Consider the following 51946-nt stretch of genomic DNA (forward strand, 5'->3'; position numbering starts at 1 on the left):
GTCGCCGATCGGCCGGCGCAGCACGGCCTCGTCCAGCACCGCCCACAGGCGGGGTCCGTCCGGCCGGTCGAGCAGCCGCTTGCGGGCCATCCGCAGCTCGACCCGGCGGTCCAGCTCGCTGATGTCGGCCTGGCCGTGCCCGAGCATGATCACCGCCCGGGCATATGCCTCGGTCTGCAGCAACCCGGGAACGAACTGGACCTCGTAGGTGCGGATCAGGCTCGCCGCGTCCTCCAGACCCAGGTGGTTCTGGTACCAGGCGGGGAGCAGGTCGCTGTACTGGTGCCACCAGCCGGGTTCGTTCGTCTCCCGGGTCAGGGCGAGCAGCCGCTGATGTTCCTGGGGGTCGTGGGTGCCATAGAGTTTCAGCAGGTCAGCGACGTCGCGCTCCTTGAAGCCGACCCGGCCGAGTTCCATCCGGCTGATCTTCGAGCTGGAGCCGCGGATGGCCCAGCCGGCGTCGTCACGACTGATTCTCGCGGCCTCACGAAGACGGCGCAGTTGCGCTCCCAGCTGCATGCGGCGCACGAGGGGGCCACCGCCGTCCGGGTGCGGGGTGCTCATGGTCCGTCTCCTAAGCCGCCCACCTCATGGTGTTGTCGCCTGGCGCCCATCCGCTTACGGCTTGCGTCCCACCGCGCCGTACTGATCGATCTCCCGGGCCTCGGTGTCCGGGCGCCACCGGGTCACCGAGAGCAGGCCGGGCTCGACCAGCTCGAGTCCCTCGAAGAACTGGGCGAGGCGCTCCGGGCTGCGCAGGTGGTAGGGCAACGCCGCGGACTCGTTCCAGATGCGCGCCGCCTCCACCACCTCGGGTGTGATGTCGGTGCCGTCGTAGAGGGCGAGGTAGCTGCCGGACGGCACCGCGTCGAGCGCCTTGCGGACCATGCCCTGCGCGACGGCGTCATCGTCGACGTGGCCGAGGACGCCCATGAACAGAATGGCGACCGGCTGGGAGAAGTCGAGCGTGCGGGCGGCCTCGCGCAGGACGAGGTCGACGTCGTGCATGTCGGCGTCGATGTAGTCGGTGGCGCCCTCGGGCTTGCTGGTGAGCAGCGCGCGGGCGTGGGCGAGCACGAGCGGGTCGTTGTCGACGTAGACGATGCGGGCCTCCGGGTTCACCGCCTGGGCCACCTCGTGCGTGTTGTTGGCGGTGGGCAGGCCGGTGCCGATGTCCAGGAACTGGCGCACCCCGGCCTCGCCGGCCAGGTAGCGCACCGCGCGGACCAGGAAGGCGCGGCTCAGGCGGGCGTTCTCCGCGAGCTCCGGCTGACCGACGAGGATCTGATCGCCGACCGCCCGGTCCGCGGCGAAGTTGTCCTTGCCCCCCAGCAGGTAGTTCCAGATCCGCGCGGTCTGCGGGACGGAGGTGTCCAGAGTGGGTGCCGGCCGCTCGTCGTTCGCCACGTGCGCGTCCTCCTGCTCGAATGGAACAAGACCGATAGATCCGCGCCAGCATAAACCTTGTGGCCACCGGGCAGACCCGCGCTCAGGTCACCGAAGGTGACCTTCCGTCTATTGACGACCGTGGCGGCGTCCCGCGGGACGCCGCCCGCCGGTCACTCGGCCGCGAGGGCGCGCAGGACGTCGACCCGGGCGGCGCGCCGGGCCGGCCACGCCGTCGCGAGCATGCTCGCCACCACGGCGCCGGCCGCGCACGCGGCGAGCAGCCCGGCCGGGATCTCGGTGACGGACAGGTTGAGTGCCCTGGTCGTGGCCCAGCCGATGAGCGCGCCGAGGAGGAGCCCGACCGCCGTCCCGGTGGCGGCGACGATGACCGCCTCCCAGCGGAGCATCGCCCGCACCTGGTGTCGCTGCATCCCGAGCACCCGGAGCAGCCCGAGCTCGCGGGTGCGTTCGAGCACCGACAGCGCGAGCGTGTTGACGATGCCGAACAGCGCGATCAGGATCATCAGTCCGAACAGGCTGTAGTACACCCGCAGCGCCGGGTCGAGGTCGGCTGCCGCGCGTTCGCGCAGCTCGTCCCGGCCGGTGAGCTCGGCGGTGGGGTGGCCGGCGAGCGCCCGCCCGATCGCCGTACGGGCCGCCGCGGGGGTGACGCCGTCGCGCTTGCCCACATAGACCCGCGCGATCCCGGGGTCGCCGGTCAGGCCCTCGAAGTCGGTCGGCGTGATCAGGGCGTCGAAGCCGGCGAGCTGCGAACTGACCAGGTCGCCGAACCCGTCGGTGTCGTAGATCGCGCGCACGGTGAAGGCCCGCTCCGCGCTGTCCCCGGTCCGGATCCGCACCGACGACCCGACCGTCGCCCCCTGCGCCTGGGCGACCGTGCGCCGCAACGCGACGCCGCCGCCTCCGACGTCGGCCAGGGCGCCGTCGGGCACCGTCAGTGCCAGGGTCTCCGCGAGCCGGAGGGGGTCCACGCCGGCGAGGGTGATCGGGGCGGCTCCGTGGCCGCCGGCGCTCAGATCGGCGTCCGCGGACCGGACCGCCGCCACCGCCGCGACCTCGGGCAACGCGGCCAGCTGCCGCGGCAGCTCCGGGTTCATCGCCACGTCGGGGTCGAAGGCGCGCACCTGGAAGTCCGCCCGGAACGCCCGGTCGAACCCACCGATGGCGGACGCGCGAGCGCCGGCCGCCAACGTGGTGAGGAAGCCGATCAGGATCAGGCCGATCACCAGCGGCAGGGCGGTCGCCGCGGCCCGCCGTGGGTTGCGTACGGCGTTGTCGGCGGCCAGCCGTCCCGCGACACCGCGGCCGCGACGGACCGCCAGGCCGACGAACCGTGCGATCGGCGGCGTCAGCACGGGGCCGAGCACGAGCACCCCGACGCCGGTCAGCGCCACCCCGACCCGGACCAGCGTGTCGACCGCCGGGTCGGCGAGCCCGCCGACCAGCAGCAGGCCGGTTCCGGCGAGGCCGGCGAGACCGCCGACGGTGGCGCGCAGCCGGCCCACCCGGCGTTCCACCGCGAACACGTCGCCCCGCAGCGCTGCGATCGGCGGCACCCGAGTCGCCCGCCGGGCCGGACTCCACGCCGAGACCAGCGCCGTGAGGATGCCGACCGCGAGGGTGACCAGGATCGTGCGGGGCAGGATCCGCGGGGCGCCGCCGGTGACGTCCACCGGCACCACACCAGCCGTCTCCAGCAACGCGGCGACACCCCAGCCGACCGCCACGCCGAGCACCAGCCCGGCCAGCGCCGCGACCGTGCCGACGACCGCCGCCTCCAGCAGCACCGCGCGGCGGAGCTGGCGGCGGCTCGCTCCGACGCATCGCAGCAGGGCCAGCTCGCGGGCTCGCGACGCCAGCACGATCGTGTAGGTGTTGCGGATGAGGAACGTGCCGATGAACAACGCCGTCAAGCCGGCGATCAGGAAGATCTGGGCGAAGAGGGCGGGCGGCTCGGCGGCACGGGCCAGCTCGGCGTCCCGCTCGGTCCCGGTGGTCACCGCGTAGCGGCCGCCCAGCGCCGCGGCCACCCGGTCGCGCAGGTCGCCTTCGACGGTCCCGGGCGTGCCGTGGACCTCGACGAAGCTGACCAGGCCGGGGCGGGCGAGCAGGTCCCGGGCGGCGCTCGGATGGACGCCGACGAACGCCGCACCCGGCTGCTCCGGCGGATCGAGCAGCCCGACCACCGTCACGGGTTTCGGCAGGCCCCCGGAGCTGACCACCCGCACCCGGTCGCCGACCCGGTAACGCTGCGACGCGGCCGTGGCCGGGTCGATGACCACCTCCCCCTGGCCGGCCGGCACCCGCCCGCCACGCAGGCTGCCGGCGAACGACGGGTCGATCGTCCGGGCCATCGGTTCGCGGCCCGCGATCGGATGGCCGTCGCGCCCGAGGATCTGCACGACGCCGACGACCACGCCGGTGACCGAGGCCACCCCGTCGACCTGCGCCAACCGGTCCACCAGCTGCACCGGCACAGGCACCGGCAGCGGCCCGGCGCCGTCGCGCGCGGCGTCGGCGGCGCCGACCACGACGTCGACTCCGCGCGGTGGGTGGTGCGCGCTCGCGGCGGCGACCGCCCGCCACGTGTCGATGGCGACGAAGGTGCCGGAGACCAGGCTGACGCCGAGCATGACCGCGACGGCGGTGAGCAACAGCCGGCCCTTGTGCGCCAGGACGCCGGCGAGTGTGTAGCGCAGCACGGTCACGCCACCTCCGAAAGGGTCTTCATCCGGTCCAGCACGCCGTCGGCGGTCGGCCCGTCGAGGGTGTCGACGACCCGGCCGTCGGCGAGGAAGAGCGCCCGGTCGGCGTAGGCCGCCGCGATCGGGTCGTGGGTGACCATCACGACGGTCTGGTCCAACTCGCCGACGCTCCGGCGCAGGAAGTCCAGCAGGTCGCCGCGGGCACGCGAGTCGAGGTTGCCGGTGGGCTCGTCAGCGAAGACGATCGCCGGCTGCCCGGCCAGCGCCCGGGCGGCCGCGACCCGCTGCTGCTGTCCGCCGGAGAGTTCGGCGGGCTTGTGACCGAGCCGGTCGCGCAGCCCCACCGCGTCCACCAGGCGGTCGAGCCAGGCGCGGTCGGGTCGCCGTCCGGCCAGCGCCAGCGGCAGCCGGATGTTGTCGGCCGCGCTGAGTGTGGGCAGCAGGTTGAAGGACTGGAAGATGAAGCCGACCCGATCCCGGCGCAGTCGGGTGAGCTGCCGATCGCCGAGGCCGGTCAGGTCCGTCCCGGCGAGGTGGACCGCGCCCTCGTCGACCGCGTCGAGGCCGGCCAGGCAGTGCAACAGCGTCGACTTGCCCGAGCCGGACGGTCCCATGATCGCGGTGAACCGGCCCTGTTCGAACTCCACCGAAACCTCGTTCAGCGCCCGCACCGCACCGGGACCGTGCCCGTACGTCTTGGTGATTCCGACCGCCCGCGCGGCAACTTGATCGATCATGGACTCAGCCTGGCGGGACGGATGCGGGCCGGGCACCCGGTGGGCCGCCGCCGCACTTCGGGACAACCCGGGGGGACAGCCAGGTGTCGCGGCGCCGCGCGGTCCGGCACCCTGGTGGGCGTGGCGCGGTTCCTGCGATCTTCCTACGACGAACGGGCCTGGCGCCGGCTCCTCTTCGCGCTGGCCGGCGCCCCGCTGGCCGTGCTCGGCTTCGCCTACCTGCTGCTCGTGCTCGTGCCCGGCGCGTTCCTGTCGCTGACCGCCGTCGGTCTGCCCTGGCTGGCCGCCGGCCTGCGCGGCGCCCGGGGCCTCGCCGCCGGGCACCGGGTGCTGATCCGGCGACTGCTCGGCGACCTGATCGAGAGTCCGCCACCCCTGCGGGCCGGGCCGGGCCTCGTGGGCTGGGTCCGAGCCGGGCTGACCGACCCCACCGGCTGGCGCGCTCTGGCCTATCTGCTGGTCAAGCTCCCGTTCGCGCTGGTGGCCGGCGCGATCACCGCGCTGGCCTGGCTGTACGGCCTGGCCGCCGCGCTTTACCCGATCTGGGGCCGGTTCATCGTCTTCCCCTCCGTTGCGGACGAGCGCGGTACCCGGCTGGTGACTCCCACGTTCGGCGGCTGGACCATGCCGGAGTGGCTGTTCGTCCCCGCGGTGGGCATCGCCGGGCTGCTGCTGCTCCTGGCCGCTCCCTGGATCACCCGCGGTCTGCTGCAGCCCGAGCGGCTGCTGGCCCGGGCCCTGCTCCGGCCGACCAATGCCGGCCGGCTGCGCCAGGCCCGGACGCAGGCCGTGGACGACTCCGCCGCGCGGCTGCGACGGATCGAACGGGACCTGCACGACGGGGCCCAGGCCCAGCTCGTCGCGCTGGCGCTCAAGCTCGGGCTGGCGAAGGACGAACTGACGGAGGGCGACCCGGCAGCGGCCCTGACCCTCGTGGACACCGCGCACCAGGGCGCCAAGCAGGCCCTCGTCGAGTTGCGTGACCTGGTGCGCGGCATCCACCCGCCGGTGCTCGACACCGGACTCGAGCCCGCGCTGCAGACGCTGTCCGCCCGCAGCGCCGTCCCGGTCGAACTGGACATCCACCTGCCGGTCCGGCCGTCCCCGGCGATCGAGACCATCGCCTACTTCACCGCCGCCGAACTGCTGGCCAACGTCGCGAAACACAGCGGGGCACGGCAGGCGGGTCTGTCCCTGTCCCCCACCGGTCCGGGTCGGCTGCGGCTCACCGTACGTGACGACGGTGCCGGCGGCGCGCGGACCAGGCCGGGTGGCGGCCTGGCCGGGCTGGCGCACCGGGTCGGCGCGGTGGACGGCCGGCTGGAGCTGACCAGCCCACCCGGCGGCCCTACGGTGGTCATCGTGGAACTCCCGGAGCGTGCCTGATGCGAGTCGTCGTCGCGGAGGACTCGGCGCTGCTGCGCGATGGTCTCGTGCACCTGCTCCAGCGGCGTGGCCACGAGGCGGTCGCGGCGGTCGCCGACGCCGGTGCGCTGCTCGCCGCCGTCGCCGAGCACCGGCCGGACGTCGCCGTGGTCGACGTGCGGATGCCACCCACTCACACCGACGAGGGGCTGCGCGCGGCGCTGGCGCTGCGCCGCGATCACCCCGGCGTGGCGGTGCTCCTGCTCTCCCAGTACATCGAGACCCGGTACGCCACCCAGCTGTTGTCCGGGCGATGCGAGGGTCTCGGCTACCTGCTCAAGGACCGGGTGGCCGATGTCGGCGACTTCCTCGACGCGCTGAGCCGGGTCGCGGGCGGGGCGACCGTGCTCGACCCGGAGGTGGTCAGCCAGATCTTCGGGGCGAGCCGGCGGGTGTTCGCCCTGGCCACCCTCACGGCGCGCGAGCGGCAGGTGCTCGGGCTGATGGCCGAGGGACGGTCGAACTCCGCGATCGCGGACGCCATCGCGATCAGCTCCGCGTCCGTGGAGAAGTATGTGACCAGCATCTTCGGCAAGCTCGGCCTCGCGCCGTCGGACACCGACCACCGCCGGGTGCTCGCGGTCCTGCGCTACCTCGATTCGTGACGACGCCGGCGGCGATGCCGACCAAAGTCGCGCCCGGCGTCGCCATCGGTATCCGACGTGGCGACCTTTGGCCGCAGCCCCGGTCCCGGCGGGTCATCCATCGTGGAGCAATGACCGACCCCAGAATCTCCCGGGCACGTTTCCTGGCCGCCGCCGGCGCCGTGGCTGCCGCGCCGCTGATCGGCGCGGGTCCCGCCGCCGCCGCGGGTCGGCGGGCGCCGGCACGACATGGCGTCTGCTACGCGGTCGGTGACGGAGACCATCCGGGCACCGGCTGGACCGCCTCCCGGATGCGCGCGGACCTGCGCGCCATCGCCTGCGACCTGCACGCCAACACGATCTCGGTGTATGGCACCGGCCCGGACCGGCTCGCCGCCACCGCGACCGAAGCGGCCGGACGCGGCCTGTCCGTCTGGCTGCAGCCGCGCCTCGGCGACGCCCCGGCCGCCGACATCATCGACCATCTCGCCGAGACCGGCCGCGCCGCCGAGCGGCTGCGCCGCCGGGGCGTTCGCGTCGTGCTCAGCGTGGGCTGCGAATTCGTGCTGTTCGTGCCCGGCATCGTGCCGGGCGCCGACGCCCTCGAACGCGTGCGAAACCTGCTGTCGGGCAACTTCGACCCGGTCGCCATGCAGCGCCGGCTGACCACGTTCACGGCACGTGCCGCCCGTGTCGGCCGGTCGGTGTTCCAGGGCCCGCTGACGTACGGCGCCGCGTTCGACGAACAGGTCGACTGGTCACTGTTCGACCTGGTCAGCGCCAACTACTACGGCAACCGCCCACGCCGCGACCTGGCACCGCTGATCAGGCTCGGCAAGCCCGTCGCGGTCACCGAGTTCGGCAGCTGCACCTACCGCGGCGCGGCGGCGGCCGGCGGCATGGGCTGGGACGTCGTCGACTACGAGGCCGATCCACCGGAGATCATCGGCAACCTGACCCGCAGCGAGGAGGAGCAGGCCCGCACTCTGACCGCGCGCCTCGCCGACTTCGCCGCGATGGGCCTCGCCGCGGCGATCGCCTATGACTTCGTCACACCGGACGCGCCACACCGCCGCGAGCCCCGCTACGACATGGACCTGGCGAGCTACAGCATCGTCCGCACGATCTGGGCTGACGACACCGACCCGGCCAACGGCTGGCGGTGGGAGCCCAAGCTCGCCTTCCGTGCCCTGGCCCGGCAGTTCGCCACCGCATAGCCGTTGCTCCGACGACAGCGACGGCGGCCGGGGTGGTAATAGTGTGGGCGGCATGGACGATCTCGCCCGAGGCGCCACCGATCTGCTCGCCGGGATGCACCGGGCCGGCACGGCCTTCCGCACGTACGGGTACGCGCAGTTCCTTTCACACCAGTCGGTCCGGTGGAAGTACGGAAGCGCGCTCGGGCACGCCGTCGAGCCGTTCGCCGCGGTGGGGGTGTCATTCCAGCTGCTCGATGAGCTCAACCGCTGGGTCAGCCTCGATGTCGGCCTGTGGGCGCGCAACGGCGGCTTCGAGGTGCAGGGAGACGCCCTGGTCGACGACCCGCTGCCGACCCGGGGCGGGGGCGGCAATCAACGCTTCCTGCGTGACCTGCCGGACGTCCGGACCAGCGACCTGGCCGAGGCGCTCGATGCCGTCGAGCGCTACACGACGGAACTCTGCGCGTACGAGTCGGTGCTCGATGATCTCGGCGTTCCCCGCACCGACACCTGACTGCTGCTTCGTCCGAGGTCGACAGGCGGCGGAGCTCACCTCCTGCGGATCGCGGGGTCGATGGCCTCCGGCGCGGAAGGCACCTCACCGATCTCGATCATCCAGAGGAGGTCGGTGAGATGTTCGAGGGCCTTGGCCAGATATCTGCGGTAGGTGCTCAACGGCAGGTCGAGGACCTCCGCGGCGGCCTCCTGGGTGGGGGCGGGGCGCAGGTAGGTGCGGTGCAGGACCGCCCGCAGCTGCGGGCCCTTGGGCAGGTCGCCGAGCTGAGCGACGGCCCGTTCGATCGTGGCCCGCAGCCGGGCGACGTCCGGGCCGGTGCCGGACGCGGCCAGGGCCGAGCCGAGCAGCGGATTGGTGGCGAGGTGGTCGGGCCGATGCAGGTTCTGCAGTGCGGTCCGGACCGCCGCCTCGAACCGGGCGCGGCCCAGCGCCGGCGGCCGGATCAGCGCGGCCGGTGGCGCTCCGGTCCCGCCGGAGTGCCCCCGCTCGTACATCAGGTCGAGCCAGGCCCCGATCGGCAGGCGCCGCCAGTCGATGCCGTATGCGACATGCCGCACGCCGTCGACCTCGATGTCGGCCAGTGGGGCGAAGGCGATGTAGTCGAATCTGGACGCCCAGAACTCGGTGTCGACGATCACCACCACGGACCACGCGAGCGGCCTGGTGAGCCACTCGATCATGCTGGACACCGGTCCGGCGACCACCATGTAGGGGTCGCGCTGGTGTGCGCACGCGCCGCCGGAGAACCGGGTGATGAAGACCTGCTCGCCCGGGCGGACGGGCCCGTGCGCCGCGATGTGACCGAGCACGGCCCGGATCACCGGGTCGCTCTCCTCCAGCGGCGAGCCACTGGGGCACAACAGATGGTGGGCGAACCCGGCGAGCCTGCCGCCGGAGCGGATCACGCTGAGGTGTTCCGGCTGCTCGGCGAGCCAGGCACGGGCGAGGTCGGCGCTGGCCGTTCCTTCGAACCGTTCGACGATCGCGATCACCTGGTCGTGCTCGTCGAGCCGGGCGGGCAGGACCGCGGCGGAGCCCTGCGCGCGCACCGCCGAGATCACCTCGCCGAACGGGCTGTGCCGATGGAGGAAGAACAGCTGGTGCGCGGCGGCTTGCCGGGCGGCCCCGGTCGCGGCGCGCAGGTCGGCCAGCGCCTGGTCGTAGACGAGCCCGTCGTACTTCCGGTATTGCTCGGGCGCGCGACGTTGGAACTCGGCCTTCAGCACGTCGCGGGCGAGATCGTGGGCGAAGAGCCCGTGCGGGCCGCCGGTGACGAACGGAAGCCCGGCCAGCCAGCGCCACACCGCGGGGGCGTCGGCGCCGACCGTCCGCGCCAACAGGTCCTCCGTGGTCAGCCAGGCGATGGCGCAGGTCGCCAGGCCGGCCATCTGAGCCTGGGTCGGCACCTCCCGCAGGAACGAGCGCAGCAGGGCCGAGATCAGATCCGGCGCGTCGGCCAGGGTGCCGGGCACTTCGCCGGCGGTGGCGAGGTCGGCCAGCAGAGCCATGGTCAGCGGATGCCCGGCGCCGAGCGCCACCAGGTGCGGCCGGACGGGCGGCAGGACGCCGGCATGGGCGAGCAGTTGCCCGCTCTCGTCCGGGTCGAAGTGATCGAGGCGATGCACCGCCACCAACTGCCGCCACCCCGCGTCGGTGCGCCACGGCGGCGTGGGAGCCTCCCGGCCGGCCAGCACGACGACGGTGTCCGCGCTCAGGCCCGGAACGAACCGCTCGCGTAGCCATCCGTCGATCGGGGTGAGCTGCTCGTAGCCGTCGATCAACAGGACGGCGCCGGCCATCAACGCCGCGACCGGCGGATCGCCGGTCGCCCGGCCCGCCGCGGCGCGGACGGCCGTTTCCAGCCCTTCCGGCGAGGGGTCGATCTCCCGCCCGTCCACCTGTACGACGAACCGACCGGCCGTCCGGGCGCGGGCAGCCAACTCCGCCAGCAGCGTGGTCTTGCCGATGCCGCCCTGGCCGTGTACGAACAGCACCCGCCGCGCGGAGCCGGCCTCGATCGCGGCGTCAAACCCGGCGAGCTCGTCGCGGCGTCCCACGAAGCGTTGCCGCCGTGCGGACTCCAACAGATCACCCAGGTGCGCCGCCATGTCTCACCTCCCCACCGGTCGGGTCCACTCTCCACCTCCGCGCCGCGGCTGGACAGCGTTTGACGACCATCTGACCTGGCACCTGAGCGTCCCGCGGCCCGATCCTCTGAGCGCCGGACACCCAGCTGCCAGAAGGGCAACCTCATGAGCTACCTGGCCTGGGGAATCGGGCTGCGGATCAGTCTGCGGGCGAACCGCGCACTGCTGGCGAGCACCGGGACCAGCACCAACGTGCTGTCCAAGGCGGCCCACGACCTCGCCCGGCGCGTCACCGGGAACCCGCGCGTGCCGCCGCTGGCAGCCGCCGCCGGGTACGTCGGCACCCAGGTCGCGGCGGAGGGGATCTACTACGCGAGCGCCTTCGGCGCCGCCGCCTTCAGCGACGCGGTCACCGCCCACGAGGCGCTGGTCTTCCTCGCCGGTGCGAACTTCGCCGCCCTGTACGAGTGCGGCCTCGCGCACCTCACCGCCGTTTCCTGCGTCGCCGCCGCGGGGTTCGCGTCGTTCGAGACCGACTGGGCGCCGGCGGATTATCTGGCCGCGCCGGGCGCCCACGACTGGCGGCCGTTCGTGCGCTAAACCCTGCAGTGTGAGGGCATCGACCGCCCGAGCGACGAGGAGATCCTCGCCCGGGAAGACCTCACCAGGCAGAAGATCACTCGACTGGTCCGCGTCGACGGCCGGCAACCCGGCCCGGCAGGCTGTTCCTACGCGACCGTGATCAGCCCGTACTGCGCGGACTCGGCAACTGGCGACCGCGCGGCCTGGCAGACGCTCATGCGCAACATCATCGGACTCGTCCAGCCGGGCGGACTGTTCCTCACCGCCGCCCTGCGCCGCTGCCGCGGTTACACCGTCGCGGGGCACACGTTCCCGGGCGCCGACATCGACGAACGCGACCTCCGGACGCTCCTGCGCCGGGATTTCGACCCCTCCAGGCTGCGATCGAGGTCCGGCAGACCGGACAGGGCGGCACACACGGCTACTCGGCGATCGTGCTCTGCCGGGCCCGCAGGCGCCCGGCCGAGATCGACCCGGCCCTCGCCGAACTCGTCGCCGCCACCATGCGGCCGAACGGATTGCAGGACCGGGTGACCGTCCTCGGCCGAGAGCCCTCCTCGAAGGAGTGAACCGGCGGGCCGGCGGGTACCGGAGTCGGGCCGCCGGCCGAGGCCGGCGGCCCGATTCGTCACCGGAGGCCCTGATTCGTCATCGGAGGCAGAGCACGCTGACCAGCGTGGCCGTCGAGCCGGGAGTCACGTCGATCTCGGCACTCCGCAGATCCGCGGAGGGCTCGAAACGCCGGATCATCCCGGTGCCGTCCCATGCCCCGCCGCCCGCGCCGTGCACCCGGGTGTCCGGCGTGGTCGAGCAGAGGACGTTGCCGCTCAGTCCCGATTGCGCGGCCCCGACCGGCGTCTCCGTGCCGGTGGTGGTGAAGCAGATGGCGACCGCCTGCACACCCCACTGACCGTCGTAGCCGAGCGGAAGTTCCCGGGCGTACGCCCGGGAGATCCCGCGCGGCTTGTCGGATCGCACCACCTGAAGCCCGACGTCGCGGCCGCCGTTCACGACCTCACCGCCGTACCCGACGACCTTCTTGCCGGCCGAGCACGCCTTCGCCGTGTCCTGCGCGGTGGCCGACGACGGCCCGGTGACCGTCGAACGGACGACCTCATGCCCCGGCACGCTGCCGCTCGGCGCGCACACCGCGATGGCGCGCAACCGGTACGACGTGACCACCCCGGTCGGCGCGGCGGAGGTCACCGAGGCCTGGTCCGGCCCGGCGTTCTTGATCGGCTGCAAGCGCCGGAGGAAGACCCGGCCCGTCTCCTCGTCCTCGACCCGCGCACCGACGCCGACGATCCGCGGCGCCGACGCGGGACAGGTCGCCGTGGCGGTCTTGACCGCGACGATCGTGTCGTCGGTCGGATTCCCGAGCACCCGGACCACGCCGGAGACGGCCGTGGCGGGCGCCGCCAGCGCGGCCGCGGCGATCGCCCCCACGACCACTGCCGTTCCGATCGTTCTGAACATGTTCTGCACGCGATTCCCCCTGTCGGATCTGCGACCGGGACCGCCCCCTGCGGACCCGGACCATCGCCACCGGCCGCTCGTGCGGCGATACTTCCGCCTGGACCGATGCTGCGGGCCACTGTGCGCGGCCGGTCTTCGCAGATCCTTCGGAGTTCGTTGAATCGGCAGGTGAGATGCGTTTCCGGGTGCTGGGCGCGGTGGAGGCGGAGATCGGCGGCGGGCCCGTCGACCTCGGCCCGGCCCGGCAGCGCGCCGTGCTCGCGGCGCTGCTGGTGGACGCGAACCGGCCGGTGCCCGCCGACGCCCTGCTGCACCGGGTGTGGGGCGACCGGATGCCGCAACGCGCCCGCAACACCCTCTCCGGCTACCTGTCGCGGCTGCGCCGGGTGCTGGCCGCGGACCCGGCGACCGCGTTGAGCCGGCGCTCGAGCGGCTACCTGCTGACCGTGGATCCGGAGGCAGTGGATCTGCACCTGTTCCGCCGGCTGGTCCGGATCGGCCGGGAGAAGGCGGATCGGGACTCCCTCGCCGAGGCACTGACGCTGTGGCGGGGCGAGCCGTTCGCCGGCCTCGACACCCCGTGGTTCACCGGCGTCCGGGCCGAGCTGGCGGCCGAGCGCCTCGCCGCGCGGCTGGACGGTCACGAGCTGGCTCTGCGGGGCGGCCGCCATGCGGAAGCGCTGTCCTCGATCGCCGCGCTGCACGAGGAACAGCCGACCGACGAGCGGGCCGCCGGGCACCTGCTGCTCGCGCTCTACCGGTGCGGACGTCAGGCCGACGCGCTTCTCGCCTACCAGCGGGTGCGGCTGACCCTGGCCGACGAGGTCGGCGCCGACCCCTGCCCGCAGTTGCAGGACCTGCACCGGCGAATCCTCGCCGGCGCGGCGGATCTCACCCTGCCGGACAGAGCGCCGGCCACCGAGCGTACGGCGGCGGTGCCGCGACAGCTTCCCGCGCCGCCGCGGAACTTCACCGGCCGGGCCACCGAGCTCGCCGCCCTGGACGCCGCCCTGGCCGACACCGGCCACGCCGTCCCGCTGACCGTGCTGACCGGAACCGCGGGCGTCGGGAAGACCGCACTCGCGGTGCACTGGGCGCACCGGGTGGCCGACCGGTTCCCGGACGGGCAGCTCTTCCTGAACCTGCGGGGCTTCGATCCCCTCGACCGGCCGGTCGACGCGGCCGAGGCGGTCCGATCCGCGCTGGACGGGCTGGGCGTCTCGCCGTCCGCCGTACCGTCGAGTCTGGACCGGCAGACCGGTCTCTATCGCAGCCTGCTCGCCCACCGGCGGGTGTTGGTCGTGCTCGACGACGTGCGATCGGCCGCCCAGGTGCGCCCGCTGCTGCCCGGATCGCCCGGCTGCCTGGTGCTGGTCACCAGCCGCGACCAACTGCCCGGCCTGATCGCCACCGACCACGCCCAGCTGCTGCCGCTGCCCCTGCTCGGTCCGGAGCAGGCACGCGAGCTCCTGTGCGCCCGGATCGGGACGGCCCGGGTGGCCGCCGAGCCGGCGGCCGTCGCGGACCTGATCGCCCGCTGCGTCGGCCTGCCGCTGGCGCTGGCCGTGACCGCCGCGCACGCCCGAACCCGGCCACGGCTGCGGCTGGCCACGCTCAGCGCGGACCTGGCGAGCGCGGCGGCCGGCACCCCACTGGCGCCGTTCACCGGCAGCGATCCGGCAGTCGACCTGCGGTCGGTGTTCGCCTGTTCGTACCGTCTGCTGACGCCGTCCGCGGCCCGGCTGTTCCGGCTGTTGTCCGAATATCCGGGCGCCCACATCAGCCTGCCGGCGGCGGCCGGCCTCGCCGCCGGACCGGTCCGGGCCGAAATGGCCGAGCTGACCCGCGCGCACCTGATCGAGGAGGTCGGCTCGGAACGGTTCGCCATGCATGACCTGCTGCGGGCGTTCGCCGCCGAGCTGAGCAACAGCGAGGAGCGGACCGCGGCCCGGAACCGCGTCGTCGACCACTACCTGCACAGCGCGCACACCGCGGCGATGACTTTGGAGCCGCACCGCGATCCCGTCACCATGCCACCGGCGCTCGACGGCGTCGTGGCGGAGCGCCCGGCGGACGCCGCCGCCTGGTTCGTCGCCGAGCGCCCCACCCTGGTCGCGGCCGTCGAGCACGCCGCCCGAGCCGGCCTGCACGCCCAGGTGTGGGGGCTGGCCTGGTCGATGACCGACGCCCTCAACCGGCAGGCCCGCTGGCACGACCTGGCCGCCTGCTTCGCCCAGGCGGTGCGGGCGGCCGAACGGCTCGGCGATCCCGCCAAGGAGGGCTACGCCCGCCGGATCCTGGGACGGGCGCTGACCCGGCTCGACCGCCCCGACGAGGCATTGGATCACCTGAGCCGTGCGGTGGCGGCCTTCGAGCGCCTCGGCGACCCGGTCGGTCAGGCGCACAGCCACATCATGACCAGCGTCGTCTACGAGTATCTCGACCGATGGGAGGACGCACTGCGGCACGATCGGCGGGCGCTCGAGTTCTTCCGCGCGGGTGGCCACCGGGTCGGTGAGGCGCGGGCCCTCAACAACATCGGCTGGCGGCTCATCCGGCTGGACGACTGCCGGCAGGCGATCGAGCACTGCGAGCGGGCGTACGACATCTGCCGGGAGATCGGCAACCAGTACGACGAGGCGAACGCCGCGGACAGCCTCGGCCTGGCTCACCACCGGCTCGGCTGCCCGGACCGGGCGATCACGTTCTACGGCCGCGCGATCGACCTCTACCGCCGGACCGGGCACCGGCCCGGGGAGGGACTGTCGTTGCTGCGCATCGGCGACGCCCGGCTGGCGGCCGGCGAGACGGAGGCGGCCCACGCGGACTGGCGGCAGGCCGCGGGCATCCTCGCCGAGATCGAACACCCGCGCGCTGCCGAGGCTCGCGCACGGCTGACCGAAACTTAAGGACCGCTGCCTGCCCTCGGGATGCAAAGATAGGCGGATATCGATCCCGGAACTTCGCGGTGAAGGAGAAGCGGATGCGTGTGAGTCGACGGATGGCAACGGCTGGCGCGACGGCGTGCCTGGTGCTCGCGGGCGGTCTGCTCGCCGCCGGCCCGGCCGCCGGGCAGGCGATCCCGGCTGCGGGGGTCGCGACCGCGCCGCCCCCGGTCGTCAAATTCGAGGCCGAGGCACGAACGGCTCAGCGCGGAACCACAGTCGTGGCCGACGCCGGCGCCTCGGGCGGGTTCGTCGCCGGCGAGCTTTCCCACCGGGACTGGCTGCGCTACGACGACGTCGCGGTGGCGGGCTCCCGATTCACACTGCTCTGCTTCGTCGGCGTGGCGCCTTCGGGCACCGAGGTGGCCACCATCGACGTCCGTATCGGCAGCCGCCACGCAACGCCGACGCAGAGCATCGCCCTGCGCACCATCGGAGCACCCGCCACCAGACAGCTGGCCATCGGCGTCGGGCCCGTTCCCGATGGCGTGCACCGGATCTATCTGACCGTCCGCCAGCCGAGCCGAGGGCCGGAATTCGCACTGGACTACGTGACCTTCACGGCCTTCCCACCTCCGCCGTCGTTCAACTGCTGACCGCCTCACCGTCAGCTGCATCCGACTGCCGCACTTGCGACCGGACAGTCGACATCGGAACTCCTGCGGCGGGACTGTCGGGTTCGACTCACCTTGCCGACACCAGGAGCACCGACATGAGCGGTGACCAGTCTCGAAGCGACCTCGATCGCGTCCCGAACCGGCATGATGACAACCGCAACCTCATGATCACGTCGCACATCTATCTGCGTACCGCGATGGTCTGCCTGCTCGCCGCGCTCGGTCTCAGCGTGCTGCACCACACCTGGGTCCTGGATTTCGAACCACTGGGCTCAGTCAGTGCCTACTACTACACCCCGGCACAAACCGTTTCGTGGCATCGCTGATCGCGTTCGGCGCGTGCATGATCTCGCTGCGGGGCAAGGACGACTGGGAGGACCTGTTTCTCAACCTGGCCGGGATCTTCGCGGTCATCGTCGCAGTGGTCCCGACCTCGAGCGGATCAGACCGCGCGTCCGCGGCGGAAGGATGCACCCCGACGCAAGGGACAGGTTATCCCGGGCCGACTGACGGCAAGGAAGCCTGCGAATCGGCGGCCGCCCTGAGGGACACCGCCCGGGCCAGCATCGACAACAACATGGCTGCACTCATCGGAGTGGCGGTGCTCGGGCTGATCGCCACTGCCGTGTTCGTGATCCTCCGGCAACGCAAGGCGTCGGCCGTCCAGGGCAAGAGTCAGAACGACATCGACTCCAGGACGAGGCCCTGGTGGGGTTTTGTGGTCGGCGCCGCCGTCATTCTGGCCGCCAAGACAGAAGTCTCCGTAGGACTCGCAAGTGCCCATCACTGCGATACCGTTCGGGCATGCCCGGCGAGGATGGCTTCGGAAGCCATGCCTGGACCAAACGCACGGCGGGAGTGATGACGCCGGCCGAGCGGCGGCGTGCGATCGCGCCGATCGCTCGTGGCATGGCCGACTACGTCATCGGTTACGCGAAATTCGTGACGGGTTGGACGCCACGCGCTGCGGCGGCGTTGTCGCTCTCGGACCGGAGGATCCCGGACACCCCACTGTCGGCTGTCGCCGAAGACTCCGGCACGAGAAATGTCGTCAACTGCCCACAGGTCGATCTTGACCTTGTCGTTGGCCACGATGTTCAGATCTTCGGGATGCTCCACGACGACACCTCATCTTCTAACTGTCGCCGGGTGTCCACCACATCGGCCAGCTGGGTGGGCTGTCGCCGGCGGTTGCGGCGGGGCCGTGGTTCCTGAAGCCGTGCCGTAGGTAGAGATCGCGGTTCCGTGGATCGTTGGCTTCCAGATAGGCCATGCTTCCGGCCGATTCGAGCACGCTCAGTCGGTCGTGCAGGAGTTGGCTGCCGATCCCCCGGTTCTGCCGGCTGGGCTGGACGCCGAGGTACGCGAGGTAGTGATGGTCCCAGGTCGGGTGGCGCGCCTGCAGCGTCTTCGCGACCGCGCCGAGTCGCTCGATGGCGTGCGAGGCGGGCAAGTCCGACGGGTCGTTGAACTCGTAGACGTCGGTGACTCCGTCCGGCAACGGGTAGTTGAACCAGACGGCCACGCCGATGATCGCGCCGCCATCCTCGGCGAGCCGGACGGCACCCTGCTCGCCCGCATGGTCGAGCAGTCCGGTGAAGTACGGATACAGCAGGGCGAGGCGGATGGAGGCATCGGGCTCGGCCCACGTGATGATCGGGGTTCGGCGGAACGCCTCGGCCAGTACGGCGGCTGCGCTCGTGCGGTCATCGGGGCGGGCGTCGCGAATGTGGACGGTTCTCAAGCTCGGCACGGGAGGAGCCCTTCACTGCCGGGCATTCAGCGGCTGCCGGGAAGGAGACGGAGCTTGCGCAGCGTCGTGATGGACTGGTCGCGGCGGAGCCAAGCGATCACCAGGGCGAGCAGCCCGAAGATGATGGGGATGACCGGGTTGCCATCGTCGACGATGACGAGCTGGGTGATGGTCGCGCCGACCATCTGCACCGCGAGCGCGGCGGCGGCCAGACCGGCCAGCGGCAGGTAGAGCAACGCGAGGCCACCGAGGATCTCGGTTGCTCCCGTGAAGTAGCGCAGCCACTGGCCGGCGCCGATTTCTTCGTAGGACGCGACGATCTCCGCACCGCCGGTGTATTTCGTGATGCCGAAGTACAGGAAACCCACGGCCAGCAGCCCTTGCAGGGACCAGGCTGCGATGGATTGGACGCGTGACGGGGACGTGGCAAGAGAAGACATGCGTTACTCCTGAAGGTGAATGGTGAGGTCTCTTCGGCTGCGGGCTGACCAGCGCCGTGGGCAAGCGGTCAGTCGGCGTTGTCTTCGATGACCGTGGTGCTGTAGTCGCCGGTCCAGGACGCCCGCGCGCCGGAGTCGCCGATGAGATAGACGTCGTAGAGCGCGGCGCCCGCGATGAGGGAAGCGACGACACCGACGACCACCGTCACGGCGGTGTTGCGCGGGGCGAGGAAGGTTCGCTTGCGTCCGGAAGGCGCGCCACTGAACCGCATTGCTTCGCGATGGCGCCACCAGGTGACCAGCGCCATGACAGTCACCGCGAAGGCGGCGTACAGCGCCGTGTCACCGAGCTGGGTGTGGTCCTCCAGGAGAGCCGAGTCGGGGACTCGATCCTGCAGCCATTGGCCGGCATCCATGGTGATCGGCACCAGCACGAGGATTGCGGCCGACAGGAGTACGTTCGGCCCGGCCAGCCGGCGGCGCGCCGCCGGCCACCAAGCAGTGAGAACGAGTAGCACCGCCGCCAAGGGAAGCAGCACCACGATGGCGTGCACCAGCAGGATGTGGGCGGGCAGCCCGTTGACGGTGCCCATGAGTGTCCTCCGAAGTCAGGTGACAGTGCTGGAAAGGTCAGGAAAGGTTCAGCGGCCGGCTGGTGCGCTGATCGCTCTGAGCCGCCCGTTGAACGCAAGCGTGTCGCCACGACGGAACCACGCGACGACGGCGAGAAGGATCATCAGGATCAGGGGTACGAGCGCGTCGGGGCCGGAGAGGAAGATCCCGGGAAATACGGCGCCGCCCAGGACGCCGGTGAGCCCGAGCGCGCCGAGACCGCTCACGCCCGGGATGATCAGTCCGAATCCCCCTGCGATTTCCAGAGTTCCGACCAGAATGCGCAGCCAATGTCCGACGCCGACGTCCGTGAAGGTCTGCACGGTCTGCTCGGTCCCCATCACATTGCCGGGCCCGAAATAGACGATGAAGAGCACCGCCACAGAGACCTGGACGACCCAGAGCGCGGCGCTGCCACCTTTCACAGGCGCGCCGGTTCCGGCGGCGGTCAGCGTTCGGTTCATGAGTGTGCTCCAGGTCGTCGAAGTTGCCGGGTCACTGAGGCGAACGCGCCTCGATCACGGCCTAACGATCGTCGGGTGAGGGCATGCTCCGCGTCCTACAGCTATGGACAATGCGAGGTACCACGGTTGCAGTAGGGATGCCCGCAAGCGGTGTCGTTCGAGCTCAGGCGTCCTTGCGCTTCAGCCGCCACGCGGCCGCGGCGCCGACCACCACGAGATAGGCGAGGAAGACCAGCATTCCGGCCCACGGGGCAAGGTCGTTGTCGCCGCGGGTGAGCGCGCCCATGGCCGCTCCCGCCGACTCCGGCAGGTACGGGCCGACGTCGTCACGCCAGCTCTCCGGCAGCAACAGTCCAGCGATTCCGGAGAGGAGGAACATGGCGCCGAAGTAGGTGCTCAGGGCGGCCGGGGTGGAGCGGAGCAGCGCGCCCAGCGCCAGACCGAGCAGTCCCGCGCCGGTGAGGTATCCGGCCGAGCCGATGATGGCCCGGACGACGCCCGGATCGGCCAGGGAGGCACCGCTGTCGCCGAGGATCGCCTGGCCGCCGAGGAAGGCGATGAACGCTGAGACGACCATCAGGCCGAACGTCACGCCGGCGAACACCACGGCTTTGCCCCACAGGACCCCGAGCCGGGTCGGCACCGCGGCGAAACTGGATCGGATCATGCCGGTGCTGTACTCGCCGGCCATGAACAGCACGCCGAGGGTTCCCAGGATGAGCTGGGCGAAGTTCATGCCCGCCAGGCTGAGGTCGATGGGGTTGTCCGGTCCATCGCCGTCCAGCTGGCCGCTGGCACTCATCCATGCGGCGAGCAGGCCGAGTCCGACGAAGAGGATCACCGAGACGGCGAGTGTGACGGTGGTCGAACGCAACGACCAGAACTTGATCCATTCGGATCGGATCACCCTGAGTTGAGTAACGCGCAGGCGGCCGGCCGCCTCGTTCCCGCGGTGGGCGAGAGTGCTCATCAGGCGGCCTTTCCTGCCGCGGCTGCGAGCGGCGGCTGCGTGGCAGTGGCGGTGTATTCCACGGCGTCGTGGGTGAGGGTCATGAAGGCTTCCTCGAGCGAGGGCTGCTGAGGGGTCAACTCGTGCAGGACGAGCCCGGCCCCGGCCGCGAGATCACCGATCCGGTCGGCGCTGAGCCCGGAGACCTCCAGGACGCCGCGGCAGACGGTGGTGACCGAGATGTTCGGTCCGACCAGAAGGTCGTGCAGAGCGGCTGTCTGCGGAGAGCGGACCCGGACGGTCTTCAGCGAGGCTCGTTCGATGAACTCGTCGACGGAGACGTCGGCGATCAGCGCGCCGCGGCCGACGATGATCAGGTGTTCCGCGGTCACTGCCATCTCGTTCATCAGGTGCGACGACACGAAGACGGTGCGGCCGTCGGCCGCCAGATTGCGCATGAGGTTGCGGATCCACAGGATGCCTTCGGGGTCGAGTCCGTTGACCGGCTCGTCGAGGATCAGCGTCCTGGGGTCGCCGAGCAGGGCCGAAGCAATGCCGAGCCGCTGACCCATGCCCAGGGAGAATCCGCCGGCCCGTTTACGGGCCACCTCGTGCAGACCGACGATGTCGATCACCTCGTCGACCCGTGCGGCCGGGATGCCGGTCGTGGCGGCCATCGCCAGCAGATGGTGGTATGCCGATCGTCCGGTATGGACAGCCCGCGCCTCGAGAAGCGCTCCTACCTCCTGCAGCGGGGCGGCGTGTGCGGCGTACGAGCGGCCGTTGACCGTTGCCGTGCCTGACGTGGGGCGGTCCAGGCCCAGGATCATCCGCATCGTGGTGGATTTCCCGGCACCGTTGGGCCCGAGGAAGCCGGTGACGATGCCCGGCTGGACGGTGAAGGTGAGCCCGTCGACGGCGGTTTTGTCGCCGTAACGCTTGGTGAGTTCATGTACCTCAATCATGCCGACCACAATGGATGGGCCGAGCGCTGATCGCGTCTTCCACGTGTGGGCATTTCCGGCTACCACGGTTGTAGTAGCCCGGCGGGGTGATGGGGGTCGTCAGTGGTGGAGCCACGATGGCCGACCCGGGTTCCGGCCCGCGTCCTCCCGTCGTGGTCGTTGCGGACTACCGCCGCCGTGGTAGCCATGGCTTCCGGAGCCGTACTACACGTGCACGACGTCAGCGACGCCGCGGTTCCGTACGGTGACCGGCATGGTCCTGTTGAACACCCGATTCCCGCGCGCCTGGGCTGCTGCGGTGCGCCATCCTCAGATGGTGGACGCGCTGCTGGGTGCGCTCATCGGCGTGTTGTCCCTGCTCTCTGTGCTGGAGGGGCCCCGCGGCATCCCGGGTCGCGACCTGACGGCACTGGACGTCATGGTCGCCGCGGCCGCTGCCCTGCTGGTCACCCTGCGGCGCCGCTGGCCGGTGCCGGTCCTGGTGATCGTCACCGGCGCGGCGGCATGGGCGGTGGCTGACCGAGGAGAGATCTACTCGCTGACCACGGTGTCGGTGATCTGCGCGTACACCGTGGCCTCGCATCGGAGGCGGACGACCGCGTGGACGGCGGGCGTGTCCGCCGCCCTGGTCGTCTTCTTCGCCGCCGTGGTGTTCGACGGACAGGTGTGGGACTCCTCCGAAACCCTGGAGGACCTGGCCTGGATGGGGATGGCCGTCGCGGTCGGTGACGCGGTGCGGACCCGGCGGGCGTACGTCGCGGCGGTCGAAGAGCGGGCCGAGCGGGCCGAGCAGAGCCGCGAAGAGGAAGCCCGGCGGCGGGTGGCCGAAGAGCGGCTGCGCATCGCCCGCGAGCTGCACGACATCGTGGCGCACCACATCGCCCTGATCAACGTGCAAGCGGCAGTGGCGTCGCACTTGCTGCGGCCTCGCCCGGATCAGGCCGAGGAAGCCCTGGGACACATTCGGCAGGCTGTCGGCACCGTGCTCGACGAACTCTCCACCGTGCTGACCGTGCTCCGCCACGCCGACGACCCGGAAGCCACCACCGAACCGACACCCGGCCTGAGCCGGCTCGGCGGGCTGCTCGACTCCGTGGCTGCAGCCGGTTTGCGGGTCGCGCACCAGCAGGACGGCGAAGCCAGACCACTGCCCTCCGCCGTCGACCTCGCCGCCTACCGCATCGTCCAGGAATCACTGACCAACGTCCGCAAACACGGCGGCGACCCCACCGCCCACCTCCGGCTCAGCTACACCGCCAGAGGACTGGCCATCGCCGTCGACAACCGGACCAATTCCACAGCCGGCGCGCGCCCGCGAACCGGGCACGGCCTGACCGGCATGCGTGAACGCGCCACGTCGCTGGGCGGGACACTGGATGCTGGTCCCGACGCGGACGGCCGGTTCGCCGTGCGAGCCTTTCTGCCCGCCCCACTCAGTAAGAAGGTGTAGACGTGACCAAACAGATCCGGGTGTTGCTCGCCGACGACCAAGCCCTCATCCGAGCGGGATTTCGCGTCCTCATCGAGTCCGCGCCAGACCTCGAGGTCGTCGGTGAAGCCACCAACGGTCGTGAAGCGGTCGCCCTCGCCCGCAGCGCTCGCGCTGACGTCATCCTGATGGACATCCGGATGCCGGAGCTCGACGGCATCGAAGCGACCCGCATGATCACCGCCGACGAGAACCTGGCCGGGGTCCGGGTGCTCATCCTGACCACCTTCGAGCTCGACGAGAACGTGCTGCGAGCACTGCGTGCCGGCGCCAGCGGCTTTCTCAGCAAGAGTGTTCAGCGTACCGAACTGCTCGACGCCGTCCGCGTCGTCGCCGGCGGCGAAGCGCTGCTGTCGCCGAAGGCCACCCAAAGCTTGATCTCCCGATTCCTCGACTCCCCTGAACCGATGCCGCTGCCTTCACCGGCCCAGCTCGACGCTCTGACCGACCGCGAACGCGAAACCCTCTCCCTGGTTGCCGCCGGGCTGTCCAACGACGACATCGCCGAACGCCTCTACGTCTCACCACTGACCGCCAAGACTCACGTCAACCGGGCCATGACCAAACTCGGCGTACGCGACCGAGCGCAGCTGGTCGTCATCGCCTACCAGTCGGGTCTGGTGCGGCCCGGCGAGATGCCGCCGTCGCGTTGACCGCGGGCGCTCGGCGTGGCGCCGCTCGCACTACCACCGCGGCGGTAGGACGCAATTACCACAACGAGGAGACGCGGACGACCCCCGCGCCGTAAGACCGTGGCCTCCATGGGAATGTCCTCGAACCGGCCCGCCCGCCGCTGGCCAAACTTTGTCGTTCGCTCACTGGGGATCCTGGTCATTCTTCAAGTGCTGGCGCAGGCCGCGCTCGCCGGCGCCTTCATCACCGGCAATATCGGCCTGCTGCGTCTGCACAGCTTCAACGCCATCCTGCTCATGCTGACCTCCCTCGCTCTCATTCCGGTGACAGTCGCTGTCGTCCGGGCCGGCAGTGGCCCGCGGTGGCCGATCCTGCTCAGCATCGCGCTGTGGGTGACGGTAGTGACGCAGGCCGTCCTGGGTTTCCTTCGCCGAGTGGGTTTGCACATCCCCCTGGGCATGACCCTCATGTGCCTGGCCACGGCGTTCACCTGGTGGGCGTTCAGCCACCGCCCCTCCGGCCGGCGACCGGGCCTGACGTCCACGCGGCCCGAGGCGGACGTGGCCCCGGTCGGCGCGACCATCACCACCGGAAACCAGGCATGAGCGCCGGCCTGTCGCGGCGCCGCCTGTTCGCTCTGGCCGGAGCCACCGGAACCGTCGCACTGACCGGATGCGGCACACCGGCGGACGGACCCGGCACCGGCGCTCTGCTGACCAGCCGGCTGCCACTCCCGCCACGATTCCGGACGCCATTGCCGATCCCGCCAACCGCCAAGCCGTTGATCAGCAACGTCGCCGGTGACCATGTCTCTCTGACCCAGCGAGTCGCCGACGTCCAGATCCTGCCCGGTCACACCACCAGCATCTGGGGCTACGACGGGATGTTCCCGGGTCCGATCATCCAGGCCCGACGGGGGCATCCGCTGACCGTGACGATCCGCAACGAGTTGCCCGTGCCCACCTCCACCCATCTGCACGGCGGGGTGACACCGCCGGACTCTGACGGCCTGCCCCTGGACCTGACCATCCCGGCCGGCTATTCACCCGCCCCGCCGCACCTGCACGGCGCCGGCGCTCGAGTCCACGAGGTCAGCCGCGACTACCGGTACCCGATGGAGCAGGCGGCAGCGACACTCTGGTACCACGATCACCGGATGGACTTCACCGGGCCACAGGTGTGGCGAGGGCTGGCCGGGATGATGATCGTGTCGGACGACCAGGAGGATGCACTGCCGCTGCCGCGGGGCGACCGGGACCTCCCGCTGCTGCTCTGCGACAGGGCCTTCGAGGCCGACGGTTCGCTGCGCTATCCGATGCGAGACATGACGATGACCTCACCCGGGGCCGACGGGGACTTCCAGGCCGGCCTGTTCGGCGACGTCATCCTCGTGAACGGCGCTGCCTGGCCCCGGCACGAGGTGGCCGCCGTCCGCTACCGGCTCCGGCTGGTGAACGGGTCGAACGCCCGCCGCTATCGGCTCGGTCTTACGCCGTACGGCGCCCTCGTGCAGATCGGCAGCGACGGCGGCCTGCTGGCCGCTCCGGTCAGCCATCGAGAGGTCATGCTGTCGCCCGGCGAGCGGTGCGACGTGCTGGTCGACTTCTCCGCGTTCCCGGTCGGCAGCGAGGTCGACCTGGTCAACTCCCTCGGCAGCGGCGCCACCCGGGATGTCATGCGCTTCGTCGTCGCCCGCACCGGCAAAGACGACACCGGTGTCCCCGACCGGCTCGCCGAGGTGCCCGTGCTGACCAGGGCGGACGCCGTCGAAACACGGCAGTTCAACTTCCGTTTCGCGGCCGAGAGCTGGACGATCAACATGCAGACCTACAACCCGGCGGCCTCGATTGCCGCGCCACGTCTCGGCACCGTCGAGCTGTGGCGGCTCACCAGTGACTTCCACCATCCGGTGCACGTGCATCTCGCGCACTTCCAGGTGTTGACCCGCGGAGGACGACGCCCGGAGCCGTGGGATGCCGGATGGAAAGACACGGTGGATGTGCGGGCATACGAGCCGGTGGAGGTTCTGGTGAGGTTCGCGGGATACCGGGGCCGTTACATGATGCACTGCCACAATCTCGAGCACGAGGACATGGGGATGATGGCCAACTTCGATGTCGTCTGACGCACCGGGTGCACCTTTCGTCCGCGGCGTCGGGCCGGCCTCAAGATCTCCAGGTGCCAGGGCCGGCAGCGAACGAAACCGGGAGATGCGCGACGCCGGAGAAGATCGACGTATGCCAAACCGGCTCCCCCGCCAACCGCAGTCCCTGCAACAAGCGGCACAGCGTCGTGATCACCACCTCCGCTTCCAGCTGCGCGAGGGAGGCACCGAGGCAGTAGTGTGGGCCCCGGCCGAACGAGAAGTGGCCTGCCGGCTCACGCGTGAGGTCCAACCGGTCGGGGTCTGAGTACCGGCCCGGGTCGCGGTTCGCGGAGCCGAGCCCCAGGACGACCCGTTCGCCCGCCGGTATCGTCGCACCGGCCAGCGTGACCGCCTCCTTGGTATACCTCGTCACGCCGATCGCCATCGGCCCGCAATACCGGAGCAGTTCTTCGATCGCTGTGTCCGCTGCGGACAAGTCATCGCGCAGAACACGGAGCTGCTCGGGATTCTCGATGAGCGCGAGCATCGCCGAGCCGATGAAGTCGGCGGTCGTCTGGTAGCCCGCGACCAGCAACAGGGCCGCGGTCTCGACCACCGCCGGCTCGCTCAGGTCATCCGCGGCGGCGAGGGCGCGCAGCAGGCTGTCCTCGAGCCGCTCGCGTCGGACCAGTGTGGTGATGTAGTCGAACAGGCGCAGCCGCGCCAGAGCACTGTCCGGCGAGGGGGCGAGCATCTCGTTGGCGGCGCCCTGGAAGTGGTCGCGCTCGTCGACGGGAACGCCCAGCAGCTCACAGATGAAGCGCATCGCGATGGGCAGCGCGACGTCGGTGACGAGGTCGGCGCGCCCGGCCGGCAGGACTGCGCCGACGGCGTCAACGGTGATCCTGTGCAGATAGGGCCGCAGGGCACGGATTCGGCGTGGCGACAATGCGGCGGTCGCGGACCGGCGCAGCCGGGCGTGTGCCGCGCCGTCGACACCCATGAAGCCGAACTTGACCGATGACGTGCCGTCGCTCAGGAACGAGCCGTCGCTTGTCAGCCGGGGATCGACGGCGGCGTGCGCGATGTCCTCCGGCCGGATCAGCAGCCATGCCGGCAATCGCCCGTGCAGCATGACCTTCACGACCGGTCCGGCGTCGGCGAGCCGGCGGAGGTCCTCGTAGATCGCAGGGCCCGGCACGAGGCAGGCCGGTCGCGTCGTCATCGTCGTCCTCGCCGTGGCGCGAACGGCCTCGATTGGAGCAGGGGCACCATGCTGGTGAAGTGATGGCGCTGCCGCTGCGAATAGGCCAGATGGGCGGCGGTGGGGTCCTCGACCAACGTATTCATGGTCGCCCGGTCGAACTCGAGTGTCGCACCGGCGCGCATCGCGGCGATCACCTCCCGGTATCCGACGATCCCCGCGAGCACGGCGTGTGTTCGGGGGTCCGGCCAGAGCGCACGAACCTCGTCCACCATCGACGGGGTTCCGGTCAGCATGTTCCGCACCCGGCGGGACAACCGTTCGTGATAGCCGGCAGTGGGCGACAGGCACCGCACCGACACCCGAGCGTGATGCCGCCAGGTGGGGTCGGCCGCCATCCGAGCGATCAGCGAGGTGGAACCACCTTCGAGCACCACCACCCGATTTCCGTCGGCGTGGTGTTTTTCGAGCATGTGGCAGAGCCGTCGGTACGCCTGCGCCGCGGGGAGCACACCGTCCGCCACTCGGCGCTCGTCGAGGAATATCCGGTTGTCCTGCCCGGCCCCGTGGCCCCGCGCCGATCCGACCGCGAGCTCGGCATGGCATTGCACGCGGTCCAGAACGACGATCGGTGCGTCGACCTTTCCCGCCAGCTCGATGGCGCGGTGGGTCTTCCCCACTCCGGTCGGGCCGAGGATGAGAACCAGGTTGAGCCACTGACCGTCGTCGGTGGTGGCCGTGCCGGCGTCCAGCGCGCCCCTCACGATGACGAGCCGCGAGCTGGCGGACCGGACACGGGAAAATCGATCGTGCCTGCGATCAGCCCCAGGCCGAGAGCGGCGTCGCGCCCGACGAGTGATCCCGAGGTGTTGATGCGCCGCCACGTGGCGGCAGGGTCGCGGCTGTAGGACTGGCTGAACTGATCGAGTCGCATCGGCAATCCTTTGTGGACGTCCACGGGCGGCCCTGTGACCACGAATGTAGCCGTGGGCGATCTCGCCGCGGGAGCCTGACGGGCCGTTCGTACAGCAGGTGTGCACCTTCGGGTCGGCACCGGCAGGGCTGTGCCTACTGCGGCCGCGGATTCGACTTCATTGCTACCGCGCCAGCGGTACCTCGACAGATACCACCGTTGCCAGATGGCGGACGGATCTTCGGCTGAAACGCTTTGCGAGCAACGGGCGTACGCCCCTTCGCTGTTGTCGGCCATCGAATCGGATCGAGGGAACCGTGCGTCGTGAATGGTGGTACCGAGCCTGTGGCGAGTTGCTGCTCGTCGCCATCTTCTTCTTCGGCTATCGGGCAGGTCGGTTGATCACAACCGGCGAGACTGCCGACGCCCTGGCCACCGGCGAGAGTGTCTGGCGCCTCGAACGACTGTTGCGCCTGCCGGATGAGGCCGCGCTGCAACAGACCGTGCTGGGCCACGACACGCTGGTCACCCTGATAAACAGCTACTACGCGTTCGTGCACTTTCCGGCGACAGCCATCTGCTTGATCTGGCTTTACGTCCGGCACCCGGCCCAGTACCGCCGGACCCGTTCGGTGCTCGCCGTGCTGACCGCGGGGGCTCTGCTGGTGCACGTCCTCGTGCCGTTGGCGCCACCGCGTTTGACCGCCCTCACGGGCCTGGTGGATACCGGCACGCTCTACGGGCCGGGCGTTTACGGGTCACCCGAGATCGACACCGCGAGCAACCAGTACGCGGCCATGCCGTCATTGCATGTGGGCTGGTCCCTGGTGGTCGCTTTGGCGCTGATGGCGGTGACCCGCAGCCGCTGGCGAGCCCTGTGGATGCTGCATCCGATCGCCACGCTGTACGTCGTGGTCGTCACCGGAAACCACTACGGCCTCGACGCGATCGTGGCCGTGACGATGGTGGCCATGGTGCTGTTCGTGATGCAGCTGCTGCACGGCAGGGCGGTTGTCATGCCTCGACTGCCTGTCTCTCCCCCCGTCACTTCGCCGGCACCGGCTGTCGTGCAAGACGGCCCGGCGCCCGCATACCTGCGATCCATGAGTCCCGCTGACCGATAGGTCCGGAGGGAGGTTCCGCGGCGGGGTCTCCATCGGTGGCGCGGTCAACCCTCGGGCGCGTCGCCAGGCCGCTCGCGCGCGCGGGTGATAGCGCCACTCGAACGGCACGAACCGCCAGCCGAACGAGACCGCGACACCGATCATCCGGAGCGCCACGGCGCTGCGCCGTGACCACCGATAGCCCAACCTGGCTCGCACCACCGGCGGGTACATGCCAACGGTCAACCACACGACGGAAGGGTTTCGGCGTACAGTTGCTCCTTCTGCGGCTCGGTGAGCGGGCGGCCGAAGTGCCGGCACATGACCACCGGAACCATCGCGAAGGTCGCGTGCGCCCAGAAGACGAGATCTGAGTGTGTTGACCATGGGCACGCGCCGGCCGGTCATGATCTTGCATGGGGCGATTCTGACACGCGATTATTTGCATGAGTGACGGTCAGGCATTTCCGGCGATATCGCGATCGCCATTCCTGAAAGTGCACTCCCATGTCCTAACGGGAAACGTTGGCGGGGAGCTTGATCTGCCGAACCGGGAGTTCCGTGTAATGCCGGTGGGGCGGCGACGACACGCCGCCACGTACGGAGGAGAACCTTCATGCTCAGCACCCACCGCTCACGCGTTCGCGCCCTGGCCGTTGTCGGCATGGCCGGTGTCCTGGCGGCCGTCGGCGCCGTGACCTTCCAGGCCTCGGCCACCGAAGTCGCCGCACCCCCATCCTCTGCCGGCTTCGCGCCGGGCTCCCGACAGGTCTCCGTCCCCCGCCTCCCCGCCGCCATCAAGCCGCCGGCGGGCAGTCGCCTGCTGGGTGCGTATGTCGTGGCGAGCGGAACACAGACGTACAAGTGCACTGGCGGCATCTTCACGGGTGCTTCCACACCCGAAGCTCAGCTGGTCGGCACCGGCGGCGAAATCCATCACTTCGGCGGTCCGAGCTGGCAGTCCGAACGCGACGGCTCGCTGGTCACCGCCACCAAGACCGCCGAGAGTCCCCGCGCCGGGACGATCCCGGAATTGCTGCTGACCATCAACAGCCACTCCGGGACGGGGATCCTGAGCAACGCCGCCTACATCAACCGGCTGTATACCTCGGGCGGTGTCGCCCCGGCCGGATCCTGCGCCGACGGCGCCACGACGGCCGTGCCCTACAACTCCGTCTACGTCTTCTGGTCGAACTGACATCTGATTCAGATCCGAGTCCGCGATCTGGCAGCCGGCCATGGGCTCCTCAGCCCATGGCCGGCTCGGCGCGGGCGGTAGAGCTATGCCCGTGTGGCGGTTGTCTTGGCGGCCTCTATCGCCGACGTGTAGTCGGGGTTGGCCCCGATCTGGGCGAGCAGCACGTTCGCTGAGTTGTAGCAGTCGAACCTTTCGATCTTTCCGTCACGGAGAAACCAGAGATCCGCCGTCGGCACGTCGATCCGGTTACCGGTCGGCGGGATTTCGCCGACCGGGGTCGGGAAGCCGCCGAGGTGCGTTCCCTGGATTCGGAGTTCGACGGCGACGACGTCACCGAGTGCGTGCACTTCAAGCAGCTCGCGGTGGACGTCGGGGAAAACGCTGGCGAAGCCCGACAACGCCTGAGGAATCTGGTCTCCGCGGAAGGTCAGCGAATTCGGCAGGTCGTTGAACGTTCCGTCTTCGGTGAACAGGGCGCGGAAACCTTCGCCGTCGAGGGTGTTCCCCTCCGCCAGCCGGTATGCCTCACGGACGATCTCTCCGTTGCTTTTCACTTCTGCTCTCCTTGATGCGCGGAGTCGCTACGGGTAATAGGTTGCTGCCGGCCGGCGACGCTTGCGATGCGGTCTCACCGTTGCGCGCTCCCACCAAGTTACCAAGTTTTTGACTATATGGACAATAACGTAAGCTTGCTCACGTGCCTCGTCCCCGCAAGTTCCTCGAGAGTGATGTCGTCAGCAGCGCCAGTGAGGTGTTCGCCGTGCACGGCCTTGCCGCCGCGACACTGGATGACCTGGTGCGGGCGACCGGCCTGGGGAAGCAGAGCCTGTACAACGCGTTCGGCGGAAAGCGGGAGTTGTTTTTGCGGGCGCTTTCCGAGGATCGCGAGGAGGCGACGCGCGCCGTCACGGAAGCGCTCGGACACGATGACGCTTTGCCGCTGGAGCAAATCCGAGGTCACGTGCTCCGGATGGCGATCGAGTTCAGCAGCACTGATCGGCGGGTCTCGCTCACCACACGTGCGCTGGTCGAGTCGACCGGTGCGGAGGATCCACTCTCGACGGCCACGAAGGCCGGCATCGAACAGCTCGCGGGCGTCTACGCTCAATGTCTGGAACATGCGCGGGAGAACGGGGATCTCCCGGAGGACGCGAACGTGCAATCGCTGGCGGTTTACTTTGTCGCCGTGACCCGAGGGATGGAATTACTCGGCCGCGCGGGTGTGGGCCGCGGCGTTCTCACGGCGGTCGCGCTCGACGCGCTTCGCGTGCTCCACGGTCAGCGGATAGAAGCGGTCGATGACGCCGAGGCCCTCCGCGGCCCCGCCTGATCTTCCGACAACGAATTCGGGCTTCTATTACCGCTCGTACGTACCGATGAGCCGGCCGCGACCCAGCAGGTTTCCAGCGATCCGCTTACGCACCGTCCCGATGGAGCCGACCTCAGCAGGCAGGCGGGTCCAGGCCAAGCCCGGTGCGACGTTACCGCCGACGCCTCTGCCTGCGTGCGCCTGTGGGATCGGCCCGCCGCTGGGAAAGTCCGGGCTGGCCAGCACGACGTTCTCCGGCGCCGCGAAGGCGGGTGCGAGCCAGACGCTGTGGGTGTCTCCGGCGCGTACCTCTCGCAGAGCGCGGCTGACTGACCAGGATGCCATGAGTTCCTAACCGGTTCGGGCGGGAGCGGAGGCCGAGGAGACGTTGTGCACACCGGCGCCCACGGCGAGCTCGACGTAGTCGCCGTGCACGGTGGCTGAGTGCACCGCGGGGTTTGCGCCCGTCGCCCGCCCCTGGCGCCAGACCGGGCGTCCGTCGACCTTGATGTCGATGGAGCGTCCGAACGTGGGAACCGCAATGGTGCCCGACGTTCCACTCGGCGCCTGAACACGCATCGCGAACTGCCCGGAGGCGCTGTTGTGGCTCCACGCCACGGCGAGCGGGCCGTGCGGCGTGGGCGCCTGGCCCTTGGTCCAGGCAAGGTCGCCCGGCTGCGGCCGCACCAGCCAGGTCCGGTAGCCGGGCTCGATCGGCTGGATTCCGAGGACGTACTTCGACAAGGCGGAGGTCGGCATCGCCGACCAGCCGTGCGCCATGCTGGTCTGGCTCGATGCCTGGGTTCCGGTGACGCTTTCGTTCTCCCAGAACGTTCCGGTGTAGAGGTCGCCGGGGGCGATCATCGGGCTCCACGCGTTGGTGAGCAGGCGCAGGGCGTTGGTCGTGTCACCGACGCGGAAGCGTGCGTTGAGCTCGAATCCGGTGATGAACGGGCTGATGGTGTCCTGGTAGCCGCTGGAGAAGGGCAGCGTGCCGGAGGGCGTCCACAACTCATTCTTGATCTTCGCGAGGATGCCGGGCACCTTGTCAGCCGGCGCGATTCCGAACTCGATCGCGAGCACGTTGGCGTCTTGGGCGACCACGCCCGTGACGGTGTCGCTCAGCTCGTAGACGCCCGTTTCGGCGTTGAACAATCTCGCGTTGATCGCCGTTTTCAGCGCCGCGGCCCGGGCCGCGTACTGGCCGGCCATGTCGGGGTGGCCAGCAGCAGTCGCCAGGCGGACACCGTCGAGCAGGGTCTGGTAGTAGAGGGCGTTGTATGCGGTCACTTCGCCAGTCTTGGGACCGTCGTAATAGTCCCAGTCCGCACCGTTGCCGCCGGTCGTGACGAACAGCCCGTTCGGGCCGACCTGCTCGGCGCTCCACGCCAGTTCCTTGGCCACCAGGGGCCATTGCTGCTGCACGAACTCGAGATCAGCGGTGTATTGGTAGTACTCGGCCAAGACTCGGACGAAGTACATCGAGTACGAAGCCGAGTACGCGTTCCTGGTGTTTCCCGGCGGGCCGGTGTTGATCGGTGTCTGCGGCGGCATGAAGCCGGAGACGTAGCCGTTGCTTCCCGCCCAGCTGCCCAGCAGTTCGAGCGAACCACGTACGTACTCGCTCGCGTTGGAGGAGTAGAACACCGTCGGTCCCTCGACGGCGAGGTCGCCGGACCACACGGCGCGGTCACGTTTCGCGCCATCGAGGATCAGTGGCACCGTGTTTCGGCCGGGGATGGTGAAGTCCGCGATCGCCGCGGAGTTCGACAGCGAGTTCTGATAGAGCCGGCCATCCGGTGAGGTGATCGAGAGCCTGCGGAAGCTCGCTTGTTCGCCGGTGAACTGCCGGAATCCGAAGGAGCCGGTGGCATAAGCCGCGGTGTCGGGGGCAAAGGTGGCCGAGTCGAAGCTCGCGATCCGGCGCCCGTCGAGGTATGTCGTCACCGTCGTTCCGCTGACCACCTCCTTGATGGTGTGCCACGTTCCCGGCAGGACCGGCGTCGGGAGGGGCACGTTCGCAATCGTCTTGTAGGTTCCACCGGACTGCGAGATCTGCTGCAGGACGTTCGGGCCTCCGCCGGGCACCGTGTCGTCGGAGGCGTCGAGAATGATCAGGTAGCCGTGCTGGGCGTCCTGTCCGCGCAGCATCCACCCGGCCTGATTCGCCGTGATCTTCGTTTGAAAGGTGACCGTGTAATCGGTCCAGGCGGCTCCAGCGGTCAGCAGCCCAGCGCCTTCGGTCGAGCCGGGAACGTCAAGGGACCTGTCGTCGGTGTTCCACCGAGGTCCGGTGGTGCCGACCGGCAGCTGGTTGACCTCCGTGGTGTAGACACCGCTGTGCCAGTAGCGGTTCAGTTCGTCGGAGCTGGAGACGAAGTAGCCGCTGTTGCGATCCAGCCGTGGCCGGAAGGCGGTGTATCGGATGGCGACCGAGCGGAACGAGATGCTTCCCGGAGTCGTCAGCGATATCTGTTGGTAGCGTTGCCCTCCCTGGATTTCCGGGTTGGTTATCCGTCCGGGCCCGCTGACCTTGTAGATGTTGTATCGGTTCGGATCGCCACTGGCCCAGGGCGGCACGCCGTCGCCCCTCGGACCGATCTGCGTGCGGGTCTCGCTGTAGCCCGCCTGCAGCGTTGGTGAGCCGGAGACCGCGCTGACGTCGAAGGTCGGGAACCCGCCGACCTCGTGTCCGTAGTCCAGAACGATCGACGCACCGCCGATGGTCGTCGGCACCGGCGGATTGGACTGCCCGGTGACCGTTACCCGCGTCTCGAAGCCGGCCGGCTGGCCGTCCGTCGCGCTGGTCTGGATCGAGTAGTCGACGGGGAAGGAAGCAGTCCGCCCGTCCGGCGACAAGGTGTCCGTGCGCGGCCAGAGCACTACGCGACTGGCCGAGGTGCTCGAGCCGAGGTCGACTGTCACCCATACCGGGGACGCACTCACGTCGGTCGAGCCACGGGCCGTCGACGTCCATCCGTGGGCGGAGCCGTTCTGCGTGTCGGTGACACCGTCGGTGAGGAATCTCTGGCCCCAACCGGCCGCTTCGATGGTGTCAGAGGCAGCGACGGGTACGCCTGCCGCGAGATTCAGGTTCGGGTCCGCACCGAAGACTTGGAGCTCGGCCAGCTGCACGTAGGTCCCGGCCGGGTCACCCGCGGGCGTCAGGCCCAGCCTTGTGACGTTCAGCTTGACGTAGCGGGTGCGCGCATCAGCGAACGTCAGCGTCACCGGGCTGGACGACAGCCTCTGGGGTGTCGTCGCGGTGAGGGTGGTGACCTCGCCGGCACGGGGATCGGTGAGCGCCTGCGGGTTGGTCACCTCCCCCGACGTTGCCACCACACCCACCGGATGCACGGTCGGTGTCGACGGGGTCTGCACGTAGCGGCGCCAATTCGGGTCTGCCGGCCATCCGGGCGAGTCGGCATGCGGGGCCGCGGAGGCGGGAGGAGTGCTGACCAGCACCACGGAAGACATGACGGCCGCCAGGACGAGGGCCAGACCTTGCCTGCTACGGACGGCGCCTGCGCGTCTCATGACAGTCTCCCGAGGTGTGCACAACCGCTGATTGAAACCTTTCAATGCAACGTAGTCAGCCGCCGGTCGACCGTCAAGACGATCGACCAAACTCTGCCCCGAAGTACATGCATTCGTCGAAACGACCTTTCCGGCGATCCGGTGCTTCTTACGGAATCTTTAGCGGTGCGACGGGCGGAAACCCCCCGCCCGGGCCGAAGATGGGGCTCATGCGGGTTCTGGTGGTGGACGACGACGCGGCCGTGCGGGACTCGCTGGCGCGTACGCTCCGTTTTGAAGGTCATCAGGTCTTGACGGCCGAAGACGGGCAGGCGGCGCTCGATGTGGTGCACGCCGACGAGCCGGACGCGATGATCCTGGACGTCAGCATGCCGCGACTCGACGGGCTGGAGACCTGCCGCCGGCTGCGGGCCGAGGGCATTCTGCTGCCGATCCTGATGGTGACCGCGCGCGACAGCGTCGGTGATCGGGTGGCCGGGCTGGACGCGGGAGCCGACGACTACCTGGTCAAGCCGTTCGCGTTGCAGGAGCTGCAGGCCCGGCTGCGCGCCCTGCTGCGCCGGTCGATGCTCGCCGTGCCGCCGGCAAGCTCCCCCGCCCCGGATGAGGGCTGGCTGACCTTCGCGGACCTGCGGCTGCATCCGAACACCCGCGAGGTCTGGCGCGGCGACCGGGCGGTCCGGCTGACCCGCACCGAGTTCTCCATTCTCGAGGCGTTCCTGCGGCACCCGCGTCAGGTGCTGACCCGGGCGATGCTGTTCGAGCAGGTGTGGGGCTACGACTTCGGCGAGACCTCCAACTCCGTGCACGTCTACCTGGGCTATCTGCGCCGCAAGCTGGAGGTCGGCGACGAGCCACGGCTGCTGCACACCGTGCGAGGCGTGGGCTTCGCGCTGCGCGAGGAGCCGCTGTGATCGGTGCGCCGGTGACCGTCTGGTGGCAGCGCCGGACCCTGCACGCGCGGCTGGCGTTGCTGGTCACCGGCGCGGTCGCGGTCGCCGTGGTGACGCTGGCGGTCGCGGCCTGGGTGGTGGTCGCCGAGATCCAGCACCGCCGCCAGCAGTCCGAGCTGACCAGAGACGCTCAGGCGATCGCGGCGCAGCCGGCCCAATGGCTGGCCGCGCCCAGTCCGCTGCCCGATGAGGAGAGCCGGGGCCGCGGCGACGGGCGGCGTGGTCCGCGTCAGCTCGGTCCACGCTGGCAGATCCTCGACACGCAGGGAACGGTGATCAGCGAATCGGCGAACACGCTGCCGGTCACCACGGACGCCGCCCGGATCGCCGCCGGTGCGCAGCGGTCGGCCCAGGAGAGGGTCACCGTCGGCCGCGGCTCCTACCTGATGCTCACCGTTCCGGCCACCGGCGGCGGCGCCGTGCAGGTCGCCCTCGATCAAGAGCCGGACAACCGTACGCTCGGCCAGTTCGCGTTGCTGCTCGCGGTGGCATCCGTGGTCGGCGTCGCCGGGGCGGCACTGCTCGGCCGGGCGGTGGCTCGGGCCGGCCTCGTGCCGGTGCAGCGGCTGACCGACGCGGTGGAGGACGTCGCGGTCACCATGGACCTCAGCCGCCCCATCGAGGTGACCGGAGTCGACGAGATCGCCCGCCTCGGCGCCTCGGTGAACACGATGCTCGCGGCGATCGACACCTCCCGCCGCGCGCAGCGCACCCTCGTCGAGGATGCCGGGCACGAGTTGCGCACGCCGCTGACCAGCATCCGCACCAACATCGAGCTGCTGCTCGAGGTCGAGCGGCACCCCGAGCTCGCCCACCGGCTGCCGCCTGAGGACAGGGCCCGGCTGCTCGACGACCTGGACGCGCAGGTCGGCGAGCTGGCCAAGCTGACCACCGAGCTGGTCGAGCTGGCCCGCGAGGAGGCCACCCGCGAAACCGTGGAACCGGTCGCACTCACCGACGTGGTCGAGGCGGCGATCGCCCGGGTGCGGATCCGGGCGCCCGCACTCACCTTCACCGCCGAGCTCGAACCGGCCACCGTCCGGGGCCGGCCCGGCGAGCTGGAACGCATGGTGGTGAACGTGCTCGACAACGCGGCCAAGTTCAGCCCGCCCGGCGCGGAAGTGCACACCGCGTTGCGCTCGGACGGCACCGGCGGCTTCCGGCTCACCGTGACCGACAGCGGTCCCGGCATCGACGAGGCAGACCGGCCGCACGTCTTCGACCGCTTCTACCGCGCGGTCGCGGCCCGCTCGACGCCCGGCTCCGGGCTCGGGTTGGCGATCGTCGCGCAAACCGTGGCCCAGCACGGCGGCACGGTCACCGCCGGGCCGCGGGAGCCGCATGGCACCACGATCACCATCACGCTTCCCGGCTGAACCACAGTTCTCATCAGCTTTTCCGCTCCGGCGCGGATGCGGCGCGCCCTCCGGTCTCGTCCCGGAGAACGGTTCGCGTTCTGACCGGCCCTTAGCCGATTCTTATGGCTACCCGCCAAGCACTCTTATCGCCGGAGCGCATCGTGGTGAGTACCGGTCGGGAAGGTCCCGGCCGTCGAAACTCAGAACGAGGCGACGAAATGACTGATCACACCCCTCGCCGGGACGACGACGAGACACTGGCTCAGCCCGCCGCCGACATCCGGCCTCCCGCAAGCACGCATGCCGCCTCGCCCGCCGCCGCAGACGCTCCGGCCGCCTCCGAGCCTGCCGCCTCCGAGACCGCTGCCTCCGAGACCGCTGCCTCCGCGCCTGGCGCCTCCGCGCCTGGCGCCGAAGCACCGCCGGCCGCGCGTGGGCCCGGCTGGAACTGGGGTCCGTCCGGTGCCGGCACAGGCTTTCGGGGCCGTCGGGTGCCGCTTGTGGTCGGTGCCGTGACGCTGCTGCTCGGGTGCCTGCTCGGCGGCGGACTGGTCGCGATCGGAGCAGTCGTCGGTGGCGGCCACGGCGGCGGCGATCGAGGCCACAGCCGCAGCGACGAGCGATCGGACGGCAACGGCTGGGGCGAGCGCAGGGGCGACGGCCCCGGTCGCGATCGTGGCGACAGCGGCCGGGACGAGCGTCGAAGCGACGGCCCGGATCGCGGTCGCCGCGACGGCAACCGGAGCAACGACGACACCACTCCCGCCCCAACGAACCCGCCCACGTCGGCACCTGTCCCGACCGCCTCATCCTGAGTTCCCCGATGTGACTCCGACGGACTGTCGCACGCCCGACGTCGAGCCCACGGGCCGAAATGGTGGTGCGGAGGATCGATGGTTGTGTGCACGATCTGCCGGTGGCGAATCTTGACGATGATCTGATCGAGCTCCGCAGGGAGATCCACCGCCGCCCCGAGCTGGCCGGCGAGGAGCGGCAGACGGCCGGGTTGATCGCGGAGCAGTTGCGAGCGGCCGGGCTCGAGGTGACGACCGGTGTCGGCGGGCACGGAGTCGTCGCTGTGCTCGACGGTTCCGCGGACGGCCCGACGGTGCTGTACCGGGCGGACATGGATGCCGTTGACGCGCAGCACAACGTGTACCCCTTCCCGCGGTCGGGCAGGGTTTTCGACGAGGACTTCGCCTCGCGCGTCCCCGGCGTCGCGCACTTGTGCGGGCACGACCTGCACACCGCGATCGGCGTCGGCGTCGCCCGGAGGCTGGCTCAGGGCTCTGAGCCGGTACGCGGCCGGCTGGCGTTCGTCTTCCAACCGGCGGAGGAGCCTCTGGAGGGTGCGCGGGCGATGCTCGAGACCGGGCTGGTGCAACGGCTCGCACCATCCGAAAGCTATGCGCTGCACTGTGCCCCGTTCCCGGTCGGCACCATCGCGGTGTCTCCCGGATACGGCTTGCCCGGAATGGACCATCTCCGGATAGTGCTGCCTGGTGGGGACGACGCGGCCGTCGCCGCCTTCGTGGCCGAGGCGGCGCGACTCGGCACCGTCGAGTACCCGCAGAGCGTCGCCGACTATCACGCGGGCTTCCACGCGTTGCTGGACCCGGAGGTCGCCGTCTCGATCCAGGAGTCCGTGTGTGTCGGCCAGTGGACCGATCGGACGCCTGACGGGCGGCCCGTCGCCAACGTTCTGCTGCGGGTCTGGCCGCAGGAGCGGTTTCCGGAGCTGCGCGTGCGGGTCGAGAGGCTCGCGACACAGGCGGGCGGACACGTCGAGTATCCAGGCGATCCGTTCCCCGCCATGGTGAACTCGGCGGAGCTCAGCACGGCGGCCGGGCAGCACCTGAGCACGGCACTGGGGCCGGAGTCCGTCTTGTGGGCACGGGCGTCCTGGCCCTTCAACTGCGAGGACTTCGCACTGTTTCTCAACGAGGCGCCGGGCGCGATGTTCTACCTCGGCGTCGCGGACGCCGAGTCGGGGATGAACGGCGCGCCGCACACCCTCGACTTCGCCGCCGATGAGCGGGCGATCGGTCACGGCGTGCGCGCCATGGCCGGCCTGCTGACCGAACGAAGCCGCCAGTCAGGGGTGTCGAGGCAATCCGAGGATGAGTAGGTCGAGGCCGTACCGGAACTCGTCCTCCAAGGGGGTCGGCCAGTAGGACGCCACGGCGGCGATGCCGGGGTACCGGGCAGGATCCGGTACTTCGGAGGTTACGACCGAACCCGGTGCCGGCTTGTCGTCGCGGACCTGCATCGCGAAGCCGAGCACGTATCGAGTGAGTGTCACCGAGAAGCGAGCCGCCGTCTCGGGAGGGAATCCGTGGTGCAGGAGGGTCGAGACGCTGAGCTCGCGCAGCGCCATCATGTTCGGCCCGACCGGCGCCTGCTCGGTCATGAGGGACACCGATCGCCGGTGTCGGGAGAGAGCATCGAACATCGCGACGGCCAGCCTCCGGCAGGCGTCTTCCCAGCTCACGGCGGCCAGAGCATCGTCGTCGACGAGAGCCTCGCCGAGCACTCTGTCCACCACGAGCCCGATCAGCGCGGCACGGCCGTCGAGATGGCGGTAGAGGGTCGCGGTGCTCGAACCGAGTCGCTGGGCGACCGCCCGCAGCGAGAGGGCTTCGCCGCCGTGCTCGTCGGCTAGTTCGATGGCCGCGTCCACGATGCGGTCGAGCGACATCGGCGGCCGCCCCGGGCTGCGCCGGCCCGGGGCGGCGGGCGGGTCCTGTCCAGCGGCGGCGCTGGCGGCTTCGGGTGACGGCACGAAGCCAAGTATGGACGTATGCGCCGGTCAAGCAGGCGCGGCCCGGCTGCGGCGGCCGCGTGGTGTGGATCACCCACCTTCCGAAGGCAGGATCCTGCTACATTGAGTTTCGGCTACGGCGTAGCCGAAACTCCGTCAGGCACCACCCGAGGAGTGTTGACACGATGCGCAGCACACTGCCTGCGAGGTCCACAGCGTCTCCGCTGAACCTGCGGGCCTTCGAGTTGGCTTGCGTGGTGTTGTGGACGGTGACCGCCGTCCTGATCGCCACCGTCTACGACAACCAACGCGATTACTGGTTCCTGCTGTTGAGCTGGACGCTCGTGTTCCCCTTCACGGCGATCGCCGACGAATACGTTCTCCTCCTGCGGTACTCATCGGACTTTCGTACGCTGCCCTGGCGCGTTCCGAGGGCGCCCGCGATTCCGGTGATGGTGCCCTTCGCGTTCGGCTGGTTCTTCACCCTGCCGCTGATCCTGATCTGGCAGACCGGGGTCATCAGCCAGTTCCCGCTGTGGATGCAGACCCTGATCGTGTTCGCGGCGCTCACCGTGTGGAGCTTGTTCGTCGAGTGGCTCGGCGTGGTCCAGAGTCTCTGGACCTACCACTGGTCGGGCGGACGCTGGACGCGGCGGCGCGACCTGGGCAAGGTGCCGCTGATCGTCCCGTTCATCGACGCGGTCACCTACCTCCTGGCGTTCCTGCTGCACGGCGTCGCGGTCAGGGCGACGCAGAGCATGCCGTGGCCGGCGGCGCTCGCGACCAGTTACCTCATCTACGCCGGGGCGTTCGCCGCCTACGCCTCATTCAACTGGCTACTGATCAGGCGGGTGCTCGGTGTACGGCCGGCCTGGCCTGAGCCGGTCAACGACAGAATCGATCCGAAAGGCACGGTGCGGACATGAAAGCCGCCGTCGTCCATTCCGCCGATGAGGCGCCCCGCTTCGAAGACTTCGCCGACCCCCAGGCGGGCCCGGGCGAGGTCCTCGTACGCGTCGAAGCGACCGGCATTCACCCGCTGGTCAAGGCACGCGCCGCCGGCCTCTCCTACACCGCCGACGCCCTGCTCCCGATGATCCCCGGTGTCGACGGATTCGGGCGCCTCGAAGACGGAAGCCGGGTCTATTTCCTCAGCCCCCGCGCGCCCTATGGCACCTTCTCCGAACTCACCGTGGCGCCCAAGGCCGCCTGCTTCCCGGTGCCCGCGGGCGTAGACGCCGGCGTCGGGGCCGCGATCATGAATCCCGGCCTGTCCAGCTGGCTCGCCCTGACGATCCGGGCACCGTTGACCACGGGACAGAGCGTGCTGGTGCTCGGAGCGACCGGGCCGGCCGGGCGCCTCGCCATCCAGGCCGCCAAGGCGCTCGGCGCCGGCCAGGTGACCGCCGCCGGCCGCGACCGTGAAGCGCTGGCGGGCCTGGCGAGTCTCGGTGCCGACGCCGCCGTGGGACTCGACCCCGACGAGCTGCCTCTCGAGCACTATGACGTGATTCTCGACTACCTGTGGGGCAAGCCGGCCGAAGTGCTGCTCGCGAGGCTCGCAAACTCGTTCCACGGCCGCGCCGCTGCGCGAACCAGGTACATCCAGCTCGGCGAGAGCGCCGGTTCCACCGTCACGCTCACCGCGGACACCTTGCGGGGTACGGGTCTGGAAATGCTGGGCAGCGGGGGTGGGAGCGTGCCGATGCCGCAGATCCTCAATGCCATCCCTGAATACCTGCGACGGGTCGAGTCAGGCGATCTTCGCGTGGACATGGAGACGGTTCCGTTGGCCGACGTGCGGACCGCCTGGGATCGCCCCCAGCGTGGTCGCAGACTCGTGATCGTGATGGAAGACCAACGCCCTGAGATGTGACGCAAGGGAGCAAGAGTGGCCGAGTACGACACCTTCGCGGATCGGTACGACACGACGTTCGAACTGGTGCCGCTGCGCACCTATGTGGAAGCGCACTCCATCTTGGACCTGGTCGGCGACGTGACTCGGCAAGCCTGGCTGGATCTCGCCTGCGGGACCGGGGCGTACACCCGGGAGCTGGGTCGTCGTGGGGCGAGCCGGGTGCTCGGTGTCGATCTGTCGCCGGAGATGGTCAGGGTGGCGCAGCACGCGGAGCAGGAGCGACCGTCCGGTGTGGAATACCGGGTTGCGGACGTGGGAGCGCTGGGCGACGTCGGCCGGTTCGACGGCGCACTGGGCGTCTACCTACTGCACTACAGCGAGTCGGTGGAGCACCTGCGCAACATGTGCCGGAACATCGGCCGCAGCCTGCGCCCCGGCGGCAGGTTCGTTACGTATCAGCTGGGCCCCGATATCTCGCAGGTCCCCGGCTACTACCTCAAGTACGGCGCCGACTTTCGACTTCGGTCCGACGGCCCGCTCGAGAACGGTGAGGCGTTCACCTTCCGGATCAATGTGACGGGCTTTCAAAGCCCGTACTTCACGGTCTACTACTGGAGCCGCGCGGTGCTCGAGGAGGCGCTTACCGAGGCTGGTTTCGGTCGGATCCGCTGGGTCATGCCGAAGCTCTCACCGGAGGGTCACCACCACCCCGACCCTCAATGGTGGCAGGACCATCTCGACCGGCCGTTCGCCGTTCTTCTCGAAGCCGAGAAGATGTGACGGCTCGGTGCGATCGACCTCGCGGGCCATGCGGATGCCGGGGGGCTTCCCATCGATGGAAGCCCCCCGGTGCGCCCTCAGCGGACGGCCAGCGTGTGTGATCCGGCGCCGAGTCCACTCACGAGGAACGAGTCGGCCTCGCGGCGGACGGTGAAGGGCGTCGTCGTCGAAGCGGCTCGCACGGGCCGGCCGTCGATGTGCACCGTCGCGGCCGGGCCCTGCGCAGGCAGTGTGACGGTGCCCGTCGTGCCGCGCGGTGCGGTCAGCGTGAGCGTGAACGACGGCTCCGTCCGCCATTGCACGGTCAGCGGGCCGTGCGGAGTGGGGATCCGGCCACGCGCCCACGTCACGGTGCCGGGATGCGGTGCGACCGACCAGGTCGCGAAGCCCGGCGCGGTGGGCGTGACCCCGAGCAGGTCGTTGGTGAGCGCCGGCAGGACGCCGGTGGACCAGCCGTGCGCCATGCTCGTGTAGGGACCCTGATAGGGCGAGCCGTCCGGACCGATGCCCTCCCAGTGGGTGATGCCCGGATCGTTGCGGTGCATCCAGCCGTAGGTGCGCTTGATCTGATCGATCGCCGACTCGGCGCGGCCGACGCGGAACCGCGCCACGATCTCCGGGTACGACGTGAACGCGTAGACCCGCTGCGAGGCAGCACCGACCCCGGGCAGCGTGTCGTTGTCCATGAAGGCGTTGCCGTATGCCCGGTGCGTGGTGGCGTCCAGATGGTCGAGGGCCTGCCCGGCTCGGCCCGGATCGGCGACGCCGGCGGTGATCGCGATCGCGTTGCCGTCCTGACCGTGCCGGACCGGGCCGTCCAGCGAGTCGAGGTACGCGCCGGCGGTCGCGTCCCAGAGGTGGGTGTTCACCGCGGCGGCGACCGCTGCCGCACGCTCGCTCCACCGGACCGCCTCTGCCGGATGATCCAGCAGCGTCGCCATCCGAGCCGCGTCGCCGAGCGCCTGGACGTAGTTGACGTTGTAGTAGGTAACCGGGCCGCCGCGCGGCAGGAAGGCGTAATCGCCGTACCCGCCGGTGCCGTTGAGCCCCCGGCTCAGCAGGCCGCGGTCGTCGGTGACGCTCGGATACCACCGGTCCAGCACGGCGGTCAGCTGCGGCCAATAGGTGCGGGCGTACTCGAGGTCGCCGGTGTACAGCACGTAGTCCCAGCTGGTCGTCACCCACCACAGCGGATAGTCGAAGAGCGGGAGCGTGTAGTTGAGAATGGACGCCGGTGGGATCCATCCGTCCGCACGCTGGTGATCGGCCAGATCGGCGAGGACGTTGCGCGCCGCCGCGGCGGCCTCCGGGTGTGTCAGGTAGAGGGTGCGGCCGGAGACCGCGATGTCGCCGACGTACGGGTCCCGGTCGCGTTTGGGGCCGTCGTGCAGGACGAGTTTGCCCTCCAGCGTGGGACTGGCCGCGTCGCGCGGCTCGCAGTCGGAGGCCCGGAAGGTGTCGAGGGTCAGCTCGTTGGTGTAGGAGGCGGCGTACCAGTAGCGGTTGAGGTCGTCGTCGGAGCAGACGAACCAGCCGGAGTAGGTGTTGGCCACGCCGAGGTAGGCGCTGAACTCCAGCAGCACCGCGTCGATCGCGACGCGCCCGTGCGGCTGAGCGGCCGGGAAGTCGCTCGGCAACGCGTCCAGGGTGATCTTCAGGTACCGGAAGCCGTGCAGGCCCTCGGCGTAGACCTTGTCGCCGGCTTGATAGCCGGGCGTGTCGGTCCAGTCCGCGCCGCCGGCGGGCACCGCGTACTGGTCGGTGCCGGGGCCACCGGAGAAGTCACCGCGGTGGAAGTCCGAGCGGTCGGTGAGGAACTGCATCGTCTCCGAGAACGCCAGGCGCACTCCGGGATGGTTGTCCGACGCCGCGGCGAAACGGATGCGCGGGTATCCGACGACGACCTTGCCGAAGTCCACGGTGACACTGGGTGCGACGTCGTTCGCCACGACTCCCGGCCACACCTCGTTGACGCGGGCGTACTGGCCTCGCGAGGTGTCCTGGGTGCGGGTGATGACGAACCGTACGGCCGTGGTGGTCACCGGTGAGGCGAAGGACACCGGGACCTGGACGGCGCCGTTGCCGGTGACGGCGCCGGCCGGCTGCCAGGCTGTGCCGTCCCAGGTTTCGACGGTGAAGTCGACCGGCACACCGTCGCTGTTGGAACGCAGCGTCACGCCGGGCAGGGTCATGGGCTGCGGGGCGGTGACGGTCAACAGCGCCGGATACGTGGCGGGTTCGGCGTCGTTCCAGAACGTTTCGGGATCGCCGTCGATGGCGTTGGCCGGCTCGTAGGTCCGCACGCCGCCGCCGTTGCCGTTGTTCGGCGGATGGAAGGACGACGCGGTCGCTGCTGTGCCCGCCGGCCAGGTCGGGGGCACGGGCGGTTCCGGGCGCGTCAGCACGGTCCGCGGACCTCCCGAGCGCAGCAGCGCGTCGGGATTTCGCACGTCTCCGGTGGTGGCGATCACCCGCTGCGGCACGACTGTCCGCCGCGGCGGCGCGACGACGTAGCTCCGCCAGTCACCTACCGGGACCGCATCGGCGGCGAGGGGCTCGACGCCGGCGGGCGGCGGGAGGCTCGTCGGGACGGCCGGGAGCCGCGCCACCGCGGCGGCGACCAAACCTGCCTGCAGAAACGTCCGGCGTCCCGTCCCTGGGGGTTTCGACATCACACAAGCCTCCTATGAAACGTTTCACATCCACACACTTCGATACTAGGTGCTTCAGCGGCTGAGATTCAAGCCGTTACACCGGAGCGTCCGCGCGCACTACTACAACGGTGGTAGCCGGGAATGCCCACGGCTGCAGGACGTGATCAACGCCCGATTGGTCCATTGTGGTCGACATAACCGAGATATACGAATGTGTAGAGGAGCGGTTGTGATGAGGGTGAGCAGGGCAGTCGGCGGGCTCGCGGCCGGCATGACAGCGATACTGGTGATGACGGCGTGCGGTAGTGGGACCGCTGACGCCCCGGCGTCGGCGGGAGCGGACAGTCCCGCGGCATCCGGGCATGCAAGCCACAGTCCCAACGCCGTTCCGGCTGCCGCCCCGTTGAAGGCCGGGGAGCGATTCGAAACGCTGTCCATGTCGCAGCCGTACACGCCGGCCGCGCCGAACGGCGGCACCGACGAGTACCGATGTTTTCTGGTCGACCCGAAGTTGACCAGCCCGGCGTACCTGACCGGTAGTCAGTTCAAGCCGCAGAACAGCGACGTTGTCCACCACGCGATGTTCTACCGCGTCGACCCGGCCGGCGTGGCCGAGGCCCGCAGCATGGACACCACCAACCCAGGCGAGGGCTGGACCTGCTTCGGCGACGCCGGCATCGGCGACAACGCGGACTGGGTGGCCCATTGGACCCCCGGCATGGGCGAGATCGTGTGGTCGCCGGGAACCGGCATTCCGATGCCCGCGGACAGCCTGATCGTCATGCAGGTGCACTACAACCTCCTGGCCACCGGCGGTAAAGGTGTCCCGGACCAGTCCGGCATCCAGTTGCGACTGGCCGACGGCGCCAAGAAACTCCAGCCGCTGGAGATCGAGGTGCTGAACGCACCGATCGAGCTGCCCTGTGCGGCCGGTGAATCCGGTCCGCTGTGCGACCGGAACGCGTCGATCGCCGATGTCACCCGGCGCTTCGGCGACGAGGTGGGCGGCCGAGCGAGCCAGCTCGTGCAGGAGTGCACCAATGGCGTGCCGCGGCCTGGCAACACCCAGCAATGCGACCAATCGGTCCGCACGGCCGGCACGGTCTATGCGCTCACCGGGCACATGCACATGCTGGGACGAGCGATCAAGGTCGAGCTCAATCCGGGTACGCCGGGTGCCCGAACCCTGCTCGACGTCCCGGTCTACAACTTCGACGACCAGGCGGTTCGCCAGCTGACCACGCCGGTGGCGATCAAGACCGGCGACACGTTGCGGGTCACCTGCACCCACGACGCCGGACTGCGCAAACTGATGCCGCAGCTGCGCACGCTGCCGCCGCGCTACGTGGTCTGGGGCGACGGCACCAGCGACGAGATGTGCGTGGGGATGGTGATCCTTTCGCCCGCAGACTGAGCCGGCCGGGCGAGGAACTCCCGGGCAGTGCTCGACCGGCGGATAGCATCTCGACCATGACTGGCAGCGCGGCCCAGACGCCCAACCCCTGACCGGCAACCGGCTGGTGTGGACACGCGACGAGGCGGGCTTCGCGCAACGCAACACCATCGTGATCGACAAGGACGGCTCGCGGATGGCCGGCTCGGGCGAGATGTCCCGAGCCGGCGGCGACTGGGAGGACGACCTGTCGCTGACCTACGAACGGATCGATCCGTCGGCGTGACCGACGCGCCGACCGGGCCGGGCCTGGTCAGCGTCCCCCGCGCGTACCCGTCAAGCCGTCTTGATCGCCCCGCCGTCGATGATGTGGTCGGCTCCGGTGGTGCTCGCCGCGAGCGGCGAAGCGAGGTAGGCGACGAGGGCGGCGACCTCTGCGGGCTCCACGAGTCGTCCCGTGGTCATGCCCATCGTTGCGGGCAGTCCGGCCACCAGCTGCTCCCGCGTCAGCCCGAGTGAGGCGGCGAGCTGGGCACCGTAGCCGTCGGGCGACTCCCACATGGCGGTGCGCACCGACCCGGGTGACACGGTGTTGACGCGAACGCCCTCAGGCCCGAACTCCTCCGCGAGGGCCTTCCCGAACGCCGTCAGGGCCGCTTTCGCCGTCGTGTAGGGAATTGGGCCGGCGTACGGGATCCGCGCAGCGTTCGAGGAGACGTTGACGACGGCGCCGCCGCGGCGCAGCAGACTGGGCAACGCGGCCCGGCTCGTGCGAACTGCCGCGAACAGGTTCAGGCCGTAGACCTCCGCCCAGCGCTCGTCGTCGAAGGACAGGAACCCGCCCACCGCATCGCCGTCACCCCCGCCCACGTTGTTGACGAGTAGGTCCAGCTCACCCAGCTCCGCCAGTGCCGCCTCGACCAGCCGCTCCGGTCCGCCGGCCGCCCTCGGGTCCACCGGGATTCGCCGAGGCCGCCGGCGTCGCCCGCACCACCGTTCACCGGCGCTTCGCCACGCGCGTGGCGCTCATCGACGCCCTGACCCGGTGGGCGACCGTGCAGTTCGCCGCCGCCGTCGACGGCGCGGTTTCCGACGCCGCGCCACCTCTGGTCGTCCTTTGCCGAGTGACCGCGGACGTGCTCCGCGTCAAGATCGGCTGGGGCTTCGGCATGAACCGGGCCGGGAACTCCGCGGATCCGGAGATCTCCCGGGTGCACGCGGACGTGGTGGAGGAGTGCGATCGGCTCTTCCGCCGTGCGCAAGCCACCGGGCTTCTGCGGTCCGACGTCGACATCGAGTGGGCGCGGCGCTGCTACTACGCGCTCATCCACGAGGTGACCCAGGGCGGACCCGCCGACGCGGACGTCGACACCCTGACCACCCTGATCGTCGACACGCTGCTGCGGGGGTTCGGGGCGGATCCCGGGCACGCGGCCACCGGTCTCTGACCAGCGAGTCGGGCAGGAGCTATCCCGGTCGCCGGCCCCTGCGGCCATCGTCGGCGGCGGCGAGCCGGTTGCTGGTATCAGCCGACGCTCAGGCTGTCGAGGTTGCCGCCGTTCGCCCCGGTCGTCGTAGCGCGGATCCGCACCGCGCTGCCCGCCGGGAGGGATGCGTTCAGAACGACGGTTCGCCACGTCTGCCAGTCGCCGGTGCGCGGGAAGGACAGCTGCCCGGCAACGACGGTGTCGTTGACTGAGATGCGCAGCGGGCGGTCGGTGGTGCCGCCGTTGGCGTACCGGAAGCCCAGCGGGTAGACCCCGGCCGCCGGTACGGTGACCGTCCACTCGACGAAGTCGCCGGCGGCGTTGGTGAAGTCGACGTAGCCGCCGCCGGTGTAGCCGGCGTGCTGTGTGGCTGTGGTCGCGCCGCTCCGGACGGCTTCCTCGGCCTCGTAGACGACCTGGCGCGACGGAGCCGGAAAGGCCGCGCCGCTGGGCTCGACGATTGCCGCGACGCCGCCGCCCGCCCCAACGTTGATCATCGGGGTCACGACCGTGAGGATCTTCCGGGTCGCGTTCCAGACCTGGCCGCCGCCGTTGAGGACGGCCGCGGATTCGCCGGTGAACGCGGGCAGGCCGGCGCCGCCGTTGACCCGCATCCCGACCGGCGATGCCAGGCCGTGAATGCGAACAACGTACCGCCGGGCCGCCGGCGCGCCGCGGTAGCTGCCAACCGGATGGTCGACCACCACGCGCAGGGCCGCATGGGTGTACGTCAGCCCGGTCGTGCTGTCGGCCCCGCTGCGCCGGAACTCCTCGGTGACGCCGTCGTCCTCATAGACGGTGAACGAGCCGTCCCGGCCGGCGTAGACCTCCATCTCGAGCTGGCTCCGGTCGAGGAACGCCGTGCTCTGAGCGTACTTGTACCTGGGCAGAATGCTTCCTGCCTTGACGTACATGATGATCTCGCCGGTGCTGGTGACGTAGCTCTTCTCGGTGGTGTCCGAGCCGACGGTCTGCGCGTCGGACCAGAAGTTGTACCAGGTGTCCCCGGCCGGCAACCAGACCCGTTGCACGGCGCCGCCGGTGTCGGTGGTCACCGGCATCACGATGATCGACGGTCCCCACATGTACTGCAGGTCGTGGGTGTACGCCATGAGGTTGTGCTGATAGTCGATCACCATGGCCCTGGCCATCGGCACGCCGGTCGCGTGCGCGGTGTGGGCGATGGTGTAGAGGTACGGCAGCAACGTGTAACGCACCCTGGCGTACTTGAGGAAATCGGCTCGGCTGGCGGGGCCCTGGTCGATCGGCCAGCGCGAAGCGGCCAATCCTTGCGCCGCGGTGTCGCCGTTGGAATGCGGTCGCCAGACCGGCGACATGCTCGCCCAGGCGGCCACCCAATTGCGATAGAGGCCATCGGATATGACGGTGCCGAAGAAGCCGCCGGCGTCGATGTTGGCGAAGGGGAATCCGCCGAGCCCGGCGTTCTGCATGCCCCGGATCTGCTCCTGCATCTCCGGGTAGGTGGAGTTGATGTCGCCGGTCCACAGATGGCCGTAGCGTTGCTGCCCGGCCGTCGCGCCGCGGGTGAAGATCCAGGGGCGCCTGGCGCGACCGATGTGTCCGACGGCGTCGGGGTCCCAGCCTTCCTGGCCGATGCCCTTGTGGCAGTAGAGGAAGTAGGCGTTGCGCAGTTCCGACCAGCGTTGGCCGTTGGCGGCGAGCGCGTCGTACGGAATGGGGCCCATCTCGTCCGGCTCGTCGATCCACAGTGCGTCACCGGGATAGCCGAGAGCGGGGTTCAGCGCCTTCGTCCAGAACACGTTCCAGGCCCAGGCGCGGGTCGCCGGGTTGCTCCAGTCCGGAACCGCGTCGTTGTCGGCGACACCGGTCAAGTCGGCCGGGCGGAAGCTGTAGCCCGGCGGAGGACCGGCTACCCAGCCGGCCATCTCGTTGGAGTTGTTGCGGTTGTAGTCGAGCGTGGTGAGCACGCCGTGCTCGTCGGCCCAGCGCTTGAAGGCGGCCGGGTCGGGCCAGCGCTGCGGACTGAACTCGAACCATGACCCGCTCCACGCGCCGGAGCCGGCCCGCCAGCGGTTATCGTGCACCTGGACGTCGAGTGGGAAGCCCTCGTTGCGCAGCGCGGTGATCCGAGATGTCCACCAGTTCTGGTCACTGACGGTCGGGAAGTTCTTGTCCGAGAGCTGGAGCCCGAAGACGCCCAGGCGCGGAAAACGCGGGCGGCCGGTCAGCTGGGTGTACCGGTCGAGCAGCTGAGCGAACTGCGGGCCCTTGATGACGAAGTAGTCCAGCTGCGGCCGGGCGCCGGGCGCGTGGTGACCGTCGGCGAAGAACTCGTACGTCCCGCCGTTGCCGAAGTTGAACGTGGTGTCGAAGGTGGTGTTGAAGAAGATCGCATAACCCTGCGATGACAGGTACAGCGGCACGATCGCCGGCGCCTGGTCGATGTGGTGTGACTGCAGGCCGTAGTTGTGCGAGACGATGTCGCCGGTCCGGTCGACCTTCGGAGCGCGTCCGTAGAGGCCGTGACCGGCCTTGACGAAATGCTCACCGGACGCGGCGGGGGCGAAGGTCTGCCGGACCACGTCGGCGTCGGTGCCGCCCCAGGTCATGCTGTGGGTGGCGTCTTCCCTGGCGAGCAGGGCGTCATCATTCTTGGCGTAGAACTCGACGCGCAGCGGGTTCTTCCGCAGGACGACCTTGACGCCGTCGGCGGGCGCGGTGGTGATCGTGAACGAGTCACCGCCGTCCACCACGCGGATGGCGCCGCCCAGGCCGGCGTGACTCGCCGGGTCCACCATCTCGTAGCGGTTGTCGGCGAAGAAGGTCTCGCCGCTGCGGATGCCGCGGACACGGACGATGTACCCGCCGTACGCGGTGAACCTGAGCTGTTGCCCGGTCGTGCTGGTCACCGTGATGCTGCGGGCGTCGGCAACATGACTGCCGTAATTCGTCAGGGGTTCGTCCGCCAACGCCGGCGACGGCGCGGTATCCACGGGAACAGCCTGTGCGCCAACGGCCAGGCCGGCCGCCTTGAGAAAGTTCCGTCGTGTTGGCTTCTGCGGCGACATGACCTCAGATTGACCCACATCGATCAATCCTGTCAACGGAAGGCCACACGATCGAACAAAGTCGATCCCGGTCGAGCGACCAGGCGCAACCGTCGTGATGGCGCCGGCGGGGTGCTGGGCGACTCGAGATCGACTTCGACGGCGGATCCGCGGAGCGGCTGCGGTGACAACATCGCTCGTTCTCGGGCTTCGGCGCCTTGGAGCCTGAACACTTCCCCGGCTGATTGGCAATGTCAGGTTGGAAGCGCGGAGTTTGCCGAGGAGGGCAATGGCATCGGATGCGGATTTGATAGGCCGGTCGCTGGATGGCGATGTCGACGCCTTCGTGGAGGTGGTCGAGCGTCATGAGGCCGCCGTCGGTTCGTACCTCGTTCGCCGGGTGGGCCCCGAGGTGTCCGGCGGCGAGGGCGGCGAGGTGCTGACCATTGACGCCAAGACCGGCATGCTGGTCAAGGACGTATCCACCATGCCGGGCCTTCCCCGGGCCTCTACGACGTACGAGTCGTCCCGAGTGACGACGTCCCGTCTCTAGACCGGCAACTCCCAGCCACCAGCATTCCGGCAGACGGGCGTAACGCGCCGCGCGTTCGGTGACGTGCGGGCCGCCTCCCCAGGCGGCCCGCAAAATCTGAATAGCGTGGTGGCACGGCGGTCCCTTCCATTGGCCCGTTGCCGGACCACCCGGTGATAGGCCCACTCCCCCCACTTTCCAC

At 70.1% G+C, this 51946-nt stretch carries 49 protein-coding genes and 2 pseudogenes (1 of these 51 running past the window's edge); 29 read left to right on the forward strand and 22 right to left on the reverse strand.

Annotated features, from left to right (window positions below; all coding sequences use genetic code 11):
- The 4 genes from ACZ6TI_RS26490 to ACZ6TI_RS26505 form a co-directional block, all read right to left on the reverse strand.
- A protein-coding gene (locus tag ACZ6TI_RS26490; RefSeq protein ID WP_465347847.1) for a helix-turn-helix domain-containing protein crosses the window boundary here: on the reverse strand, nucleotides 1–564 show its 5' portion. It extends 309 nt beyond the left edge of the window; 564 of the gene's 873 nt are visible here — the first part of the coding sequence; it begins with the start codon at nucleotides 562–564; the stop codon falls past the left edge of the window.
- A 54-nt stretch (nucleotides 565–618) separates the two neighbouring features.
- Entirely contained in the window at nucleotides 619–1407 is a 789-nt protein-coding gene (locus ACZ6TI_RS26495; RefSeq protein ID WP_465347848.1) for an SAM-dependent methyltransferase, read from the reverse strand.
- Nucleotides 1408–1559: 152 nt separating this feature from the next.
- Entirely contained in the window at nucleotides 1560–4118 is a 2559-nt protein-coding gene (locus ACZ6TI_RS26500; RefSeq protein ID WP_465347849.1) for an ABC transporter permease, read from the reverse strand.
- Nucleotides 4115–4852: an ABC transporter ATP-binding protein gene (locus ACZ6TI_RS26505; RefSeq protein WP_465347850.1), complete on the reverse strand. Its 738-nt coding sequence runs from the start codon at nucleotides 4850–4852 to the stop codon at nucleotides 4115–4117. Before ACZ6TI_RS26505 ends, ACZ6TI_RS26500 begins: the two co-directional genes overlap by 4 nt.
- Nucleotides 4853–4972: 120 nt before the next feature.
- Between ACZ6TI_RS26505 and ACZ6TI_RS26510 the strand changes: the two genes are divergently transcribed.
- The 4 genes from ACZ6TI_RS26510 (at nucleotide 4973) to ACZ6TI_RS26525 (ending at nucleotide 8574) form a co-directional block, all read left to right on the forward strand.
- The gene (locus ACZ6TI_RS26510) at nucleotides 4973–6238 is read left to right on the forward strand and encodes a sensor histidine kinase (protein ID WP_465347851.1); all 1266 of its coding nucleotides are present in this window, start codon (nucleotides 4973–4975) and stop codon (nucleotides 6236–6238) included.
- Nucleotides 6238–6882, forward strand: a complete 645-nt coding sequence (locus tag ACZ6TI_RS26515) for a response regulator transcription factor (RefSeq protein WP_465347852.1) — start codon at nucleotides 6238–6240, stop codon at nucleotides 6880–6882. Before ACZ6TI_RS26510 ends, ACZ6TI_RS26515 begins: the two co-directional genes overlap by 1 nt.
- A 110-nt stretch (nucleotides 6883–6992) precedes the next feature.
- Entirely contained in the window at nucleotides 6993–8078 is a 1086-nt protein-coding gene (locus tag ACZ6TI_RS26520; protein ID WP_465347853.1) for a hypothetical protein, read from the forward strand.
- 52 nt (nucleotides 8079–8130) lie between these two features.
- A complete protein-coding gene (locus ACZ6TI_RS26525) occupies nucleotides 8131–8574 on the forward strand; it encodes a hypothetical protein (protein WP_465347854.1) in 444 nt (147 codons plus the stop codon).
- A 35-nt stretch (nucleotides 8575–8609) separates the two neighbouring features.
- On the opposite strand, the gene ACZ6TI_RS26530 is transcribed toward ACZ6TI_RS26525, so the two are convergent.
- Nucleotides 8610–10685 carry an AAA family ATPase gene (locus ACZ6TI_RS26530; protein WP_465347855.1) on the reverse strand — a complete coding sequence of 692 codons (2076 nt, stop codon included), beginning with the start codon at nucleotides 10683–10685 and terminating at the stop codon, nucleotides 8610–8612.
- A 144-nt stretch (nucleotides 10686–10829) separates the two neighbouring features.
- Here ACZ6TI_RS26530 and ACZ6TI_RS26535 point away from each other — a divergent pair, with 144 nt between their 5' ends.
- The 3 genes and pseudogenes from ACZ6TI_RS26535 to ACZ6TI_RS26545 all read left to right on the forward strand — a co-directional run bounded on the left by ACZ6TI_RS26535 (nucleotide 10830) and on the right by ACZ6TI_RS26545 (nucleotide 11815).
- Complete coding sequence (locus ACZ6TI_RS26535; protein WP_465347856.1) at nucleotides 10830–11264, forward strand: hypothetical protein; 435 nt, start codon at nucleotides 10830–10832, stop codon at nucleotides 11262–11264.
- An 84-nt stretch (nucleotides 11265–11348) separates the two neighbouring features.
- Nucleotides 11349–11534, forward strand: a pseudogene (locus tag ACZ6TI_RS26540) (guanitoxin biosynthesis pre-guanitoxin forming N-methyltransferase GntF); the annotation flags it as partial.
- Nucleotides 11535–11680: 146 nt separating this feature from the next.
- A complete protein-coding gene (locus ACZ6TI_RS26545; protein WP_465347857.1) occupies nucleotides 11681–11815 on the forward strand; it encodes a hypothetical protein in 135 nt (44 codons plus the stop codon).
- Between the two features lie 79 nt (nucleotides 11816–11894).
- Here ACZ6TI_RS26545 and ACZ6TI_RS26550 read toward each other — a convergent pair whose 3' ends face one another.
- Entirely contained in the window at nucleotides 11895–12722 is an 828-nt protein-coding gene (locus ACZ6TI_RS26550) for a hypothetical protein (RefSeq protein ID WP_465347858.1), read from the reverse strand.
- Nucleotides 12723–12895: 173 nt separating this feature from the next.
- On the opposite strand from ACZ6TI_RS26550, the gene ACZ6TI_RS26555 reads away from it, so the two are divergent.
- The 4 genes from ACZ6TI_RS26555 to ACZ6TI_RS26570 all read left to right on the forward strand — a co-directional run bounded on the left by ACZ6TI_RS26555 (nucleotide 12896) and on the right by ACZ6TI_RS26570 (nucleotide 17146).
- Nucleotides 12896–15631: an AfsR/SARP family transcriptional regulator gene (locus ACZ6TI_RS26555; protein WP_465347859.1), complete on the forward strand. Its 2736-nt coding sequence runs from the start codon at nucleotides 12896–12898 to the stop codon at nucleotides 15629–15631.
- A 74-nt stretch (nucleotides 15632–15705) separates the two neighbouring features.
- Nucleotides 15706–16263, forward strand: a complete 558-nt coding sequence (locus ACZ6TI_RS26560; RefSeq protein ID WP_465347860.1) for a carbohydrate-binding protein — start codon at nucleotides 15706–15708, stop codon at nucleotides 16261–16263.
- 116 nt (nucleotides 16264–16379) lie between these two features.
- Complete coding sequence (locus ACZ6TI_RS26565) at nucleotides 16380–16610, forward strand: hypothetical protein (protein ID WP_465347861.1); 231 nt, start codon at nucleotides 16380–16382, stop codon at nucleotides 16608–16610.
- Nucleotides 16598–17146 (forward strand): hypothetical protein, encoded by a 549-nt coding sequence (locus ACZ6TI_RS26570; protein ID WP_465347862.1) that lies wholly within the window; start codon nucleotides 16598–16600, stop codon nucleotides 17144–17146. The genes ACZ6TI_RS26565 and ACZ6TI_RS26570 overlap by 13 nt, the downstream gene beginning before the upstream one ends.
- Before the next feature lie 273 nt (nucleotides 17147–17419).
- Here the strand turns inward: ACZ6TI_RS26570 and ACZ6TI_RS26575 are convergent, their stop codons facing one another.
- From ACZ6TI_RS26575 to ACZ6TI_RS26600, 6 genes are all read right to left on the reverse strand, one after another.
- Nucleotides 17420–18028, reverse strand: a complete 609-nt coding sequence (locus ACZ6TI_RS26575) for a GNAT family N-acetyltransferase (protein ID WP_465347863.1) — start codon at nucleotides 18026–18028, stop codon at nucleotides 17420–17422.
- Nucleotides 18029–18063: 35 nt separating this feature from the next.
- Complete coding sequence (locus ACZ6TI_RS26580) at nucleotides 18064–18477, reverse strand: DoxX family protein (RefSeq protein ID WP_465347864.1); 414 nt, start codon at nucleotides 18475–18477, stop codon at nucleotides 18064–18066.
- 68 nt (nucleotides 18478–18545) lie between these two features.
- Nucleotides 18546–19070 carry a DUF2231 domain-containing protein gene (locus tag ACZ6TI_RS26585; protein ID WP_465347865.1) on the reverse strand — a complete coding sequence of 175 codons (525 nt, stop codon included), beginning with the start codon at nucleotides 19068–19070 and terminating at the stop codon, nucleotides 18546–18548.
- A 48-nt stretch (nucleotides 19071–19118) separates the two neighbouring features.
- Nucleotides 19119–19553, reverse strand: a complete 435-nt coding sequence (locus ACZ6TI_RS26590) for a DoxX family protein (protein WP_465347866.1) — start codon at nucleotides 19551–19553, stop codon at nucleotides 19119–19121.
- A 163-nt stretch (nucleotides 19554–19716) separates the two neighbouring features.
- A complete protein-coding gene (locus ACZ6TI_RS26595; protein WP_465347867.1) occupies nucleotides 19717–20523 on the reverse strand; it encodes an ABC transporter permease in 807 nt (268 codons plus the stop codon).
- Nucleotides 20523–21467, reverse strand: a complete 945-nt coding sequence (locus ACZ6TI_RS26600; RefSeq protein WP_465347868.1) for an ABC transporter ATP-binding protein — start codon at nucleotides 21465–21467, stop codon at nucleotides 20523–20525. Before ACZ6TI_RS26600 ends, ACZ6TI_RS26595 begins: the two co-directional genes overlap by 1 nt.
- 253 nt (nucleotides 21468–21720) lie before the next feature.
- Here ACZ6TI_RS26600 and ACZ6TI_RS26605 point away from each other — a divergent pair, with 253 nt between their 5' ends.
- The 4 genes from ACZ6TI_RS26605 to ACZ6TI_RS26620 all read left to right on the forward strand — a co-directional run bounded on the left by ACZ6TI_RS26605 (nucleotide 21721) and on the right by ACZ6TI_RS26620 (nucleotide 25714).
- Entirely contained in the window at nucleotides 21721–22917 is a 1197-nt protein-coding gene (locus tag ACZ6TI_RS26605) for a sensor histidine kinase (protein ID WP_465347869.1), read from the forward strand.
- A gap of 14 nt (nucleotides 22918–22931) precedes the next feature.
- Nucleotides 22932–23609: a response regulator transcription factor gene (locus ACZ6TI_RS26610; protein WP_465348075.1), complete on the forward strand. Its 678-nt coding sequence runs from the start codon at nucleotides 22932–22934 to the stop codon at nucleotides 23607–23609.
- 108 nt (nucleotides 23610–23717) lie between these two features.
- Entirely contained in the window at nucleotides 23718–24194 is a 477-nt protein-coding gene (locus ACZ6TI_RS26615; protein ID WP_465347870.1) for a hypothetical protein, read from the forward strand.
- The gene (locus ACZ6TI_RS26620; RefSeq protein ID WP_465347871.1) at nucleotides 24191–25714 is read left to right on the forward strand and encodes a multicopper oxidase family protein; all 1524 of its coding nucleotides are present in this window, start codon (nucleotides 24191–24193) and stop codon (nucleotides 25712–25714) included. Before ACZ6TI_RS26615 ends, ACZ6TI_RS26620 begins: the two co-directional genes overlap by 4 nt.
- A 40-nt stretch (nucleotides 25715–25754) precedes the next feature.
- On the opposite strand, the gene ACZ6TI_RS26625 is transcribed toward ACZ6TI_RS26620, so the two are convergent.
- Genes ACZ6TI_RS26625 through ACZ6TI_RS26635 form a run of 3 tightly spaced genes read right to left on the reverse strand, consistent with a single transcriptional unit; the run spans nucleotide 25755 to nucleotide 27813 of the window.
- Nucleotides 25755–26900, reverse strand: a complete 1146-nt coding sequence (locus ACZ6TI_RS26625) for a cytochrome P450 (RefSeq protein ID WP_465347872.1) — start codon at nucleotides 26898–26900, stop codon at nucleotides 25755–25757.
- Nucleotides 26897–27643 (reverse strand): isopentenyl transferase family protein, encoded by a 747-nt coding sequence (locus tag ACZ6TI_RS26630; protein WP_465347873.1) that lies wholly within the window; start codon nucleotides 27641–27643, stop codon nucleotides 26897–26899. Before ACZ6TI_RS26630 ends, ACZ6TI_RS26625 begins: the two co-directional genes overlap by 4 nt.
- The gene (locus ACZ6TI_RS26635) at nucleotides 27640–27813 is read right to left on the reverse strand and encodes a hypothetical protein (RefSeq protein WP_465347874.1); all 174 of its coding nucleotides are present in this window, start codon (nucleotides 27811–27813) and stop codon (nucleotides 27640–27642) included. The genes ACZ6TI_RS26630 and ACZ6TI_RS26635 overlap by 4 nt, the downstream gene beginning before the upstream one ends.
- Before the next feature lie 332 nt (nucleotides 27814–28145).
- Between ACZ6TI_RS26635 and ACZ6TI_RS26640 the strand changes: the two genes are divergently transcribed.
- The gene (locus tag ACZ6TI_RS26640; RefSeq protein WP_465347875.1) at nucleotides 28146–28916 is read left to right on the forward strand and encodes a phosphatase PAP2 family protein; all 771 of its coding nucleotides are present in this window, start codon (nucleotides 28146–28148) and stop codon (nucleotides 28914–28916) included.
- A gap of 221 nt (nucleotides 28917–29137) precedes the next feature.
- Here the strand turns inward: ACZ6TI_RS26640 and ACZ6TI_RS26645 are convergent.
- Nucleotides 29138–29260 (reverse strand): annotated as a pseudogene (locus ACZ6TI_RS26645) (oxygenase MpaB family protein); the annotation flags it as partial.
- Between the two features lie 251 nt (nucleotides 29261–29511).
- On the opposite strand from ACZ6TI_RS26645, the gene ACZ6TI_RS26650 reads away from it, so the two are divergent.
- Entirely contained in the window at nucleotides 29512–30093 is a 582-nt protein-coding gene (locus tag ACZ6TI_RS26650; protein WP_465347876.1) for a DUF3455 domain-containing protein, read from the forward strand.
- Between the two features lie 83 nt (nucleotides 30094–30176).
- Here ACZ6TI_RS26650 and ACZ6TI_RS26655 read toward each other — a convergent pair whose 3' ends face one another.
- A complete protein-coding gene (locus tag ACZ6TI_RS26655; protein ID WP_465347877.1) occupies nucleotides 30177–30647 on the reverse strand; it encodes an ester cyclase in 471 nt (156 codons plus the stop codon).
- Nucleotides 30648–30790: 143 nt separating this feature from the next.
- Here ACZ6TI_RS26655 and ACZ6TI_RS26660 point away from each other — a divergent pair, with 143 nt between their 5' ends.
- Entirely contained in the window at nucleotides 30791–31423 is a 633-nt protein-coding gene (locus ACZ6TI_RS26660) for a TetR/AcrR family transcriptional regulator (RefSeq protein ID WP_465347878.1), read from the forward strand.
- Nucleotides 31424–31753: 330 nt separating this feature from the next.
- Here the strand turns inward: ACZ6TI_RS26660 and ACZ6TI_RS26665 are convergent, their stop codons facing one another.
- Entirely contained in the window at nucleotides 31754–35029 is a 3276-nt protein-coding gene (locus tag ACZ6TI_RS26665; protein ID WP_465347879.1) for an alpha-L-rhamnosidase-related protein, read from the reverse strand.
- Nucleotides 35030–35148: 119 nt separating this feature from the next.
- On the opposite strand from ACZ6TI_RS26665, the gene ACZ6TI_RS26670 reads away from it, so the two are divergent.
- The 4 genes from ACZ6TI_RS26670 to ACZ6TI_RS26685 all read left to right on the forward strand — a co-directional run bounded on the left by ACZ6TI_RS26670 (nucleotide 35149) and on the right by ACZ6TI_RS26685 (nucleotide 39378).
- Nucleotides 35149–35853: a response regulator transcription factor gene (locus tag ACZ6TI_RS26670; RefSeq protein WP_465347880.1), complete on the forward strand. Its 705-nt coding sequence runs from the start codon at nucleotides 35149–35151 to the stop codon at nucleotides 35851–35853.
- Nucleotides 35850–37268 (forward strand): HAMP domain-containing sensor histidine kinase, encoded by a 1419-nt coding sequence (locus ACZ6TI_RS26675; RefSeq protein ID WP_465347881.1) that lies wholly within the window; start codon nucleotides 35850–35852, stop codon nucleotides 37266–37268. The genes ACZ6TI_RS26670 and ACZ6TI_RS26675 overlap by 4 nt, the downstream gene beginning before the upstream one ends.
- Nucleotides 37269–37762: 494 nt before the next feature.
- Complete coding sequence (locus ACZ6TI_RS26680) at nucleotides 37763–38065, forward strand: hypothetical protein (RefSeq protein ID WP_465347882.1); 303 nt, start codon at nucleotides 37763–37765, stop codon at nucleotides 38063–38065.
- A 101-nt stretch (nucleotides 38066–38166) separates the two neighbouring features.
- On the forward strand, nucleotides 38167–39378 hold the full coding sequence (locus ACZ6TI_RS26685; RefSeq protein ID WP_465347883.1) for a M20 metallopeptidase family protein: 1212 nt from the start codon (nucleotides 38167–38169) through the stop codon (nucleotides 39376–39378).
- Here ACZ6TI_RS26685 and ACZ6TI_RS26690 read toward each other — a convergent pair.
- Complete coding sequence (locus ACZ6TI_RS26690) at nucleotides 39346–40032, reverse strand: TetR/AcrR family transcriptional regulator (protein WP_465347884.1); 687 nt, start codon at nucleotides 40030–40032, stop codon at nucleotides 39346–39348. The two genes, ACZ6TI_RS26685 and ACZ6TI_RS26690, sit on opposite strands and share 33 nt — an antisense overlap.
- 164 nt (nucleotides 40033–40196) lie before the next feature.
- Here ACZ6TI_RS26690 and ACZ6TI_RS26695 point away from each other — a divergent pair, with 164 nt between their 5' ends.
- Genes ACZ6TI_RS26695 through ACZ6TI_RS26705 form a run of 3 tightly spaced genes read left to right on the forward strand, consistent with a single transcriptional unit; the run spans nucleotide 40197 to nucleotide 42649 of the window.
- On the forward strand, nucleotides 40197–40937 hold the full coding sequence (locus ACZ6TI_RS26695; protein WP_465347885.1) for a hypothetical protein: 741 nt from the start codon (nucleotides 40197–40199) through the stop codon (nucleotides 40935–40937).
- Nucleotides 40934–41887 (forward strand): quinone oxidoreductase family protein, encoded by a 954-nt coding sequence (locus ACZ6TI_RS26700; RefSeq protein ID WP_465347886.1) that lies wholly within the window; start codon nucleotides 40934–40936, stop codon nucleotides 41885–41887. Before ACZ6TI_RS26695 ends, ACZ6TI_RS26700 begins: the two co-directional genes overlap by 4 nt.
- 15 nt (nucleotides 41888–41902) lie before the next feature.
- Nucleotides 41903–42649 carry a class I SAM-dependent methyltransferase gene (locus tag ACZ6TI_RS26705; protein WP_465347887.1) on the forward strand — a complete coding sequence of 249 codons (747 nt, stop codon included), beginning with the start codon at nucleotides 41903–41905 and terminating at the stop codon, nucleotides 42647–42649.
- A 77-nt stretch (nucleotides 42650–42726) separates the two neighbouring features.
- Here the strand turns inward: ACZ6TI_RS26705 and ACZ6TI_RS26710 are convergent, their stop codons facing one another.
- Nucleotides 42727–45321, reverse strand: coding sequence for an alpha-L-rhamnosidase-related protein (locus ACZ6TI_RS26710; RefSeq protein WP_465347888.1), 2595 nt, complete (start codon nucleotides 45319–45321; stop codon nucleotides 42727–42729).
- Nucleotides 45322–45739: 418 nt separating this feature from the next.
- Between ACZ6TI_RS26710 and ACZ6TI_RS26715 the strand changes: the two genes are divergently transcribed.
- Together ACZ6TI_RS26715 and ACZ6TI_RS26720 are read left to right on the forward strand one after the other, a co-directional pair.
- A complete protein-coding gene (locus tag ACZ6TI_RS26715) occupies nucleotides 45740–46717 on the forward strand; it encodes a monooxygenase (protein WP_465347889.1) in 978 nt (325 codons plus the stop codon).
- A gap of 106 nt (nucleotides 46718–46823) precedes the next feature.
- The gene (locus tag ACZ6TI_RS26720) at nucleotides 46824–46982 is read left to right on the forward strand and encodes a hypothetical protein (protein ID WP_465347890.1); all 159 of its coding nucleotides are present in this window, start codon (nucleotides 46824–46826) and stop codon (nucleotides 46980–46982) included.
- 50 nt (nucleotides 46983–47032) lie between these two features.
- Here the strand turns inward: ACZ6TI_RS26720 and ACZ6TI_RS26725 are convergent, their stop codons facing one another.
- Entirely contained in the window at nucleotides 47033–47653 is a 621-nt protein-coding gene (locus tag ACZ6TI_RS26725; protein ID WP_465347891.1) for an SDR family oxidoreductase, read from the reverse strand.
- A gap of 62 nt (nucleotides 47654–47715) precedes the next feature.
- On the opposite strand from ACZ6TI_RS26725, the gene ACZ6TI_RS26730 reads away from it, so the two are divergent.
- Nucleotides 47716–48144, forward strand: a complete 429-nt coding sequence (locus ACZ6TI_RS26730; RefSeq protein WP_465347892.1) for a hypothetical protein — start codon at nucleotides 47716–47718, stop codon at nucleotides 48142–48144.
- 77 nt (nucleotides 48145–48221) lie between these two features.
- Here the strand turns inward: ACZ6TI_RS26730 and ACZ6TI_RS26735 are convergent, their stop codons facing one another.
- Nucleotides 48222–51158, reverse strand: coding sequence for a TIM-barrel domain-containing protein (locus ACZ6TI_RS26735; RefSeq protein WP_465347893.1), 2937 nt, complete (start codon nucleotides 51156–51158; stop codon nucleotides 48222–48224).
- A 343-nt stretch (nucleotides 51159–51501) separates the two neighbouring features.
- Between ACZ6TI_RS26735 and ACZ6TI_RS26740 the strand changes: the two genes are divergently transcribed.
- Entirely contained in the window at nucleotides 51502–51765 is a 264-nt protein-coding gene (locus tag ACZ6TI_RS26740; RefSeq protein ID WP_465347894.1) for a hypothetical protein, read from the forward strand.
- Nucleotides 51766–51946: the final 181 nt, after the last annotated feature.

It is taken from the genome of Actinoplanes sp. NPDC051388 (assembly GCF_055586225.1).

What these genes read in the sequence shown, in the direction of transcription:
- ACZ6TI_RS26505 (WP_465347850.1), bottom strand. Translation starts at nt 4,852, where the DNA reads ATGATCGATCAAGTTGCCGCGCGGGCGGTCGGAATCACCAAGACGTAC.
- ACZ6TI_RS26515 (WP_465347852.1), top strand. Translation starts at nt 6,238, where the DNA reads ATGCGAGTCGTCGTCGCGGAGGACTCGGCGCTGCTGCGCGATGGTCTC.
- ACZ6TI_RS26520 (WP_465347853.1), top strand. Translation starts at nt 6,993, where the DNA reads ATGACCGACCCCAGAATCTCCCGGGCACGTTTCCTGGCCGCCGCCGGC.
- ACZ6TI_RS26525 (WP_465347854.1), top strand. Translation starts at nt 8,131, where the DNA reads ATGGACGATCTCGCCCGAGGCGCCACCGATCTGCTCGCCGGGATGCAC.
- ACZ6TI_RS26530 (WP_465347855.1), bottom strand. Translation starts at nt 10,685, where the DNA reads ATGGCGGCGCACCTGGGTGATCTGTTGGAGTCCGCACGGCGGCAACGC.
- ACZ6TI_RS26535 (WP_465347856.1), top strand. Translation starts at nt 10,830, where the DNA reads ATGAGCTACCTGGCCTGGGGAATCGGGCTGCGGATCAGTCTGCGGGCG.
- ACZ6TI_RS26550 (WP_465347858.1), bottom strand. Translation starts at nt 12,722, where the DNA reads ATGTTCAGAACGATCGGAACGGCAGTGGTCGTGGGGGCGATCGCCGCG.
- ACZ6TI_RS26555 (WP_465347859.1), top strand. Translation starts at nt 12,896, where the DNA reads ATGCGTTTCCGGGTGCTGGGCGCGGTGGAGGCGGAGATCGGCGGCGGG.
- ACZ6TI_RS26560 (WP_465347860.1), top strand. Translation starts at nt 15,706, where the DNA reads ATGCGTGTGAGTCGACGGATGGCAACGGCTGGCGCGACGGCGTGCCTG.
- ACZ6TI_RS26565 (WP_465347861.1), top strand. Translation starts at nt 16,380, where the DNA reads ATGAGCGGTGACCAGTCTCGAAGCGACCTCGATCGCGTCCCGAACCGG.
- ACZ6TI_RS26580 (WP_465347864.1), bottom strand. Translation starts at nt 18,477, where the DNA reads ATGTCTTCTCTTGCCACGTCCCCGTCACGCGTCCAATCCATCGCAGCC.
- ACZ6TI_RS26585 (WP_465347865.1), bottom strand. Translation starts at nt 19,070, where the DNA reads ATGGGCACCGTCAACGGGCTGCCCGCCCACATCCTGCTGGTGCACGCC.
- ACZ6TI_RS26590 (WP_465347866.1), bottom strand. Translation starts at nt 19,553, where the DNA reads ATGAACCGAACGCTGACCGCCGCCGGAACCGGCGCGCCTGTGAAAGGT.
- ACZ6TI_RS26595 (WP_465347867.1), bottom strand. Translation starts at nt 20,523, where the DNA reads ATGAGCACTCTCGCCCACCGCGGGAACGAGGCGGCCGGCCGCCTGCGC.
- ACZ6TI_RS26600 (WP_465347868.1), bottom strand. Translation starts at nt 21,467, where the DNA reads ATGATTGAGGTACATGAACTCACCAAGCGTTACGGCGACAAAACCGCC.
- ACZ6TI_RS26605 (WP_465347869.1), top strand. Translation starts at nt 21,721, where the DNA reads ATGGTCCTGTTGAACACCCGATTCCCGCGCGCCTGGGCTGCTGCGGTG.
- ACZ6TI_RS26615 (WP_465347870.1), top strand. Translation starts at nt 23,718, where the DNA reads ATGGGAATGTCCTCGAACCGGCCCGCCCGCCGCTGGCCAAACTTTGTC.
- ACZ6TI_RS26620 (WP_465347871.1), top strand. Translation starts at nt 24,191, where the DNA reads ATGAGCGCCGGCCTGTCGCGGCGCCGCCTGTTCGCTCTGGCCGGAGCC.
- ACZ6TI_RS26625 (WP_465347872.1), bottom strand. Translation starts at nt 26,900, where the DNA reads ATGACGACGCGACCGGCCTGCCTCGTGCCGGGCCCTGCGATCTACGAG.
- ACZ6TI_RS26635 (WP_465347874.1), bottom strand. Translation starts at nt 27,813, where the DNA reads ATGCGACTCGATCAGTTCAGCCAGTCCTACAGCCGCGACCCTGCCGCC.
- ACZ6TI_RS26650 (WP_465347876.1), top strand. Translation starts at nt 29,512, where the DNA reads ATGCTCAGCACCCACCGCTCACGCGTTCGCGCCCTGGCCGTTGTCGGC.
- ACZ6TI_RS26670 (WP_465347880.1), top strand. Translation starts at nt 35,149, where the DNA reads ATGCGGGTTCTGGTGGTGGACGACGACGCGGCCGTGCGGGACTCGCTG.
- ACZ6TI_RS26695 (WP_465347885.1), top strand. Translation starts at nt 40,197, where the DNA reads ATGCGCAGCACACTGCCTGCGAGGTCCACAGCGTCTCCGCTGAACCTG.
- ACZ6TI_RS26700 (WP_465347886.1), top strand. Translation starts at nt 40,934, where the DNA reads ATGAAAGCCGCCGTCGTCCATTCCGCCGATGAGGCGCCCCGCTTCGAA.
- ACZ6TI_RS26710 (WP_465347888.1), bottom strand. Translation starts at nt 45,321, where the DNA reads ATGTCGAAACCCCCAGGGACGGGACGCCGGACGTTTCTGCAGGCAGGT.
- ACZ6TI_RS26715 (WP_465347889.1), top strand. Translation starts at nt 45,740, where the DNA reads ATGTCGCAGCCGTACACGCCGGCCGCGCCGAACGGCGGCACCGACGAG.
- ACZ6TI_RS26740 (WP_465347894.1), top strand. Translation starts at nt 51,502, where the DNA reads ATGGCATCGGATGCGGATTTGATAGGCCGGTCGCTGGATGGCGATGTC.